The 57671-nt window shown below is 38.5% G+C and carries 55 protein-coding genes and 7 pseudogenes (2 of these 62 cut by a window edge); 11 read left to right on the forward strand and 51 right to left on the reverse strand.

Annotated elements, in window-relative coordinates:
- Both JCM10596_RS04295 and JCM10596_RS04300 read left to right on the forward strand, forming a co-directional pair.
- Window positions 1-1436, forward strand: partial view of a GAF domain-containing sensor histidine kinase gene (locus tag JCM10596_RS04295; protein WP_369345596.1) — the 3' portion only. 217 nt of this gene lie to the left of the window's left edge; the window shows 1436 of its 1653 coding nt (coding positions 218-1653); its start codon lies beyond the left edge, outside the window; its stop codon occupies window positions 1434-1436.
- A 13-nt stretch (window positions 1437-1449) separates the two neighbouring features.
- Window positions 1450-2928, forward strand: coding sequence for a sigma-54-dependent transcriptional regulator (locus JCM10596_RS04300; protein ID WP_025026074.1), 1479 nt, complete (start codon window positions 1450-1452; stop codon window positions 2926-2928).
- 93 nt (window positions 2929-3021) lie between these two features.
- Here JCM10596_RS04300 and adhP read toward each other — a convergent pair whose 3' ends face one another.
- The 4 genes from adhP to JCM10596_RS04320 form a co-directional block, all read right to left on the reverse strand.
- Complete coding sequence (adhP, locus tag JCM10596_RS04305; RefSeq protein WP_025026075.1) at window positions 3022-4032, reverse strand: alcohol dehydrogenase AdhP; 1011 nt, start codon at window positions 4030-4032, stop codon at window positions 3022-3024.
- Between the two features lie 313 nt (window positions 4033-4345).
- Window positions 4346-4888, reverse strand: coding sequence for a DoxX family membrane protein (locus tag JCM10596_RS23785; protein ID WP_051541168.1), 543 nt, complete (start codon window positions 4886-4888; stop codon window positions 4346-4348).
- A gap of 258 nt (window positions 4889-5146) precedes the next feature.
- Complete coding sequence (locus JCM10596_RS23790) at window positions 5147-5884, reverse strand: GGDEF domain-containing protein (protein WP_025026076.1); 738 nt, start codon at window positions 5882-5884, stop codon at window positions 5147-5149.
- Window positions 5881-6963, reverse strand: a complete 1083-nt coding sequence (locus tag JCM10596_RS04320; protein WP_025026077.1) for a tetratricopeptide repeat protein — start codon at window positions 6961-6963, stop codon at window positions 5881-5883. The genes JCM10596_RS23790 and JCM10596_RS04320 overlap by 4 nt, the downstream gene beginning before the upstream one ends.
- Before the next feature lie 257 nt (window positions 6964-7220).
- Here JCM10596_RS04320 and JCM10596_RS04325 point away from each other — a divergent pair, with 257 nt between their 5' ends.
- Genes JCM10596_RS04325 through JCM10596_RS04335 form a run of 3 tightly spaced genes read left to right on the forward strand, consistent with a single transcriptional unit; the run spans window position 7221 to window position 8516 of the window.
- Window positions 7221-7565: a PadR family transcriptional regulator gene (locus tag JCM10596_RS04325; RefSeq protein ID WP_025026078.1), complete on the forward strand. Its 345-nt coding sequence runs from the start codon at window positions 7221-7223 to the stop codon at window positions 7563-7565.
- Entirely contained in the window at window positions 7558-7899 is a 342-nt protein-coding gene (locus tag JCM10596_RS04330) for an HAAS signaling domain-containing protein (RefSeq protein ID WP_025026079.1), read from the forward strand. The genes JCM10596_RS04325 and JCM10596_RS04330 overlap by 8 nt, the downstream gene beginning before the upstream one ends.
- Before the next feature lie 2 nt (window positions 7900-7901).
- Entirely contained in the window at window positions 7902-8516 is a 615-nt protein-coding gene (locus tag JCM10596_RS04335; RefSeq protein ID WP_025026080.1) for a hypothetical protein, read from the forward strand.
- A 110-nt stretch (window positions 8517-8626) separates the two neighbouring features.
- Here JCM10596_RS04335 and JCM10596_RS04340 read toward each other — a convergent pair whose 3' ends face one another.
- From JCM10596_RS04340 to JCM10596_RS04365, 7 genes are all read right to left on the reverse strand, one after another.
- Window positions 8627-10264 (reverse strand): histidine-type phosphatase, encoded by a 1638-nt coding sequence (locus JCM10596_RS04340; protein ID WP_025026081.1) that lies wholly within the window; start codon window positions 10262-10264, stop codon window positions 8627-8629.
- 292 nt (window positions 10265-10556) lie between these two features.
- Window positions 10557-11408: an AraC family transcriptional regulator gene (locus JCM10596_RS04345; protein WP_025026082.1), complete on the reverse strand. Its 852-nt coding sequence runs from the start codon at window positions 11406-11408 to the stop codon at window positions 10557-10559.
- A gap of 139 nt (window positions 11409-11547) precedes the next feature.
- Window positions 11548-11979, reverse strand: coding sequence for a DUF4275 family protein (locus tag JCM10596_RS04350; RefSeq protein WP_025026083.1), 432 nt, complete (start codon window positions 11977-11979; stop codon window positions 11548-11550).
- A 68-nt stretch (window positions 11980-12047) separates the two neighbouring features.
- The gene (locus JCM10596_RS30010; RefSeq protein WP_081791904.1) at window positions 12048-12446 is read right to left on the reverse strand and encodes a GHKL domain-containing protein; all 399 of its coding nucleotides are present in this window, start codon (window positions 12444-12446) and stop codon (window positions 12048-12050) included.
- Window positions 12437-12706 (reverse strand): hypothetical protein, encoded by a 270-nt coding sequence (locus JCM10596_RS30015; protein WP_234410400.1) that lies wholly within the window; start codon window positions 12704-12706, stop codon window positions 12437-12439. The genes JCM10596_RS30010 and JCM10596_RS30015 overlap by 10 nt, the downstream gene beginning before the upstream one ends.
- Complete coding sequence (locus tag JCM10596_RS29075) at window positions 12667-13017, reverse strand: hypothetical protein (RefSeq protein WP_148302506.1); 351 nt, start codon at window positions 13015-13017, stop codon at window positions 12667-12669. Before JCM10596_RS29075 ends, JCM10596_RS30015 begins: the two co-directional genes overlap by 40 nt.
- 17 nt (window positions 13018-13034) lie before the next feature.
- The gene (locus JCM10596_RS04365; RefSeq protein ID WP_025026086.1) at window positions 13035-13733 is read right to left on the reverse strand and encodes a LytR/AlgR family response regulator transcription factor; all 699 of its coding nucleotides are present in this window, start codon (window positions 13731-13733) and stop codon (window positions 13035-13037) included.
- A gap of 175 nt (window positions 13734-13908) precedes the next feature.
- Here JCM10596_RS04365 and JCM10596_RS04370 point away from each other — a divergent pair, with 175 nt between their 5' ends.
- On the forward strand, window positions 13909-14661 hold the full coding sequence (locus tag JCM10596_RS04370) for an ATP-binding cassette domain-containing protein (protein WP_025026087.1): 753 nt from the start codon (window positions 13909-13911) through the stop codon (window positions 14659-14661).
- On the forward strand, window positions 14651-15808 hold the full coding sequence (locus tag JCM10596_RS04375; RefSeq protein WP_025026088.1) for an ABC transporter permease: 1158 nt from the start codon (window positions 14651-14653) through the stop codon (window positions 15806-15808). Before JCM10596_RS04370 ends, JCM10596_RS04375 begins: the two co-directional genes overlap by 11 nt.
- A gap of 100 nt (window positions 15809-15908) precedes the next feature.
- On the opposite strand, the gene JCM10596_RS04380 is transcribed toward JCM10596_RS04375, so the two are convergent.
- From JCM10596_RS04380 to JCM10596_RS31185, 17 genes and pseudogenes are all read right to left on the reverse strand, one after another.
- Window positions 15909-16466: a hypothetical protein gene (locus tag JCM10596_RS04380; RefSeq protein WP_025026089.1), complete on the reverse strand. Its 558-nt coding sequence runs from the start codon at window positions 16464-16466 to the stop codon at window positions 15909-15911.
- A complete protein-coding gene (locus JCM10596_RS04385) occupies window positions 16463-17170 on the reverse strand; it encodes an aspartate/glutamate racemase family protein (RefSeq protein WP_025026090.1) in 708 nt (235 codons plus the stop codon). The genes JCM10596_RS04380 and JCM10596_RS04385 overlap by 4 nt, the downstream gene beginning before the upstream one ends.
- Before the next feature lie 14 nt (window positions 17171-17184).
- Window positions 17185-17736 carry a hypothetical protein gene (locus JCM10596_RS04390; RefSeq protein WP_025026091.1) on the reverse strand — a complete coding sequence of 184 codons (552 nt, stop codon included), beginning with the start codon at window positions 17734-17736 and terminating at the stop codon, window positions 17185-17187.
- A gap of 71 nt (window positions 17737-17807) precedes the next feature.
- The gene (locus tag JCM10596_RS04395; protein WP_025026092.1) at window positions 17808-18425 is read right to left on the reverse strand and encodes a DUF624 domain-containing protein; all 618 of its coding nucleotides are present in this window, start codon (window positions 18423-18425) and stop codon (window positions 17808-17810) included.
- Between the two features lie 66 nt (window positions 18426-18491).
- Window positions 18492-19325, reverse strand: a complete 834-nt coding sequence (locus JCM10596_RS04400) for a carbohydrate ABC transporter permease (RefSeq protein WP_025026093.1) — start codon at window positions 19323-19325, stop codon at window positions 18492-18494.
- A 3-nt stretch (window positions 19326-19328) separates the two neighbouring features.
- On the reverse strand, window positions 19329-20282 hold the full coding sequence (locus tag JCM10596_RS04405) for a carbohydrate ABC transporter permease (protein ID WP_025026094.1): 954 nt from the start codon (window positions 20280-20282) through the stop codon (window positions 19329-19331).
- Between the two features lie 119 nt (window positions 20283-20401).
- A complete protein-coding gene (locus JCM10596_RS04410) occupies window positions 20402-21730 on the reverse strand; it encodes an ABC transporter substrate-binding protein (protein ID WP_025026095.1) in 1329 nt (442 codons plus the stop codon).
- Between the two features lie 148 nt (window positions 21731-21878).
- Window positions 21879-23429, reverse strand: a complete 1551-nt coding sequence (locus JCM10596_RS04415) for a response regulator transcription factor (RefSeq protein ID WP_025026096.1) — start codon at window positions 23427-23429, stop codon at window positions 21879-21881.
- Window positions 23422-24309, reverse strand: a complete 888-nt coding sequence (locus JCM10596_RS27495; protein ID WP_051541169.1) for a sensor histidine kinase — start codon at window positions 24307-24309, stop codon at window positions 23422-23424. Before JCM10596_RS27495 ends, JCM10596_RS04415 begins: the two co-directional genes overlap by 8 nt.
- Window positions 24291-25286: a cache domain-containing protein gene (locus JCM10596_RS27500; protein WP_051541170.1), complete on the reverse strand. Its 996-nt coding sequence runs from the start codon at window positions 25284-25286 to the stop codon at window positions 24291-24293. The genes JCM10596_RS27495 and JCM10596_RS27500 overlap by 19 nt, the downstream gene beginning before the upstream one ends.
- A 45-nt stretch (window positions 25287-25331) precedes the next feature.
- Entirely contained in the window at window positions 25332-26315 is a 984-nt protein-coding gene (gene manA, locus JCM10596_RS04425; protein ID WP_025026097.1) for a mannose-6-phosphate isomerase, class I, read from the reverse strand.
- Window positions 26312-27253 carry an ROK family protein gene (locus tag JCM10596_RS04430; protein WP_025026098.1) on the reverse strand — a complete coding sequence of 314 codons (942 nt, stop codon included), beginning with the start codon at window positions 27251-27253 and terminating at the stop codon, window positions 26312-26314. Before JCM10596_RS04430 ends, manA begins: the two co-directional genes overlap by 4 nt.
- Window positions 27254-27281: 28 nt before the next feature.
- Window positions 27282-28208 carry a glycoside hydrolase family 113 gene (locus JCM10596_RS04435; protein ID WP_234410401.1) on the reverse strand — a complete coding sequence of 309 codons (927 nt, stop codon included), beginning with the start codon at window positions 28206-28208 and terminating at the stop codon, window positions 27282-27284.
- A gap of 62 nt (window positions 28209-28270) precedes the next feature.
- Window positions 28271-29480 (reverse strand): annotated as a pseudogene (locus JCM10596_RS23805) (glycoside hydrolase family 130 protein).
- Between the two features lie 111 nt (window positions 29481-29591).
- A pseudogene (locus tag JCM10596_RS31175) lies at window positions 29592-29765 on the reverse strand (AGE family epimerase/isomerase); the annotation flags it as partial.
- On the reverse strand, window positions 29759-30358 hold the full coding sequence (locus JCM10596_RS31180; RefSeq protein ID WP_081791906.1) for an AGE family epimerase/isomerase: 600 nt from the start codon (window positions 30356-30358) through the stop codon (window positions 29759-29761). The pseudogene JCM10596_RS31175 and the gene JCM10596_RS31180, both read right to left, overlap by 7 nt.
- Window positions 30359-30369: 11 nt before the next feature.
- Window positions 30370-30666 (reverse strand): annotated as a pseudogene (locus tag JCM10596_RS31185) (N-acyl-D-glucosamine 2-epimerase); the annotation flags it as partial.
- Window positions 30667-31021: 355 nt separating this feature from the next.
- Between JCM10596_RS31185 and JCM10596_RS04455 the strand changes: the two are divergent.
- Entirely contained in the window at window positions 31022-32086 is a 1065-nt protein-coding gene (locus tag JCM10596_RS04455; protein ID WP_025026102.1) for a LacI family DNA-binding transcriptional regulator, read from the forward strand.
- Window positions 32087-32318: 232 nt separating this feature from the next.
- Here the strand turns inward: JCM10596_RS04455 and JCM10596_RS23815 are convergent, their stop codons facing one another.
- The 16 genes and pseudogenes from JCM10596_RS23815 to JCM10596_RS23835 all read right to left on the reverse strand — a co-directional run bounded on the left by JCM10596_RS23815 (window position 32319) and on the right by JCM10596_RS23835 (window position 50201).
- Window positions 32319-34673 carry a beta-mannosidase gene (locus JCM10596_RS23815; RefSeq protein WP_234410402.1) on the reverse strand — a complete coding sequence of 785 codons (2355 nt, stop codon included), beginning with the start codon at window positions 34671-34673 and terminating at the stop codon, window positions 32319-32321.
- Window positions 34674-34888: 215 nt separating this feature from the next.
- Window positions 34889-35221: a type 2 periplasmic-binding domain-containing protein gene (locus tag JCM10596_RS30020; RefSeq protein ID WP_234410403.1), complete on the reverse strand. Its 333-nt coding sequence runs from the start codon at window positions 35219-35221 to the stop codon at window positions 34889-34891.
- Window positions 35222-35226: 5 nt separating this feature from the next.
- The gene (locus tag JCM10596_RS23820; protein WP_234410404.1) at window positions 35227-36198 is read right to left on the reverse strand and encodes an ABC transporter substrate-binding protein; all 972 of its coding nucleotides are present in this window, start codon (window positions 36196-36198) and stop codon (window positions 35227-35229) included.
- A gap of 93 nt (window positions 36199-36291) precedes the next feature.
- Window positions 36292-37833, reverse strand: a complete 1542-nt coding sequence (locus tag JCM10596_RS04475) for a glycosyl hydrolase (protein WP_081791907.1) — start codon at window positions 37831-37833, stop codon at window positions 36292-36294.
- 366 nt (window positions 37834-38199) lie between these two features.
- The gene (locus tag JCM10596_RS04485) at window positions 38200-39096 is read right to left on the reverse strand and encodes a VanZ family protein (protein ID WP_159102310.1); all 897 of its coding nucleotides are present in this window, start codon (window positions 39094-39096) and stop codon (window positions 38200-38202) included.
- Entirely contained in the window at window positions 39093-39347 is a 255-nt protein-coding gene (locus tag JCM10596_RS29435) for a hypothetical protein (RefSeq protein WP_025026106.1), read from the reverse strand. The genes JCM10596_RS04485 and JCM10596_RS29435 overlap by 4 nt, the downstream gene beginning before the upstream one ends.
- 202 nt (window positions 39348-39549) lie before the next feature.
- Window positions 39550-40587: a pectate lyase family protein gene (locus JCM10596_RS04495; protein WP_025026107.1), complete on the reverse strand. Its 1038-nt coding sequence runs from the start codon at window positions 40585-40587 to the stop codon at window positions 39550-39552.
- A 205-nt stretch (window positions 40588-40792) separates the two neighbouring features.
- Window positions 40793-41614 (reverse strand): nickel import ATP-binding protein NikE, encoded by an 822-nt coding sequence (nikE, locus tag JCM10596_RS04500; protein ID WP_025026108.1) that lies wholly within the window; start codon window positions 41612-41614, stop codon window positions 40793-40795.
- 5 nt (window positions 41615-41619) lie between these two features.
- Complete coding sequence (locus tag JCM10596_RS23825) at window positions 41620-42429, reverse strand: ABC transporter ATP-binding protein (RefSeq protein ID WP_034680496.1); 810 nt, start codon at window positions 42427-42429, stop codon at window positions 41620-41622.
- Between the two features lie 20 nt (window positions 42430-42449).
- Window positions 42450-43279 (reverse strand): annotated as a pseudogene (nikC, locus tag JCM10596_RS23830) (nickel ABC transporter permease subunit NikC).
- Complete coding sequence (nikB, locus tag JCM10596_RS04515; protein WP_025026109.1) at window positions 43279-44220, reverse strand: nickel ABC transporter permease subunit NikB; 942 nt, start codon at window positions 44218-44220, stop codon at window positions 43279-43281. The pseudogene nikC and the gene nikB overlap by 1 nt, the downstream one beginning before the upstream one ends.
- Window positions 44221-44239: 19 nt before the next feature.
- Window positions 44240-45859 (reverse strand): nickel ABC transporter substrate-binding protein, encoded by a 1620-nt coding sequence (nikA, locus tag JCM10596_RS04520; RefSeq protein ID WP_025026110.1) that lies wholly within the window; start codon window positions 45857-45859, stop codon window positions 44240-44242.
- 134 nt (window positions 45860-45993) lie between these two features.
- On the reverse strand, window positions 45994-46473 hold the full coding sequence (locus JCM10596_RS04525) for a DsrE/DsrF/DrsH-like family protein (RefSeq protein WP_025026111.1): 480 nt from the start codon (window positions 46471-46473) through the stop codon (window positions 45994-45996).
- A gap of 129 nt (window positions 46474-46602) precedes the next feature.
- The gene (locus JCM10596_RS04530; RefSeq protein ID WP_025026112.1) at window positions 46603-46866 is read right to left on the reverse strand and encodes a metal-sensitive transcriptional regulator; all 264 of its coding nucleotides are present in this window, start codon (window positions 46864-46866) and stop codon (window positions 46603-46605) included.
- A gap of 5 nt (window positions 46867-46871) precedes the next feature.
- On the reverse strand, window positions 46872-48815 hold the full coding sequence (locus tag JCM10596_RS04535; protein WP_025026113.1) for a CoA-disulfide reductase: 1944 nt from the start codon (window positions 48813-48815) through the stop codon (window positions 46872-46874).
- A 151-nt stretch (window positions 48816-48966) separates the two neighbouring features.
- Window positions 48967-50201: pseudogene (locus tag JCM10596_RS23835) on the reverse strand (MFS transporter).
- Between the two features lie 345 nt (window positions 50202-50546).
- On the opposite strand from JCM10596_RS23835, the gene JCM10596_RS04545 reads away from it, so the two are divergent.
- On the forward strand, window positions 50547-51128 hold the full coding sequence (locus JCM10596_RS04545; RefSeq protein WP_025026114.1) for a TetR/AcrR family transcriptional regulator: 582 nt from the start codon (window positions 50547-50549) through the stop codon (window positions 51126-51128).
- A 141-nt stretch (window positions 51129-51269) separates the two neighbouring features.
- On the opposite strand, the gene JCM10596_RS23840 is transcribed toward JCM10596_RS04545, so the two are convergent.
- A complete protein-coding gene (locus JCM10596_RS23840; RefSeq protein WP_199900112.1) occupies window positions 51270-52544 on the reverse strand; it encodes a hypothetical protein in 1275 nt (424 codons plus the stop codon).
- A gap of 592 nt (window positions 52545-53136) precedes the next feature.
- Here JCM10596_RS23840 and JCM10596_RS04555 point away from each other — a divergent pair.
- Both JCM10596_RS04555 and JCM10596_RS04560 read left to right on the forward strand, forming a co-directional pair.
- Window positions 53137-53460, forward strand: coding sequence for a PadR family transcriptional regulator (locus JCM10596_RS04555; RefSeq protein WP_025026115.1), 324 nt, complete (start codon window positions 53137-53139; stop codon window positions 53458-53460).
- Window positions 53447-54049 carry a DUF2812 domain-containing protein gene (locus JCM10596_RS04560; RefSeq protein WP_025026116.1) on the forward strand — a complete coding sequence of 201 codons (603 nt, stop codon included), beginning with the start codon at window positions 53447-53449 and terminating at the stop codon, window positions 54047-54049. Before JCM10596_RS04555 ends, JCM10596_RS04560 begins: the two co-directional genes overlap by 14 nt.
- 173 nt (window positions 54050-54222) lie before the next feature.
- Here JCM10596_RS04560 and JCM10596_RS04565 read toward each other — a convergent pair whose 3' ends face one another.
- The 6 genes and pseudogenes from JCM10596_RS04565 to JCM10596_RS04585 all read right to left on the reverse strand — a co-directional run.
- Window positions 54223-54519, reverse strand: coding sequence for a transposase (locus JCM10596_RS04565; protein ID WP_025026117.1), 297 nt, complete (start codon window positions 54517-54519; stop codon window positions 54223-54225).
- Window positions 54520-54625: 106 nt separating this feature from the next.
- A complete protein-coding gene (locus JCM10596_RS23845) occupies window positions 54626-54823 on the reverse strand; it encodes a hypothetical protein (protein ID WP_051541171.1) in 198 nt (65 codons plus the stop codon).
- Window positions 54824-55001: 178 nt separating this feature from the next.
- Window positions 55002-55796, reverse strand: a complete 795-nt coding sequence (locus JCM10596_RS30025) for a hypothetical protein (RefSeq protein ID WP_025026118.1) — start codon at window positions 55794-55796, stop codon at window positions 55002-55004.
- Between the two features lie 300 nt (window positions 55797-56096).
- Window positions 56097-56347 (reverse strand): annotated as a pseudogene (locus tag JCM10596_RS31635) (transposase); the annotation flags it as partial.
- A gap of 78 nt (window positions 56348-56425) precedes the next feature.
- Window positions 56426-56569, reverse strand: a pseudogene (locus JCM10596_RS31640) (IS3 family transposase); the annotation flags it as partial.
- Between the two features lie 226 nt (window positions 56570-56795).
- Window positions 56796-57671: the 3' portion of a serine hydrolase domain-containing protein gene (locus tag JCM10596_RS04585; RefSeq protein ID WP_025026120.1), read on the reverse strand. The gene runs 144 nt beyond the window's last position; 876 of the gene's 1020 nt are visible here — the last part of the coding sequence; its start codon lies beyond the right edge, outside the window; its stop codon occupies window positions 56796-56798.

Genomic DNA, 57671 nt, shown 5'->3' on the forward strand with positions numbered 1-57671 from the left:
GTTTGTATCTAGCGGTTGTCGATCATAATCAATTGCTCTTAGCTAATGTATACCCTTTAGATTCTAGTAAACTCCAACGCGGAACGATATTTCCGAAAGAAAACTCATTGTTTCAAACTGTATTTGAAACCAAACAGCCTGTTACAAAGCATATCATTCCAAATAAAGCGGAAAAAATGTTTTTTGAGGATGCCATCCTCACACAAACAGATGCTCAATTTTTTATTTTATATCCACTTGTGTGCAAAGGAGAAGTAATTGGGGTTTTTGGTTTTGAGAGTAATCATCAATTTGACTTTGCTCCTGGTGACTATGTCTTTTTTCAACAGCTTTCCGATCAGCTCGCAGCCTGTATTGAAAATATGAACTTGTATCATGCCGTATTAAAAAGTAAAAAGCAATGGGAGGAAACATTTCGTTCTGTTCCTAGTATGATTTTCGTCATTGATCGAAATGAAAGAATTACTTTATGTAACGAGGCAGTAAATAGGTTTGTTAAATTGGACGACCCATCCATCTATCAACAAACCTTTCATCAGCTGCTTGAGATAGATGCCAAGGATAGCCCCTTAACAGAAGCCTACCAAACATTGAAAGCCACATCAAAACAACTAACGATTTTAAATCGAATTTGTGAACTCCATTGTTATCCATCATTGAACGAAAAAAATGTAATGACTGAAATCATTGTTTCAATGAATGACATTACTGAAAAGCTACAAATTGAAGGACAGCTTATCCATTCTGGTAAATTAGCGGCAATTGGAGAGATGGCTGCAGGTGTAGCTCATGAGCTTAATAATCCGCTTACGGCTGTATTAGGGAATTCTCAATTGCTGCTAAGAACAACCAATAAAGAAAAAGTAGAATACAAGCTTTTAGAAGATATTCAGCAGTGTGGAATCCGTTGTAAACATATTATTAGTAGTTTATTAACGTTTTCCCGGCAAGATGAGTATGTTTTTCAGGAGTGTTCATTAAATAAAGCGGTTGAACAGGTGTTGAACTTGGTCCGGTACCAAATTGAACGCCAAAATATTCAAATTGAACTACACTTGGATCATCATGTGTCTACTATTAATGGAAGCTTACAACAGATTGAGCAAATCGCTATAAACTTGCTGCTTAATGCCAAGCAAGCTCTAGAAGAAATGGAAGTGGATAATAAAAAGATAGTAATCGAAACATGTGAAATGGTGATCGAGCAACAGAAAAAAGTTTGTCTGAGAATTACTGATAATGGAGCCGGTATCAAAGCCCCAGATATTCAAACTATCTTTAACCCCTTTTTCACCACAAAAAAAGCGACAAAAGGTTCTGGGCTTGGTCTTTCAGTAAGCCTAGGTATTGCTAAAGCACATGGAGGGACAATCGAAGTAGAAAGCAAGGAAGGAAAGGGAAGTGTATTTACATTAGTCCTTCCAAAAAAAGAATGAAAGAGGCAATGAAATGAGTAAGGATAGACCCAAAATATTAATCATTGATGACGAGGTTGAAGTTGGAAATTTTCTCTTCCATCTGCTCTCAAATAAATATGACATCAAGATAGGATACAGTGGAAAGGATTGCGATCAGCTGCTAGAAACTGAACTCTTTCATCTGGCCATTCTCGACGTGAAATTGCCTGATACGAGTGGTTTAACATTACTAGCGAAAGTGAAGGAAAAATACCCCCTCTGCAAAACAATTGTCATGACTGGATACAGTACGATAAAGACGGCAGTTGAGGCGATTAAACTTGGGGCAAATGACTACATAGAAAAACCATTTGAAAGTATTGATCATTTAGAAGACCTAATAGCGAGTTTAGTTGATGGGACGGGAACAACAGACCAAAATACGCTGGCTAAACTTGCTGAGGAATCAGGTTTCATAGTTGGGGAGAATCATGTAATGCAACAACTTATAACGATGGCACATAAAATTGCCAAAAAAAATGTCAATGTTCTCATAGAAGGGGAAACAGGAACTGGAAAAGAAGTATTAGCTCATTTTATCCATCTTGCTAGTCACCGAAGGGAGCAGCCTTTTCTCGGAATAAATTGTGGGGCGATTTCAGAAGACTTGTTAGAAAGTGAGCTTTTTGGACACATGAAAGGGGCATTTACTGGTGCGATCAAAGAAAAAAAGGGAATTTTTGAAATAGCAAGTAACGGTACTCTTTTTTTAGATGAGATTGGGGAAGCCTCATTGCCGACTCAGGTTAAACTTCTACGCGTTCTAGAAACTGGGGAATTTATGAAGGTTGGGGACGAAAGAATTCGGAAAACAAATACTAGAATCATTGCTGCCTCACATGTAAACTTATCAGAAGCTGTAAACGAAAAGCGATTTAGGGAGGATTTATTGTATCGTCTGGATGTGGTTAAATTAACCATCCCTCCATTGCGGCAAAGAAAGGAAGATCTCCCTATATTAATAGATTTTCTATTAAAAAAACAGCGCGCTACACTTCGATTTTCAGATGAAGCTATGGCTGAATTTCTTGCCTATGATTGGCCAGGAAATATACGGGAATTAAACAATGTTATCAAAAGAGCCATTGCTTTAGCGGATGATGACGTGACAGTCCTAACAACAAATTTTTTACCAGAAAAGCTGTTACAAAGTAAACACCAATACACGACTACTACCAAACAAGCTAGTCATCAAGCATTAAATCAAACTAATCATCAAGCACCACATTTTGAGGAGTTTTTACATGAATGGAATAGAGAAATCCTCTCCTTATGGGCCACCGACACTGAAATTGATCTGGAAACACTTTTACTTCGCGTGAAAAATCTTGAAACCGAGATTGGGAAAGCCTTTGTCCAAAAAATGCTTCGCGAAACGATTGGTGACCGTAAAGAAGCCGCCAAACGGTTACATATCAGTATGAGAAAGCTGCGTTACTTATTAAATGAAAAAGGTTGTCCAAAAAGGTAGAAACACCTTTTTTGAACAACCTTTTTTTAAAAAAATTAATACATCTGCGGATATTGAAATGGGAAACATCCTTTATATTTTTTGTTAGAATGATTACAGCGTCAAAACAATCCGCCCATTGATTTGTCCCTGCTCCATTTTTTCAAACACCTCATTAATACTCTGAAGCGAAGCGGTTTCAATGTTTGTTTTTACTTTCCCTTGCGCAGCAAATTCTAAGGCCTCCTGCATATCCTTACGGGTTCCAACAATGGAACCTCGAACTGTGACTCCATTAAGAACCGTATCAAAAATAGGAATCGGTAGATTATCATGCGGTAATCCAACAACCACAAGCGTTCCACCACGTTTCACGGATTGATACGCTTGTTCAAATGCTTTTTTCGTTACAGCTACACTTATAGAGGCTTGAACTCCGCCTACTCGTTCCAAAATCGCTTCTACAGGATTTACTTTCATACCATTTATAGTTATATCTGCACCAAGTTTCGCTGCTAATTGCAACTTCTCATCTTGAATATCAACTGCAATTACGTTAAATCCCATTGCTTTGGCATATTGTAATGCAACATGACCAAGTCCTCCAATACCATAAATAGCAACCCAATCACCTGGCTTCGCCTCTGAAACTTTTAATGCTTTATACGTTGTTACACCCGCACATAAGATAGGTGCTATTTCAACAGGATCAACATGTTCAGGTATTTTGGCTACATAATTAGCGGGAGCTTTGCAAAATTCTGCGTAGGCTCCATCAACAGAATATCCGCCATTCTCTTGGTCTGGACAAAGAGTTTCCCGACCTGTTAAACAATACTCACATTCGCCACATGCCGAGAACAGCCATGGGATGCCAACTCGATCGCCAACTTTAATATTGGTTACACCTTCTCCAACCTCTGTAACAACTCCGACACCCTCGTGTCCTGGTATTAATGGAAGTTTTGGTTTAACGGGCCAATCACCATGTGCTGCATGTAAATCAGTATGACAAACTCCACAAGCCTCAATTTTAACAAGAACCTCTCCACGTTCAATCCTTGGCTTTTCTACTTCTTTGATTTCTAGTTTTTGATTAAACTGATTGACCACAGCTGCTTTCATGTAAAATCCCTCCTAATTAAGATTCAATTATTTTTAACGCAAGGAATGTGCCAATTTGAAAACCCTTACAAATTAAGCAATAAAACAAACAAGCTTTAAATGATGCCGTAATTTTGTTGAATTCGCCAAAAAATCGGCTAGAATTGCCTTTCTTTTGTCATTTGCACTTGCCTAGGCTGTATTGTCACCAACTAGCAATGAATAGATTTACTAGGCAGGGAACAGTCAAAAACCGTCATCCCTTGCTATTCAGTAAAGGTTAACGGTTTGATTATTTAATCAATCTATTTAATCAATCTATTCCATAAATATATTAGCGTTTCCAAGGAGTTCCTAGCTTAGGCAAAGCCCAGCGATCCAAGCCGTACCAACCAGCTACTTTCCATGCTAGTACTAGCCAAGTTGCAAGAATAAACAGAACGGGATTGGTGCTCAATGTCCCAGCGAGCAAGAAGCTTACATTCATCAATCCACCAAAGAATGCGGCAATTCCTGTTAGTAACCCTAAAATTAAACCTAATCCCACCAATACCTCTCCATAAGCTACAAAATAAGAAAATATGGTCGCATTGGGAAGGGCTATATTTTCAATAAACCAGGCATACCAGCCAGGAACATCTCCTCCTTCTGCTGCTTTTGCCAAGGCTCCTTGTAGATATCCACCAACTGCGGCACCCGCATTCTCTCCAGTCCAAGCGGGGTTAAAGACTTTCTTCCATCCTGCTGTCAACCATGCCCAGCCAACATACAGGCGAATCACTAGCCAAATCCAAGCGGAACGTGTGTCATTAAATAGAAAATTAGAAACAGGGTTTTCAGGTACAATGATGTGTTTATCTTTCATAACTGTGTTCATTGGGTATCCCTCCTAATTTCTTGATGTATCTTACACCTTTATGATACAATTACCCCTGCGCATCCGATGTGACGTACATCACACAAAGGTTGCTAATTATGAACAAATTAAGACTGTTCAAAATTTTCCAAGAAAAATCAAGGAGAAGTTAATAACTAGACTTCCCTCAAATGGAGGTTTTACTCCAACTTATGGTTAGAACCAAATAAAAAAAGATGACCCCTGCTTAGAGCCATCTCTTGTTTCTCTTTCCTTTTTCTAAAAACAAATTTTATAGACCACCTTGTTCTTGCCTGTTCTTTTTGCTTCATGCACTAGCTCGTCCACTTCTTTAAAAACTTCTTCCACGGCTAAAGCAGATTTTTTACAAACGCCAGCACTTATGGTCGTTTTTAATTGATCATACTCCCATTCTAATGCTTCCACATTTTTTCTGATCCGTTCGATAATTTTGACAGCATCCTCCAGAGTAGTATCTTTGATGATGATAATAAATTCTTCTCCTCCATAGCGCCCGATCTCATCTTGCTCTCTGATCGACATCTTGATTGTATCAACCACTCGCTTTAATACGTCATCTCCAACAAGATATCCCAAAGTGTCATTAATGGATTTAAAATTATCAATATCGACTAAAGCAATGACGCTATCCTTTTTAACCTCCTTGTCCAAAATTTCAAAGATCTTTTCGCGATTAAAGACTCCCGTTAGTCCATCTGTAATCGATTGATGGTACAACTGGTTTTTTAGTTGGTTAATTTTTTTATTTTCGTGTATTTTCCAAGTAATTGCACCAATTAATAGAAGAATCACTAGGGTAGAAAGATATAAGGAAATACGCTGGTATTCAATTTTCTTATTTTGTGCATTCTGCAATTCAAAAAGCAAATCAATCTTCCCTGTCAGTTCTTTTTCAGAAAACTCTCTCAGCTTAGAGGAGGCTTCATCCCAGCTTTTAAGCAGTTCAGGGTTTTTATCCCTTTCAATGATCCTCACGAAAATATCCGCCGCTTCTTGATAATCTCCATGCTCATAATAGCACTCGCCAGAAACATTTCTACATAATTAAGATAGGAATAAGGTTTTTCGATATGCTGAATCGTTTCAAGGATTTCCCTACTAAAGTAATAGCTTGCAATCGCCTCTTCAATCATATGAAAATCCTGTTCAATTTGCCCTTTAAATACGTATAGAAAATACAAAGTCGGTTTAGAAATATAGAGGTCATTCGCCTTTTCAATTAACACATTGATTTCTTTCAGAATAGCGGCTTTTTCTGATTCTTCTAGAGCAAACTTAGCCTTCGTTGATAATATGTTCCCTTCGGCAAGAAACTGCATATTAAAGACCATATTGCTATTCTGCTCTACGCTTTGATACGCTGTCATGGCCGGTCCATAGTACTTCAATGCCTTCTCATACTCTTGATACGAATAATAAATATGACCCATGATAGTGTAATAAATGGCTTTATATTCCTCATTTTTGTTTTTAGTCGCTAAAAGGATCAGCTTTTCAAGATACTCGTTTGCTTTTTCGTCGTTGGTCAAATAGTAATAAGCGAGAGCTATTGTATCATAAGCATACATCTCAGTTATTTTATCCTGATTTAGTTCTGCTAATTCTAAAAGCCTGCTCCCATAATCAATAAGTTCTCCACTGTCTCCATAGAAATCACTCAGCTCAATTTGTCTTTTGAGCACTGCGATTTCTACGTCGGTATGATTGGTTATTTTACTAAGTTCCTTAGATTTTCCATAATACTCTTGGGCACTCTCAAAATCATTATGAACAACACTATAAAGTCCTTTTAAATAAAAATAAATGTCAGGACGATCCGCCTTTATCCGTTCTTGGTCTTGCTCAAACCTATGAATCAATTCTTTTAAACCTTCATCTGTTCGTTGCATTGCTTCTATATTCTGAATCGTCAAAGATTCAAAGGCATGAGCAGGAACAGAATTAAGCATCCAAATCATAATGATGAATGCTATTAGTGAACAGCCTTTGCTACTTGAACTTTTAGGAATAGTAAACGATGTACCTTTCCATAAGGTGTTCTTCATTATTCTCATGGTCCACGCCCTCTAGTTTATTAGTCCTTCAATCATAAATCCAACATATTCCTCAACCACTTATAAAAGCTTTCTATATATCCTATTATATCAGGTTTAGGAAGTGAGGAAATTTACTATTTTCAATGAAAATATTCCCAACCTTTGGCGGTCAATCATCGCTATCCCCTTCTTCAATTTTGGGCAATCATTCACATTATTTTTTATAGACAATACTGTGCGTCACACTATATAATGTTACCAAAGGAGGTTGCTACATGTCAGAAAGAGAAGCCATTATTCAAAATATTCAACAGGAAATGAAACGAGGAACCTTAGTTTTGGCGGTTTTAACCCAAATGGACCAACCACAGTACGGTTACTCTCTTATACAAGCACTTAACAAACAAGGACTTATGGTAGAGCAAAATACCCTATATCCCCTGTTGCGAAGAATTGAAAAGCAAGGACTCTTAGAATCTATATGGCAAGTGGAGGGAAATCGCCCAAGGCGATACTATAAAATCAGTGAGCTAGGGATTCAGGTACGGAATGAGCTTATCAATGAATGGAAGAACTTCGAAAAAACCATGTCAAATTTAATAGGAGGCGAAAATGATTAAAGATTATCTATACACCATTGGGAAATATTTATCCCCTGCCCAGAAGGATGAGGTGCTCAAAGAAATTGAAGCCAATCTTTATGATTATCTAGAAGAAAATTTCGGAACAAAAGAGTATGCCGAAGAAGAAATTGAAAAAGCAATCAAGTCCATGGGACATCCACGTAAGGTTGCTGAAGCTTATATGAACGGTCCAAGATGCCTGATTGGTCCTGCTTATATCGATACCTATTGGTTGGTACTAAAAATCGCCTTCATCGGTACAGCTATTGGCTTAACAGTGGCAAATATTCTACCTTACCTGAAGCAAAGGATGGCATACAGTTTTTCTTAAAATTGCTTGCTCAGTTTTGGCAATCTGCTCTCTCTATTGTTGGAATGGTCACATTAATATTTGCAGCTATACATTATTACCGTCCACATGATGTGATCGTCAATGACGAACAGTGGTCATTAAGCTCCTTAGACAAAGCGCCAGAGCCCACACAGACCATTAAAAGATTTGATTTAATTGTTGAAACGTTTTTTATCTGCTTAGGATTAGTGGTTATTAATCAATCGACCCCTTTCTTTACTGTCGACATTAACACTGTTGTGATTCCCATGATTCATATGGAATACTTTGCTCCGTATATCATTGGGATTAACCTATTACTAGGTGCCTCTCTTTTACTGAACATGTATCTCCTGTTTAAAGGACAATGGCAAGCTCAAACAAGAGTACTCTCTTCATTCCTAGACATCCTTGGTATCCTCCTCGTTGCCAAATTGATTTTCACACCTGAGATATGGGACTTTTCAACAATTTCAACAGCCTTGGGTGAAGATGCTGACCGTATTCTACAACTCGTGCAAACAGGGATCTATATTGGATTTGCTGTTTTTGTCATCATTACTCTTTACGAGGTTTTCCGTCATCTCAAGGTTTTATTAGAAAGCAAAAAATCCTAAATTGAAATCATGCTACCTTCTCATGATGAAGGTAGCATAATACATTTAGGCTTTCTCATGATACATCTAGACTTTCTATATAAGCTTTCATTGAAGCCTTGTTCCAATGATTAAAAGCTTTCATTTAATAGGGTAATATCTTCCTCTAACGTATTCTTTAAATCAACGCCTAATCTTTGAACCTTTTCTTGATAATAAGCTTTTACATCCTCCCATCTATAGTACGGATAATGCTCCGTTTCTATAGGAAAGGCAATCTCTTGTTCGTTTCTTAACATCTTCACCAAGTAGTCATTCCCATTTGAATAAAGAACCCACTGGATGTTAGCAGCCATTGGCGAAATAACAGAGGCCTTCCAAATTTGAGATACTTGTTCCGCTTGAGCTGTACTTACATTTGCACCTTGGATATCTAAAAATGAGGATAGAGGAATGATCGTTTCGGCATGGGCAAATCTAAATATACCAGCAACATCTTGCTTTCTCAGTGATTCTTCAGTAGAAACAATCAGTTCCTTCACTAGCGGTGCACTAATATTTTGTGGAAGATCCGTTGATGGTAAAGACGGTCCTTTTTCATAAAAATCCTCTATGCTATCTATCCCCTCGTACCATTGCAACTGAGCGTCTGTAAAATACTTTCTAAATTCAAAGGGTCCTTCCCCTTTTAAGTTCGACGAAATAATATAGAGCTGATAGAGATTGAAAGCGGCGTCTGTTGGATTCTTCAGATTCACTTTTCCTTTTTCATCTTTTAATTTGAACTCTCCCGCTGCTAAGCGATTGTAAAATGCTTCGGAAAAAAGCTGTAAGAGCACTTCTCTTGCATAAATCGTGCTTTGCTCTCTAGATAGATATTCTTTATAAATCCCGATCCATTCTCCGTTATCTTTGTACTCCTTATAATTAGGCGAGATATCAAAAGGTCTTAAATAAGGATCTCTGTTTTCTTCATAGGATGAAGATTCGATGTCCAGATCCATCCCCGCTAAGCTTTCTCTTAGTCCATTGAGAAATTCATCTCTGCTGTCAGGGGCTCGATCCTTGAACGTAGCAAACGCCTTGATTTGTTTCTCTTCACCAAAAATACCTCTATAATGATGCCCTGCTCTGATTCCCATATCCTTTAATTCTTGCTTTCCAGAGATGGTCAGTTGGCCATAATTTTCTCTTTCCACTTCCATGAGTCTAGCCACCTCATTTTTCAGTTCTCTTCCTACATCCGTAATGTCTCCCTCATTTTCAGCGATGGTTAATAGCTCCATCAGTGTTTTATCATACTTAGCACTGGATAAATGCCTTGAACCATGTCTTCCTACATGATTGATAAAAATCGGTTCATAGCCTGCTGGTGGTTCAGTATAAGTGGTTTCTTGATAAGGATATGGAGCCTTCGTACTCAGAAATTCATTCTTTTCTTCCAATAATTGATGATCTCCTGAAACTTTTGCCCGTACATAGACCGTATTTGTCTTTTCATCCCATTCAACCGTTTTCCCTAGAGCATCCGCCAACGCTCTTATGGGAACATAGACTCTTCCATCGGCAAGAAAGGGTTCCATTGAATTGTCATTTTCACCGTTTGCAAAGTGAATCTTTTGTCCTTCTAACACCAAAGAAATAGGTCCACCTGAAACTTCCAGTGTTCTTTTCGTAGTTGCAGCAAAAGCATTGATCACAAATGTAAGTGTTAACAGTCCCATTACTAGGATCGCTACTATGCTCTTTTTCGTTCTTTTGTTCAGCATGCTTGTTTCCTCCCAAAATGATAGATCTTCTCTTTTAGCGCACACTCCAAGTCTATGTAGTTTTTTTTATAAGAAATGTGTGCTTCATTTCATTATAGGTTTAGATTATTAATCAAATATTTTGAACTTGTTTGCTTTTTGTAAATTTCATCCCGGTTTTGGAGTTAAAAAAAAGCTCTCAATCATCATGACTAGATGATCGACAGCCTTTTTCGCCTTTTTATTATTGTACTTCTGAAATCAACTTTCTGAAGTATCGTACTCTCACTTATTTAGAAGACAGCACGCACACCTATCCTTTATTTTTCACAACGGGCATCCAGATTTCACTCCTGTTTTCCTTACTTGCCAGGATTTCTGGACCTTCGACATGTTCATATCCTGATGATGGGAACCACTCAGAATAGATTCTGCTCCAGGTATCTTGGACTTCCTCCCATTCTCCCTCTACTTCAAAAACAGCCCAAGTAAACGCAGAGATATCTAGCGACTCCAAGTTATTTGGACAAGGTTTCGTCGTGGCAGCAGCAATATAAAAATCTAGTTCACCCTGCTCTGATCGTTCCTCTGAAAAATTAGCACAGACATTGATCACTCCAAAAGGCTCCAGATTAGAAAGTCCCATGATTTGGTTGGAGGTTTCTTCACTAATTGTCTCCCACATCTCTACAATCTCTGGATTTGATCCAGTGGGAACTAACTTGATCCTCTTTTTCAAGCCTACCACACGAAATGCTTCCTTCTCTTCTATTCTGTATTTCATTTCCGTTCCTCCCTTAATTGATAATTGAAAGGTCATTCTTGGATAAGCCTTCAATGAATAGCCTTGGTTCCTCGCCTCTGTTGGCGTGACACCATGCAAAAGTTGGAAGGCTCTTGCAAATGAATCTGGCGATTGGTAACCGTACTTTATAGCCACATCAATGACTCTCACATCACGGCTTTTCAGATCAAACGCTGCCAAAGTAAGCCTTCTACGACGAATGTATTCTGAAAGCGTGACTCCTGAAAGGAAAGAAAACATCCGTTTAAAATGATATTCAGAGCAGCAGGCGATTCTCGCCATTTCTCTGTAGTCGATACCATTCGTCAAGTTTTCTTCAATATAGCTTAGCGCCTTATTCATGTTTTCAAGTGAATCCATTTTATGACCTCCCTTTATTCAAAAGGATAGCAAATCTAGAAATGAAACGTCCGACATTCGGTGCACGATTTTGTAGGATGTTCTATGAACAATGGCTTCCACTTCCCATGCCTCTTCGTTCAGCTTAGCTTATTTCACATTATTTCTTTCTACTAAAATAAGGACCACACCAGTCCCGTTCATGTGTATTGACATATGTCCAATTGAATTCCTTATCTGTCACATAAATATCAGATTCATTGAACAGATCTTCAGCCGTCAACAAAGCAGCATTTTCAACCAATAGCGCAAAATCTAAATGTTGAAAAAAAATATAACAGCTTTCCTTTCGTTCTTGGTTGAAGGCTATTTGAGCTTCTTTCTCTTTTAAACATTCTTTCTTCTCATAACTAAATATGTGCCACAAATAGCCACATGCACCTCCAGCATCATGTAACATGATAGATTTCTTTTCATCAGCACTTAGATGATGAACGAATTCTTCTTCCCATCTCTTTCTTAAGTAAGCTCCCCACTTAGGTATTTCTTGTGTTTTTATTTTTTTACTTCTTAGCGTATAGATGATATTCATTTCCTTTTCTCCATTTCGGCAGGCGGGATTCTAACGTACAGAAAGCTTTGTTCTAAACTCATTTTCAGTTACTGAATAGCAAGAATCTTAATCTTCACTTCAAATTCCTCATCCTTATGGACAAAATCCAGGAATCCTTGGTGCTCCTCCACGATATCCTTAATGATTTTTGTCCCCAGTCCTTCGTGTGCTTCACCCTTTGTCGACTTTCCATACGTTTGAAATAATCCATCTAGTATAGGAGAAGGGATAGGTAAACTATTGTTTTTACATAGAAGTAGATACAAACCGCTTCTTTTGTAGAATTGCACGGTCAGCAGCGGCGCTTGATTTCGTGCTTTTTGCCATTCTTCACAAGCATCCAGACTGTTCGATAAGAGATTCCCGATAAGATTGACTATTTTTTGGTCAGAAATAGGTAGCGTAGAAATGGGGACATCTAAGTCGTAGACAACCTCTATCCCCAGTGCTTGGCACGCTTGTAGGTTTGGTGCAAAACTCCAGCTACCGCGCCCCTCTCTCCTTTAATCGAAAAATTGGTTTCCTCATAGTTATCTACTAACGCATCTAGATACTTCTTGGCTTCTATTGATCTGCCATCCTCCAGCATAAAGTGCAAGGCTGACACATGCTTTAGAAAATCATGTCGCTCACTACGAACCATCCGAAACGTTTCATTGATAGCGGCTAGCTGCTCTTCATGATGTTGACTATTGCGCAAAAGCACAGCGATTTTTTCTCCCAATAAGCCCTGACAAACTCCAATCCAATAAAGAGGGTTAACGGAAGCAAATGCAGCCAAAAAGGAAGCTCCACAATATAGAAAAAGAAAAGAAGCCCTTGTAAAACAGCAAGTAAACCATTCCACTTCCAGCCTACATACTCTAAGTGCAACAACACTCTTCTAGACAAAAAATAAGCCACTCCACCTGTCATAACAATAAGAATATAAAAAGGGATTCTTTCACCCAGCCAGAGGTTCAGATGAAAGAAACCAAGTAAAGCAAGCACTGTCCAATATTGATTTGCTCGTTTCAAATGAAGTTCACCCTTTGTTAAAAATAATTTTGCTGTAAAAAATCCACCTTATCTTTTGTAATCATTGCCTGCTTCTCTAGCCCTTCAAAAGAAACGACATACGAGTTCTTAGCATAGAGTGAGAAATTTCTCACGTAGTGGATGTTAATAATAAAGGAGCGATGTGAACGAAGAAAGTCCCGCTCTCTTAGCTCTCCTTCTAGTTCATTTAATGTTTGATACGTTTTGATCTGCCCTGTTTTGGTATAAATCGTAGTCGAACGTCCGGAGCGCTCTATGAACACAATATCCTTCTTTTGCACGATATGAATATCGTTTTTTTGTTTGATATACAATCTGCCCGTCATTTCAGCTGACTTATTCTTTTCTATCAATCTTTCAATACTCTTGATCAAGCGTTCCTTGGAGTATGGCTTCATGATGTAATCATGGACATTCAATTCAAATGCGTGAACGGCATAGCCACTGCTTCCAGTTACAAAAATCACGGCTATGTCCAGCGCATGAGAGTGGATTATATCCGCCAGTTCATAGCCTGATAAATTTGGCATTTCGATATCGGCAATCAACAAATCTACTGCCTTCTTTTTGATATAATCATATGCCTCCTCCGCAGATTGAGTAGAGAACACAATCTCTATGTTAGGAAGCCCCGTTACAATGCCATTTAATTTATCTAAGTCAATATATCGATCATCGACAAGTCCTACCTTCATACTTCCGCCTCGCTTGTTAGGTAACGTAGTTATTCTTTATTTTACCACTATTTTTAGGTTTTTGATCCTTTTTACGACATGAAAAGGCATATTCACGACATAACTAGTGATTCTCTCCAAGCTTGAAGCTATGATAAGGACAACAAGACATCAAATCTAATGAGGTGAAAAAAACATGATTGAAATCATCGAAGTAACCAAGAGGTTTCAGGATAAAAAAACACATGTAACGGCATTGAAGCATGTTACTTTTACAGTGGAAAAAGGACAGGTGGTTGGACTGCTGGGAGAGAACGGCGCAGGAAAAACAACATTACTTAGAACCATCGCCACTCTCCTCACTCCATCAGAGGGAAGGGTATGTGTATCAAATTACGATACCATAAAAAATGCAGATGCGATTAAAAAGAAGATTGGGGTGCTATTTGGAGGAGAAACGGGGTTATATGACCGCCTAACGGCTCGGGAAAACCTAGAGTACTTTGCCTCTCTGTATGGAATGAATAAGCATGAAACAAAGGTACGGATTGATGAATTAGCGAAGATGTTCGGAATGAGAGATTACTTAAATCGTAGAGTTGGTGCTTTTTCTAAGGGAATGCGTCAGAAGGTTGCCATTGCTAGAGCCATCATTCATAATCCCGAAATCATCCTTTTCGATGAGCCAACCACTGGCTTAGATATTACCTCCTCTAATGTTTTTCGACAGCTTGTCCATCAGCTTAAACGTGAAGGAAAAACCATTATTTTCTCCAGCCACATTATGGAGGAGGTCACTATGCTATGCGATACAGTAGCTATGATGCATAAGGGAGAATTAATCCACCACGATTCGTTAGAAAATCTTTACAAAGCTGAAGGAACCCGCGATCTTAATTATATTTTTATGAGCAAATTAGTAAGGGGGAACGAGCACTATGCTTCGTAACATCTATTTCAAAGAAATGAAGGATTCATTCCGCGACCGCCGCACTTTGCTGCTAACCGTACTTCTGCCCATCATCATGATGACAGGACTCGTATTATTCTACGAGAGTATGTTTGCAGATGGAACAGACAAAACGTATCACCTTGCCATCCACCAATCCGAAGTAGGACAAGTAGAAGCCTTGTTGGCTGATTTTGAAAATATTACACTTGTAAAATCTCCTGACCCAGAAGCTACCTTAGACGAAGGAAACGCACAAGCAGCTCTTGTACTTAGCCCTGGATTTATAGAGCTTGTGCAACAGGGAGAAGAAGCCAGTGTGACAATCATTGGTAACTCCTTCAGTCAAAATTCCTCTCAGCTTATGAACCTAGTAAAAACAGCTTTAGGAAACTATGAAAAGGAGGTCATTGCTAACCGTCTGGAAACACAAGGAATGTCACAACAAGTTGTTCAACCCTTTACCCTAGAACAAAAAGAACTAGCAGAGAAAAACAGTAGCATTAATCTAGTTGCTATGCTCATCCCTTTAATCCTAGCCCTCGCGATTGGAATCGGGGCTGGTCCATCTGCTTATGATTTATTTGCAGGAGAAAAAGAGAAGAAAACAATGGAAGCCTTATTAATGACACCCGTGAACCGTATGACCTTACTAGTAGCAAAATGGTTAACGATCTCTTCTATCGGAGCCATTACCGGAATTATTACCTTAGTCGTTGTATCACTAGAAATCTTTTTCCTAACAGAAAATTTAAAGAGTGCACTCTCCTTTGGTGAAAGCACCTATCTTGTCGTTGGCTTCTCCATTGCTGTTTCCATCGTTCATGCCATGTTTGTTGCTGCCTTGCTCATGATCACCAGCATTATAGGGAAAACAATAAAAGAAGCTCAAAGCTATAGCACTCCGCTCATGATGGCAATCGTCTTCCCATCTGTGATTATTACAGGAATTGGAGTCAATGAATTATCTCTTCATCATTTTGCTATCCCGATGCTCAATATCTTTACAATCTTAAAAGAATTAAGCTTTGGCATCATTAACTACCTACACCTCGGCATAATGATTGGCAGTAACCTCCTCTTCATTATCGTCGTATTCATCATTGCCAGAATTATGTTCCTCAAGGATAAATGGGTTATGAATTAAAGGAAAAGGAAAAGGGCATTCCCATTCGTGTGTTATCTTGATAACCACTGGGAAATGCCCTTTCTTGTTTATACTTGAGAATAATGATCATGACTAGACATTAATGATTCAGATCAATATCTTCTTTTAGAATCTCATATACTTCTTTTGGATTTTTCATTTCGCGACGTACTCGCTCTTGATTAAGTGCCTCAGAAACTCTTTCAAATTTCGTGTACAATGCAGGAATTTGTTTATCTTCAGCGTATTCGATTTGTTTTAATAGCTCTTCATATATCTTTGCTCGTTCATCTAAAAATTCTACACTCATCTTATCTTTCATCGAAACAGTATCATACATCTTTTTGCCATCAATATTTGCAGACATGGCTGTTTCGACATTTAATAACAACTCTTCTTTCGTAATTAAATCAGCAGTGGTTAAACCATCAAGCAACCCCTTTTCTTTAATTTCTCTTCCTAATTCATCTGCTTCCGATGCACCTTCAGCATATTCTTCTGGGTTTTCAATATTCGCTAGCTTTTCATTAATCTTAGCTACGCGTTCTCTAAATTCAGATATTCTTTCTTCTTTACTTGCTTTTGAAGCTGAAACAGATGCAAAACCTAAGGTAGCAATAAAGCTTATAATAATTAAAATGAAAATACTCTTTTTCATTGATTCTTCTCAAGCAATCCCAAAGCCACTTTAACAGCTTCAATAGCATGAATCCTAGCTGTATCAAATAAAGGAACCTCTGAATCTTCTTGTTTTATTAATAAACCAATTTCCGTACATCCCAGGACAATTCCCTCTGCGCCCTCAGCAAGTAATCCTTTCATTACTTGTTGATAATACTCCTTGGATGAAGGATGAATTTGTCCCAAGCATAGCTCTTCATAAATGATTTTATTGACGTTGTTTCTTTCCTCTTGATTTGGAATGATGACCCTAATTCCAAAAGACTCCAAGCGTGCTTTATAAAATTCTTGTTCCATCGTATATTTCGTCCCAAGTAAACCCACTGTTTTTAGATTTGCCCTTTGAATTTGATTCGCTGTGGCATCCGCAATATGCAAGACCGGTATATGTATTTTTTCTTCAATAGCATCAATGACTTTGTGCATGGTATTCGTACATAGAACAACAAACTCCGCTCCAGCTTTTTCTAAGGATAAGGCAACGTCAGCTAACACTCGACCAGCTCCCTCCCAATCCCCCTCTGATTGAAAACGTTCAATCTCAGCAAAATCTACACTATATAACAAACATTTCGCTGAATGCAAACCACCTACTTTATTTTTCACTTCTTCATTTATGATACGATAATACTCTGCCGAAGACTCCCAACTCATTCCACCTATTAAACCAATTGTTTTCATGAAATCCCTCCATTCTATTTAATATAACTAGAAACATGAGCCTTCGCTATGACGTTATCGATTCCTGTATTTATGATCAAAACCGTGTAAAGATCATCAGAGCTCCCCTTTGCTATAACAGTTGAGTACTCTCCTGTTTGTTCTAGTGAGGCAAATTGATATCCATTCAGACTTGTTATGAGCACTTTATATTTACCACTTGTAACATTCGATACTTTAATATTTACCGTATCGGGATGCTCTCCAGAGTCTCCTCTTAATATGAAAGAAGTGCTCCAATTGTTTGCTAATTTTAAATCTAATTCCTTTGCTACATCTATACTTAACGGATCCAGTTCATCAAATTCGATATTCTGATATACATTCTTAGTAAGAATGTCATTGATTACAACTTGATTGTTATCTACGGGAAACACCTCAAAAGCAGTGAACTTTTTGAACTTCTCTTGTAATACTTTATCTTTAGATTCTACTTCTACTGCGAAGGCTCCTGTTGATAGAGTGAAAGCTGAAATCAATAAGAATACAGCAAAAAACACTGAGGCTACTCGATTTTTGTTTATCATAAAATCAACACTCCAACTTTTGTATCGTTTGATATGGTAGATTATACTACTTATTCATATATAAGTAAATGCTAGGATTGTGCCGACAAATGATCAACTTGCCTCCTAACCCCCGGAATCACAACAAACCTACCCACTAAAAAGCTGGTGATAGCGGCATACAGACAAGGAGCCATGACTAGAAAGAGAACAAGATTTAGTTTAGCGATATAAAATAAACTCCAAAGCAGCATCAAGATAAACACTGAAATCCATAGGTATTTGATCGTTAGGACAAAGGCTTTGGCGGCACACTCCTTCACACTCTGTTCTCGCTTTACCAATATAGTCAGCGCATACGTCAGCCAAACGAGTAAAAGTCCAAAGAGATAAAAGAAGAACATGGATAACAGCTGACTTTGCGGACCCGTTTGCACATTCAGAAAAAAAAGAATGGCATACACTGCCACTCCACAAAACACAACGGCAAAGGACATCCATCTATAAGAGGCATAATGATTGTAGTACATAGCAAACCTCTCTGATATTTGAACGTGATCTTCACCGCTTCTTATCTCTTTCATTGTCGCCAATAAAGCACAGCTCGAAGGAATCAAGCCATAAACAATAGCCCCTTTTAGCAAATACATCCAGAACAGCATACTCACTTTCATATACTTGTACATTGTTTCTATGATTTCAACAACCATCTAGAAGGACCTCCTTTACTCGCTTTCTCTCTAAGCACATGTCCTTTTTGGACTCTTCAAGTAACATTATTTAACGGCTCCATCTGAGTAGCCATTGTAGATATATTTTTGTAAGGTTAAGAAAACAATAATGGTTGGAATCACAATGATCATAATTCCCGCACAAATCACTTCCCACTGATTGCCGTAGGGTCCTTGAAACTTAAACAAAGCCGTCGATAGAACAGCAAGCTCTGACTTTGGCATATATAAGAAGGGGGTGTAGAAATCATTGTAGATTCCCACTCCTTTAAGTACAATGACCGTAGCAATCGCTGGTTTAAGTAGCGGAACAATAATTTTACTGTAAATCGTAAAATACGAAGCACCTTCTAGCATCGCTGATTCATCAAGAGAGGTTGAGATACGATTCAAAAACTGAAGGAAGATATACACCGCGATAATATCTGTTCCCAAATATAAAATGATAGCGGCTCCCCTAGTATTAAACAAACCTAGACTATTAATAATTTGAAAGGTAGATACCTGCATCGTAATACCGGGAATTAAGACAGCGAACATAAAAGCTCCGATCATGAACTTTTTCCCTCGAAACTCAAAGCGACTTAAGACATAAGCAATCATAGTACCCAAAATAATAGCGCCTGTAGTAGCAATTCCAACGATAAGCAGAGTATTAAAAAAACCAAGGAGCATATTTCCTTCTGTAAAAGCCCTAGTGTAGTTAGCAAAATTAAGCCAATTGGAGGGCGGTTGTAATAGACCTGTAGAGCTATATTCTTCTGCGTCTTTAAATGAAGCAAAAAATACAACAAGAATAGGGACGATCGCCACAAGGGTTCCTAAGAGTAAGCTAAGGTACTTCAATACACTCAGGATGGCATACTTCATTCTTAACAACATCTAGGCATCTCCCTTCTCAGCAAACAGCTTCTTTTGAATCAATGTAATAATAAGGACAAACACTAACAATACCACACCCATCGCTGCTGCTAAGCCTACTTTGTTAAATTTAAAAGCAGTATCTAGGGTTTGAATGACAAAGGTGGCCGTTCCATTAGCCCCTTTGGTCATAATAAATGGAATTTCAAATACCGCAATGGCTCCACTGATAGATAAAATAATATTTAGCTCAACAATTCTGCGAATACTGGGCAGGATAATATGTCTAAATTGCTGCCATTTGTTTGCCCCGTCAATTTCCGCTGCCTCATAAATATCGGCGGATACCGACTGAATCGCTCCTAAAAAGACAATAAAGTTAAAGCCGACATAACGCCAAACCGAGGTAGCTGCCAAGGAAAAGTTGTTTATATTCGGATCCCCTAACCACAGCTGACTTAGAGAGCTTAAACCTATAAGTTCTAGCAGCGTATCTAGCGTCCCCTCAGGTCGGAAAAAAAAGAGAAAGATAAAGGAGATTGCTACACTATTAAGCAGAAAAGGGAAAAATAAAACGCCCTTAAAAAAGTTTTGGGCACGCACTTTAAAACTTAAGATGGTGGCAAAATATAGAGCCACTGCCATTTGAATAAAGGTAGCAAAGAAATAATACAAGCTTACTTTTAAGACGGAAAAATACTGGGGCTGAGTAAAAATCGTTATATAATTATCAAGACCTACAAAGGTCATCTCGCCATATCCTCTCCAGGAATGGAAGCTGTATTTAATCATATTGAATAACGGTAAATAAGAAAAAGTAAATAAAAGAGCAAGGGGGAGAAAGGAAAAGGAAAGAATGATGATTGTTCTCTGTGTCTTATAGCTGTAATCAGATAATCTAAATTTAAAAGCTGGTCCTCTATTTAACTTATTGCCAAGGCTTGGGTCATTTGAAACCGTTGATATCTTTGACATAAGTATGGTTCACCTCCACGACATCCATAAACTATTTTTCATCTTGCTAGTATGGCTTAAAATTGAAGGGAAAGAGCTTACGCACTTCCCCTTGATAAAAACATGTATACGTTTGCAGACTAACGAACCTGCTCTCTGCCTTTTTTCCACTTCTGATTAAGGTCATTCATAATATCATCAAAGGATTCTTTTCTATTTCCAACAGCTGCCTCTACAATCCGTTGTTTAAAGTCTGGCTGCCATAGCCCTACCTCTGAAACCTGATCAATCTCATCAATGATGCCTTCCTCTCCTGCCCTTGCTGGAGTATTGGCGATAAATTCAACGTTAAGTTCCTCAAATGACTTTAATGTTTCGGGGAATTCTCCATCAAGTAAAGGTGAGATTCCACCTTGAGATTTGGCATAACCAGATTCATTCATAAACCACCATAACCAAGCCATTGCAGCCTCTTTATGCTTACTATTTTTATTTACCGCCATCTTATAATCTCCACTACTTGCTGTATACACAACTCCATCCTTCTGATAAGGAAATGGCATATACCCGATGTCCTCAGGATGATCAGCCAGCTCCTGCACCTGTGAAATTGCCCATGAACCTAGGACCATAGCTCCAATTTCACCTTTGGCAAGCATCACTTTCGAACTTTCCCAATCTGTTGTGAACGGATCTCTTTCCACTAGTCCTTCTTTGACAAGATCATACAACAGCTTGTAAACAATATAATGTGGTTTGCCGAGAGCAAATGGGTCGTCCATATCAATCATCTTTCTATTCACATAGCTTGGATCACCCGCTACGGATAAGCGATGATCCTCCCATTGGTTCAACGTCCATCCGGCTACGTAGTTTGTATAGTAAGGAATCGCCTCAGTATTTTCTTTGATTTTCTTCATCGCAGCAAGAAACTCATCTGGCGTGCTCGGAATCGACGTAATACCCGCTTGCTCAAATACCGTTTTGTTGTAGACAATACCCGAAGCGTTAACGACAATAGGTAAGCCATATACGGTTCCTTGGTATTCTCTTTCATCAGCAAAACGGTAGGTTTTACTTAACTCATCTAGTGAACCTAGTGACTCAAAGTAGGTAGATAACTCGGCTAAAGGTATATCATTAGGAATTAAGAGGACATCACCATAGTCTGTTGTGTTCATTCTAATTTTTGTTTGTCCTTCATAATCGGTAAAGGCTTCAAAGCTTACTTTTACATTAGGGTATTGCTCATTAAACCTCTTAGCATACTCTTGAAAGACCGTGTCCACGATATCTGTTCTCTGAGTCAAGACCGTAATATTTCCACTGATTTCTGTCGGATCCTTTGGTTCTCCCGTCCCCTCATTCGAAGACTGTGATTCTACTGGAGCTTTGCTCGTACACCCAACTAAAGTACTAATCACCAGTAGAACAATCAGTGTCATTATTATTCGTTTAGATATTTTCATTTGAATCCCCCTTATCTAGTCATTCATGTCTCCTGTTCATTTCCTGAACGTCTTCACCGGTGTTGTAAACGTTCTCAAATAAATAGTAGCACACCTATTTTTTGTTTTTATATGACTTAGATTAGGAAAATTGTTCTCTATTATGCTCTTATCTTGTTCGATTTCGATACTCTTTCGGCGTCATACCCACCATTCTTTTAAAGAGCTTGTTAAAATAAGCAGGGTCATGATACCCCACCTTATGTCCTACTTCATATGTTTTATAATCCAGCCGATTTTTCAATAGCTCTTTCGCTTTATTCAGCCTTATTTTTATTAAATAATCCGTAATGGTTTCTCCCGTTTCTGTTTTAAAGTACTTACTTAAATAACTTGGGGTAAGAAACACTCTCTCAGCCAATCGTGAAAGATCCATTTCATCCTTGTATTCCTCTTCGATGATTTGTTTGACTATTTCAATGGTGCGATTCCCTTGCTTATCACGCTTTTCTTTTATGTTAGCTAGGATAGAAAGAAGCAAGTGGATAATATACTGTTGGATCTCTCTTAACTTGAGACATTGTTGTTGAATGTGTTCTTCCCAATGTCCACCCTCTATTTCTTTAAGTACTTGAACAAATTCAGGGATTTCTTTGCTGGCAGCATGCAGAATATGCTCGCAGATTTGCAATACTTCAAGGAGAGGAAAACGGCAGCGATAGATTTCTTCAAATATTTTTTGGAGGTGCTCTTTTAGTTTCTTTTCATCCAGTACCTCGAAAGCACTAGGTAATTCCTTTTCTATCAGCGTTTGGATGATCTTTTTTCGATCGAGCTGGCAGGTAATGTCCTTATATTCAATGATGCTTTGATTTAACGGTTCATACATGGCATACTCACAAGCTAGATTCGCTTGGTTATATCCTTCACTCCACCCCGTAATCTCCTTCATTTCTTGGCTTATTCCGATCGCAATAGGCTCCTGGGGCATGCTTTCTAGATGTTCCTCTAGGGCTTGTACAATCCTAGCGATTTCACCCCTGCTTTGTTCTATGCGAGAGTCCTGCTGAGAATCTTGAAAAAACATAACGATTACTTGTTTAGCTCGATCAAGGTGGATTCCCTTTACCTTACAACACTTTTTTTGTAGAACCGTATCCAAATCTATGACATGATTTTTAGATTTAACCACCAAAAAAAGATAATGCGTCGTTCCTTTAGGGATAATGTAGGTTTTCAAATAATTGAGTATTTCTTGCTTTTGAAGCTCCCCTTTGACGCCATCTGGATCTAAGGTCAGGTGCAGCATATTGTCTTCTACAAGGCTTTTTTCCTGTTTCGTCTTCTTTCTCTTTTCGCTAATACGAAGCAGCAGGGAGTACAGCTCTTGCTTATCGATTGGTTTTAGTAAATAGTCCGCTACCCCAAAGCGTAATGCATTTCTGGCATATTCAAAATCATTATATCCGCTAACAATAATGCAAGTTACATGAGGTAGCCTTGTTTTCACATGTTCCACTAACTGAATCCCATCCATCTGCGGCATATTAATATCCGTGATTAAGATATCTAACGGACCATCTTCTTCAAGATAGCGAATGACTTCTAAGGGATTTGAAAAGCTTCCCGCAATTCGATATTCCTCACTCGCTTTAGAAACAATTTTCGTTAAACCTAACCTGATTCTTTCCTCATCGTCCACAATGATAATATCAGTCATCTCTGTTCTCCCTCCTCTTGTTGTATGGTAGAGAAAGGAATACTTCTGTCCCTTTCCCGACCTCACTCTGGATAGATAAACCATACTCTGTCCCGTAATAAATCTTGATTCGCTCATTTACATTTCTAAGACCTAATCCAGATTTCCGATGCTCATCAGGCTGTTGATGATGACTTAACATAACACCTCTGGAGATCTTCTGCTGTAGCTCCTCTACCTTTTCTGGCTGCATTCCGCTTCCGTTATCTTTTATTGAAAAAACAACTTTTTCTTCAAACATTTCATAGGTGATTGAGATCAACAATGGCTCTTCTCTGCTCCCTACTCCGTGCAGGATCGCATTCTCTACAATTGGTTGAAAGAGCAGCTTGATCACTTCCATTTTACAAATCTTGTCCAAAGGCTGAACCTGCAAGACAATCGAATGATGAAAGCGAAAGTTTAGAAACTTTACATAGTGATCTAGATGATCAATTTCCTCATGGAGAGTCACACGCTCATTGCCTCGATTAATGCTGTATCTTAATAGCTTGCTTAAGAGGAAAATCATATCGGCTGTTTCATCATCATCATTGATTTCAGCATTCATTCTGATGCTTTCTAAGGAATTGTATATAAAATGAGGATTGATTTGACTCTGCAAAGCATCCAATTCAATCTCTTTCTTTTTTAACTCAACCTGATATACATCACGAATTAATTGTTTGATTCTATTTAACATTTCATTAAAGTGCCGACCCAGCATACCTACTTCATCATTATATTTCACATGGAACCGAACATCTAAATTCCCATTTTGTACTTCTTTCATTAATTCTATTAGTTTCCTCAGTGGATTGGTAATGGCGAAGGTTACCACCATCAAGATAAACAAAGCCAAGCTATAATACTCGTCGTAATGATGATCATGACTCTTTGTATTTCTGCCACTTTTTCAGTTAATTCCACCAACGGGACCGTCACGACCATCTTCCACCCATTTCGCTTGGAGGAAGTATACACAACTAAGTGCTCGGCACCGTTGATCATGGCTGAAAAACTTCCTTTGGCTTCATTCATTTCTGCCAGTACTTCATGCCTAGAAAAATCTTGCGTAATCAGCTTTCTCTCACTATCGAAAATTACCTTATTCATTGAATCTAATAGAATTGTTTTTCCCTTTGTGGTAAGATCTAAATCCATGACAACCTCTTCAATCATGCTGATATTGGCATCAATCGCGATCATTCCAACTGACTCTCGGGTAAAGACTTCCTTAATATCTCTCACGACTGTAAAAACATATCGTTCAGGGTCATAGTCATTTATGATATCCTGAGTGCTAAATAAAATAGCTTGTCCACCCGCTTTTCTAGCAGATTCAAGCCATTCTTCATATCTCGCATCCAGATCAGCTCTGGCTCCACGAGTTTTCACATCCATATAAACACGTCCATCATTGTCAAAAATATAGACTGAATTGGTTTCATTCTTCATGTTATTGATCATTTGTGCGAACAATCCTATATTGCTTTTTAACTCTGTTTCAGCAGCCCGATCCTCTGCCCTCTTACTTTCTGAAGCAGATTGGTTAGAAAGCATAAGCAATTCCTGTAATTCTCCTAAATAAGCAGGTGTCGCCGATAATTTCATCATGCCATCTATATCGTCATCCAGCCGCTTTAACATTTTATCTGATATCTCACTTACGTATAAAATGGTGTTCTCTTGCAGGTTTTTAGAATAGCTTTCATACGATACATAGCTTAAAATCACCATGGGGATCATAATCAGAAAAACAAATACTACACTAATCTTTTTGGTCATAGAGGTATTGGGGAGAAAATGAAACCTGATCATTTTTTGCAAGATATTCATCTCCACTCCCCCTCATGACATCGTTTCTCTTATTATATAATAGGATTACACGTTGCAGGCAGAGTTCACAGTATGTTTTTTAAGGTATGAAAAGATAATTTCTACTTTTCCAACAATTTCACTTAGACCACATTCATAGGGAAGAAGAAAGTGATCTCCCTTTTTTACGGGATATTCCTGTTGATCGTGCTTCAACAGACCAACTCCATCTATGACACTTCCTAGCATAAATAGATGCTCCTGTCTGAGCTCCGTCCGTTCATAAACCTTTATTTTCTTGACCGAGAAAAATTCTGTGTCAACATACAAATACATGTCAGCCCCGTTCCCTCTCTCGACTTGAGGACTGACCTGCTCCTGTTTGGCATCCATCGTCGTCACAGCCAATGCCTTCTCCACATGAAGCTCTCTCGCATGTCCCCTAGAATCCTTCCGCCCATAGTCATAAACACGATAGGTTGTATCAGAGTTTTGCTGTGTTTCTAAGATCAGAATACCAGCTCCAATCGCATGAATGGTTCCACTCGGTACAAAAAAGAAATCCCCAGGCTTTACTTTTACCTTCCGTAACAACTGATCCCATTCTCCAGCAGACATCATTTGACTAAATTCTTCTTTGGTTTGTGCATGATGTCCATAGATAATTTCTGCTCCCTCTACGCAGTCAATAATATACCAGCATTCTGTTTTCCCTAATTCTCCATGCTCAAACTCCTGAGCAAATCTATCATCGGGATGTACTTGTACAGATAAGGGCTCGTTCGCATCAATGATTTTCGTTAATAGAGGAAAGCGATTACCAGAAAGATTGCCAAACAACTCTCTCTTATTCTCCCACAGCTCCCCCATTGTTAGACCGGCAAACTCTCCATTTTTTATGGTACTTTGACCATTGGGGTGAGCGGCAATCGCCCAGCATTCCCCCGTCTTGACTGACGGAACATCATAATGGTACAGCTCCTTCAGTTTCGTCCCTCCCCAAATCCGTTCTTGGAAGATAGGCTCCAAAAAAAGAGGACTCCTATTCATCCTTCCTCACCTCCCGCTTGTGAACATATTCTTGTTTGAGCACTAGCACTCGCTCCAATTAAGCCTGTACTCTGTTCTAGACTCGAGGGAACAATCGGTGTGCTTCTTCCACTTGGATTGAGTGCATATCTCTTCACATAGTTTTGTACATAGGAAAATAACGGCTCTCCCATTTTGCTCACTCCCCCTCCAATCACCACCATTTGAGGGTCATATAGATTGATGAGACTTGTAACTCCCAGCCCAATATAATGAAAGGCTTGCTCGATAAGCTTCGTATATTCTGGCTGGCGCTCTACATATAGGTCATACACCTCTTTTGTAGAGAGGGTCCTGCCACTCAGGGTGGAGCCATTTCTAGCAATGGCGGTCCCCGATGCCAGCCATTCAAAACAGCCTTGTTGCCCACAGACACACTGCCCTCCCTGAGGATCGATGACCATATGACCTACATCTCCAGCATTGCCGGTTGCCCCTGTATAGAGAGCATTATGCAGAAACAGTCCCGCTCCAATTCCTGTACTGATGGTTAAATAAATAAAATCCGTGCAACTCTTCGCGGCTCCCAGCCATTTTTCTGCTAGGGCTGCCGCACTGGCATCATTCTCTAAAAAAATAGATAGATCAATTTCTTGTCTGAGCTTCTCTACGAGAGGGTAGTCACTCCATGTGGGCAGGTTCGGAGGAGATAGAAGCGTCCCTGTTCTCGTATCGAGTGGACCAGGAGCCCCTAGCCCTATACCAAGCACCTGTTCTTTAGACACCCCACCCTCTCTTATCAGCTTGTGAATCTCAGCAGCGATTCTTCTTTTCATCTCATCTGGCTGCTTGTACTGACTCTGTAAAATGATGGTTTGTTTCAGCACCTTTCCTTGCTCACTAATCAGTCCTATGGCGACCTTGGTTCCACCGATATCCACCCCAACAGCGTAGACCATCCTAACCCCTCCACCTTCTAATCCTCTATTATTTTTTGCTATAGTATTCTCTTATGGTTTGTTCTGCTTTTTTCCCATAGAAACAATAGTCATCATTGGTTGCAGCTTCTTCCTGGTTATATAACGCAGCTGGCCAATCCCATAGCATATAGCCACTAAACCAAGGAACATGATCTAGTTTGGCAAACATCGTTTGATAATAGCGGTCTTGCTCTTCCATCGAAGCTTCCCCTTGATGTCCCCAATCATTGGGAACCGCTGCTGAGCCTAAGCGACTGGGACAGCCTGCCTCCATGAAAAAGAAAGGCTTGTTCCATTTGTTCACCACTTGTTCAATTCGTTCAATTTGTTTATCCCACGTATGTTCAGGATAGTATCCACTGGAGGAAATCACATCTACTGCATCCCACCATGTGATGCGCTCTTCCTGGTATTTATCGCAGTTGTACGTGATAACTCCACTGTATACCTCGCGCACCTTGGCAATAAGGCTTCGCCATTCATGCTCCCATCGATCTGCTTGCACCATCTCACAACCTATACAAAACATCTCGCACTTGGTTTCTTCTGCGATCTTGGCATAATGCAGAAGATAGTTCTCATAGCTCTTAAACCAATCACTCCAAGTGGGTTCCCCAGGGACATCAGGGGATAAGAAATTGATATGAGCTCTCCATGTGCCATCTGCACAATTGACTACCGGCTTTAAGCACACCTTCAAGCCCAATTGATGTGCTTCTTCAATTCCCCAATAGATTTCCTCATCTGTTAACACGGGTTCATCCCTGTACTGAATATGCGGGGAATGAGCCGTTTCCTGTAAAGCCATAAAAGCAAGTGTCGTCCAGTTGATCCCCAGACCATTCATCTTTTTCATTGATTCTTTTGCTTCTGCTGTTTTCCACGTTCCACGGACTCCTACCCAACCCCAAGTAATTCCTTTAATAAACTCCATCGTTTCACTCCTCATCGTTTTTTTGCTGTAGCTTACAATAGAATGCTAGCTTGATAGGTATTTTATGTTCCAATTCCTATTCCTAGATTTTTGGTGATTAGCGCCTGTCTTTGGAGAACACATTCATGAGAGCGAAGCGGATCCTCAGGTGTGTTCATCACATAATCTACTAAGCGCTCCACTGTAGTCCGAGCCACATGACATCTCGTATCTGAGGAAGCATAATAAATCAATACCTCCCCATTCTCTCGTGCTACAACACCATTACAGAACACCACATTTGATACATCACCCACCTTTCTTCTCCCTCAGGGGCAATCAGATGACCACCCGGGCGATGAGTCACTTTGGAAGGATCATTCAGATCAGAGAGAAAAGCATAAATCACGTAGCGTAATCCAGCGGCTGTATTGCGGACACCATGAGCAATATGCAGCCATCCTTGAGGGGTTTTTATCGGGGCTGGACCTTGCCCATTCTTTACTTCCTTGATGGTATGGTACACTTTAGTCGATCACCTTTTCCTCCTCAATGATGGCAGGTCCATCCTTTCACTGAACCCCCAGCCGATCCCACCACCTTTTCCTGCCTCAATAAAGCCATCCTGTGGTCGAGTGTAGAAGGTATATTTGCCATTCACAAATTCTGGATGAAGCACTACATTGCGCTGCTGAGCCGAGTTGGTTTTTAAATTAGACAAACGCTCCCATGTCTTTAAGTCTTTTGTTCTAACAATTCCGCATTGAGCGACAGCACTTGAGGTATCTCCTGCGGCTGCATCAGGTCCTTACTCTCCGAACAAAACAATCCATATATCCAGCCATCCTCATGCTTAACCAAACGCATATCATACACATTCACTTCCTCAGGAGTGGTATCAGGCAGGAGAAGTGGCTTCTCCCAAAAACGAAATTGATCCACCCCGTTTTCACTTTCTGCTAAGGCAAAAAAAGACTTTCTGTCATTCCCCTCTACCCGAGCCACCAAGATGATTTTTCCATTAAACTCGATCGCTCCAGGATTAAACACGGCGTTCACTCCCAAGCGTTCCATAAAGAAGGGATTAGATTCGTAGGAGAAATCATAGGTCCAAAAAGGGGGAATATGCTCTTTGGTTAGGACTGGATATTCATAGCGTTCATAAATTCCATTTCCACCACGAACCTTTCTATTTTTCCTTTTCAGTACGTTTTCATAGCTTGTAAGCACTTCCGTTTGACGCTGTTCAAATAATTCTTTCTCTTGTTTTAATAGCTGATCAACCCTTTCCATTACTTCAAAACAAGCCCTGCTATTATGGTACGGACATTTCCAAGGCTCTACCTTAGGCCACTCCTGATACACTTGCCGCTCTCTGTTCACTTTCCAAAACCATTCTCCTCGTTCACGATCCACCAGCGCTTGCTCAATGAATTGCCAGATGCGTAGCGCCGTTTCAGCATACTTAGGCTGCTTCGTTACCTGATAGGCATTGACAAAGCCAACGACTCCTTCAGCCTGAGCCCACCAAACCTTGTCATCATCTATGACCCTTCCATCCTTGGCTTCATTTAAAATGCTCCATCATGATCAATGCCTTCTTGAAGGACCTTTTCAGCCATATCAATAGAAACAGCTTTCACCCTTTCGATGATGTCTGGATCTCCTACTTCCTCGGCGGCTTCAAGTAAGAGCCAGCTACCTTCAATATCATGCCCGTAAGAAATCGCCGTTGACCTCACTTGCCAGCATTCATCAAAGTAAAGGGCAAATTGATGCCAGCTCGAATCAATAATGGACGAAAGGGTCAGCTCAATTAACTCCTTTTGTTTGTTCTTGAGCCCCTCATCCCTCCAAACACGATAGAGGTTGGTATACGCTTCCAAAATATGCAGGTGGGTGTTCATAGACTTAGGAGCGAATAAGCCTTCTTCCCCACTTAGCAACAGCTTTTCATCTCTCATCCAAGTGCCTGAAAATGATTCAAAATACCCTTTGTTTCGCTGATCATAACTGTGTCTTTCAATAAGTTCATAGAGCCGAATCGCTTTTTGAAGACTCTCCTCTTCCCCTGTCGCTCTAAAATATTCAGATAGCCCATATATTCCAAACGCTTGATTGTATATATGCTTTCCTCTTTCCAAGGGCTGCCCTGATAATCGACTAGCCAATAAAGCCCCTCATGTTCCGTGTCCCAGAAATAACGCAGCAAATAGTGATAGGCTCTTTGTGCCATTTCCAAATACTTTTCATCCCGATACTGAAGGTAAGCTCTGGAAAAAGTCCATAAAATCCTGGAATGAAGAATGCAGCCCTTTGGCGCTTCTGTCTTAACTACTCCAGCCTGATCAATGTACCCATAAAACCCTCCATGCTGATGATCAACAACATTCGTGAGCCAATACGGCAAGATGTTTTCACATAGCTCTTTTTCCACTGCATCCTTTAGTTTTTGTAACTGACTTAGCCCTGTCATCATGATCCCTACTTTCAATTTGTTATTTTTGTTATTTATTTTGTTATATTAATTTGTATTATATCACTCCAAAAACGAATATCAAGCAGTTTTTATTTATGACTTTTTTATGTTTTTTAATTGAAATAAAGCTTTTCATTCATAGAATATACCTCAGAACACCCCTCAACACATTTGTTATATTTATTATATTTGTTATATTAATAACAATTTTGTTTTATTATTATTGTTGTTAGTATTATGTTATAATGTTAGTTAGCCATCTATTTACACCTATAAAAAAGCACACGGAAAATAAGAGCATGATAAGGAACTAGAAAACTTTCTTCTGTCTATGAATACTGAGGTGAACGAGTTAATGGGAAGCAGAAAAAAAATAAGTATGCAGCAGATTGCGGATATGGCTGGGGTTTCTAAGTTTGTTGTCTCAAAAACATTGAGTGGAAAGCCAGGTGTTAGTGAATCAACCAGACAAAAGGTCTTACTAACTGCCAAACAATTAGGCTATTATAAGGAACAGAGCCAGCTTCACAAATCGAGCGAGCATGTCGAAAACGAAACACCCTCCCCTGTTAAAACAGGTTTTATTCTCGTCGTAATGGCAGAAGATAGAAACCAAAATAAACAATCTACTTATTGGGGAAGAGTTCTTGAGGGGATTACCAAAGAAATTCAACGCAATCAACAAAAAATGATTATTATTACCGAATTATTTGAGCTTTCTGAGATAGTCAAAATGGAGAGCTTACTAGGAATCATTAGCGTTGGGTATCTTTCCACCGAGGTCATGGTGGACCTACATCAATGCAATGTCCCCATGATCATCATTGACCATGAAGACCCTCTCATTGCCGCAGATTCGATTTTTACCGATAATTTCAGCGGGATGTTTAAAATGACGAATCATTGCTTGGCTCTAGGGCATCAACATACTTTGTTTGTAGGAGATCTTCATTTTTCCAGAAGCTTTTATGATCGGTGGCTGGGCTATAGCTTCGCTTTGGAAAAAGACTCTCTATATTCAACAGCCACACCAGTAAAGAGAGGGCTATTCTTTTCCTATGATGATTCCTTGTTTAACAAATTAAAGGAATGGGTCACAGAAGCTAAGGAAAAGAAAGAAGCCTTTCCAACTGCCTTTATTTGTGCCAATGATGACATTGCCCACAAAATGATAGAGGCTTTAGCCGAGCAGGGGATTCATGTACCGCAGGATTGTTCTGTTACCGGCTTTGACAACTTGGAATTCTCTAGCTATATTCAGCCTCCTTTAACCACTGTTCAAGTCCTAAAGGAGCTTATTGGTTCTCGGGCTGTTTCCAAGTTAATGTGGCGGATTGAACATCCTGAATTCCCACCTGAAAAAATACTCATCTCAGGAGAGCTGATCATTCGGACTTCCACAACCAAGGCAAAAACCTGAGAAGTCATTGATAAATATTGGATATAAAAAAATCCGAAGTGGATAAAGGAGATCCTTAATAAAGGACATTTCCAATTCCCTCGGATTTTTATCCACCTATTTTCTTTTTATGACAGCTGATTCAGCTTTAACACTTAGACAATATCCACGATACTTCGGATGTGAAGGGCTTCTTTCAACTTCTCGACTCCCTCTCTACTAGCTACCTGCTCTTTCTCTAGGCGAATTGCTTTCACCATTGAAGGCTTATATCAAAATAGTTGTCGCTAAAAATAACATCAGCATCTTGAAGCTCAAGCTCCACATATTTAGTCATTGTATCTGTCGTTAGATAAATAACATAGTGTGACTCTTCCTCTACTATCTTCGTTGAAATCGTAGGTTTTCCAAATTCAAAATGCTTTAATGGAGTAAATAAAAGAACATCATGACTTTTTTGTTTTCCGTCCAGAATGAAAGTATATTCGAAGTAATATTCCCTTTCTTCCCGCTCCTCAATTACGCCTGAAAAATCCAGGAGTTTATCCTTCGTTACACTTAATGGAGCAGCGGTTAAGTCCCTTACCTCTTCTTGTATTAAACCATCCCATCTATGAACCAGTTTCCAGTGCACCTTTCCTGAAACTTGTGTTAACAGGTCATTTGTCAAATGTAATTGCACAGTACAACCTTCATCCAAAGCAGACAGCAAAACAGGATCATAAAAACGCTTGGCAAAGTAATGAAGGGCTTTCCAACGCCCATAGTAATCAATGCTAGACCATGAGGCAACTGGCCAGCAATCATTTAACTGCCAGTAAAGTGAGCCCATACATCTCCCACGATGTCTGCGCCAGTGCTCAACACCATATTTTACAGCTTCCGCTTGAAGAATTTGCGAAGCATAGACCAAGGAGGAGAGATCCTTAGGATATTTCATATTCTGAGCTAAATAATATAATATTTTCCCATTGGCTCCATCATTTTTTTGATGGCTTTCCATCACTCTAGAGAAAATATTTCGATCTTCTGGGAGGGTAAAGCTTTCAATCGTCTTCATACTCGGAAAGGATTGAAAACCGAACTCTGAACAAAATCGAAAGTAGAATTTCCGATACTCTGTAAAGGGCTTTAATCCATGCCACACTTCCCAATAATGGACATCTCCGCGGTTCTCATCATTTGGATTGTCAAAGCTTCCTGTGGAGGAAGGCGAAGACGGCCAATAAAAACGGTCTGGGTCAAATTCCTCTGTTAGCCTAGGCAGAATCTCTTCAAATTGGATCAAGTAATCCTTACGCAGCTTGTGGGGTTTAGGGAAACCCCACTCTTCCCAAGCGACCTCCATTTCATTATTTCCGCACCATAAAGCAAGGCAAGCATGGTGACGGATTCTTTTCATGTTATCCTCTGCCTCTTTCGTTACATTTTCTCTAAAGTCTTTCGTCAATTCATACTGTGCACAGGCAAACATAAAGTCCTGCCAAACAATTAGTCCGTAGCGATCGCACAAATCAAAGAAATAATCATCAGGGTAATATCCTCCGCCCCACACCCTAATACAGTTAAAGTGTGCTTTGATACAATCTTGTACCAGTCTTTCGGTTCGCTTTGCATCACAGCGTGGCAAGATGCTATCTTCTGGAATATAATTGGCTCCTTTAGTAAAAATCGAAATCCCATTCACCTCCATCTGAAAGGAGGTTCCCCATTCGTCCTCCTCCTGACGAATCGATAAGGTTCGCAGCCCAATATGAAGCTCTTTTTTATCAAGCTCTACCTTATTTTGGAGCAAACGCACTTCGACTTTATATAATGGCTGATGTCCATATCCATTGGGCCACCATAGTTCGGGTTCATCAATCAGAGCATGAATACGATTCTTTAATAACACATTTTCTTTATGAATGACCAGCCGTTCTCCAGCTGGTGGAGTGATGATTATTTCCAAATCCAGCTCATGCTCACTCCAGCTTTCAAGCTCAATTTGAACTTCGACATTCACATGCTTCTCCTGATGAGCCTGTGAAATGTAGACATCCTGTAGTTTTGCCTCGGTATACCCTATTAAATAGATATCTCGCCAAATTCCCGCATCAGGAAGCCGAGGTCCCCAATCCCATCCAAACATACTATGAGCTTTCCTTAGATAAGGAAATCCTGCAACAGTCGTATCCACTCCCCATAGTGAGCGCTCTTTTTGCTTGTCTGTCACATATTTTAGCGGAGAGCGAAAAAGAATTTCAATTTGGTTTTCTGTTTGTAGATGCTCCTTCACATCGAACTCATAGGTGCGGTGCATATTATCTGTTCGCCCAATTTCTCTGCCGTTCAGCCTGATTTCCGCAAGCGTATCTAGCCCTTCACACCTAAGCAGGATTCTATCCTGTTGAGCCATCTCTTCAGAAAGACGAAATGAACGTGTATAGATAAAATCGTGTTGCATTACATTCATAACCGTTTCTTCATGGTCACGAAAAAAAGGATCTTCTATTACTTGAGCCTGTAACAAATCATGGTACACTGAACCTGGAACACTAGCATCAAGCCAATCTGTTTCCCCTACTTTTTTCATTTTCCATGTCCCGTTTAACAAGTATTTCTCCACTCCAGCCACACCCTTTCTTTCGACCTATCTCTTCATTCCTTGAGCACCGCTGTATTGATACCGCTTTCACTCACATTATACAAACGAGAAATATCCAATGAAATGTGATAGATTAACATTTATTGTTCTCCATTATCATTTGGTCAAAAAAAAAGCAGCCACAGAGTTTCCCCTTGTAGCTGCTTAAGCTGATAAATGATCCGTCACATATTTGGTTAATATCCTAAAGATTTTTTTGCCTTTTGCCAACGCTTATTTAACTTCTCAAACTCCTGTTGTAAGTCAGGGGCTACAGCTAATTCTTGAACAAGAGCTCCCGTACCAAACGGAATCTGAGCAGCATTACCTATCCTATAGAAAGTGGCGTCTCTGTCCGCACTTTCAATTAAGCTAGGTTGATAGGATAGAAACTCCGTCATTTGCGGCAAGGTAGGCTCATTTGTTGTGAGTACGGGAATAAAACCATTTTCTTCAACATACCCTGATTCCTTCACAAAAAAATCAATCCAAGCAAATGCCGCTTCTTTATTCTTACTTTGTTTGTTCACACCGATCATCCAATCAGGTCCATAGGAGCATATAACCTACCACTATTATCGTATGGGAGAGGAAAAATGCCAATCTCCTCAGGAGCTGCTCCAGCATCTATAATCTGATTAATGACCCAGCTTCCCAAGCAATACATTGCCGCTTCACCATTAGCTATTTGACGCTTGGATTTTTCCCAATTATTAGATAATAAATCAGGCTCCACTAGCTCATGCTCGATAAAGTATCTGAGGATAGAAATCCCTTGACCCCAAGCGTTATCTAATTGAAACGGTTCTTCTTCATGAACCATTTTTCCTAAGTATTCGGCATCCCCTGATCTCCAGGAAACGGAATGCTCTCCCCATACCCCTAAGGGCCACTGTGCTCCATAATTACTATAAAGAGGAATCACTCCTACTCCCTTTAATTTATGTGCCGCTTCAAAAAGCTCATCAAGAGTAAGAGGGATACTGGTAATTCCCGCCTTGGCAAAAGCTTTTTTATTATACACAATGCCCAGTGTATTAACCCCAGTTGCCATGCCGTAGCGTTTTCCTTCATGCAGCATAATATCTGTAAATCGAACATATTCAAACATCTCATCAGGGAGAGGTTCAAAATAATCTTTAAATTCACTGTTGGGAACATATTCAGGAATAAGCAACACATCTCCCGCTTCTCCTGTTGTCAGGCGAATCCGAATATCATGCATATAGTTTTTTAACCCTTCAAATTCCACCTGAACATGTGGATGCTTTTCCTGAAACTTAACAGCATATCGTTGCATCGTCCCATCTGCTACCAGATCTACTCTATTAGTCAAGACCGTTATCTTACCGGAAAGGGGCTTTTCTTTTTTCTCATCATTATGATGAAAGGAATCCTGTGAATGTTCAACTTCTCTAAGCTCTGCAGGGGTGAATGATAGATAGGCTATTAATAGCATGGAGAAAGCTAATAAAAGTCCGAGCAAGAGGATCAGACTTTTTTTCATTATGACTTACCTCCTAGTCTGACAGTCTATTATTATCTAGTCCCTATCATCATATGCTAGATATGTTACCGCTTTCAACCACTTTTTTTTGTATTATCTTACGGTCACATGATCTAAGTAAATCGCCGTCTTCCCGTTGCTATTTGCTGGTGCTTTATACTCTACACCTATCTCTCGAACATCATGCAGATTACTTACTTTCGTCAAATCAATAGATAGTGCGGTTGTTCCGTTTGCCTGCAAACTGACAAATTCACCTGCATTCCATCTCCAAGCACTCCCTGTTTTGACGAAAACTCTTGCTGTCATGCCACTTCCTACATTTCCCCACGAAGAATGGCTCACTTTAATTTCTAGGTTTTTGAATGAACTAAGATTTCGATTCACTGTTTTTTGCAAATGGTAGCTATTATTGCCCAGAACGACATCTGCTTTCAACGATTGAGTACCATTTGCCGACCATTCATTCGAAGTCCATGGTCCTCCGTCTAAATTCACACCCGACCACGATTGCGTATTGTTTTCAAAATCATAGAGAACAGTGGCTGGATTTGATTGACCATAATCAATCTCTCCCCTATTTACAACCCATGAATCATTAAATAGATCCCATGCTCCTCTGTTGTTATGTGGACTCCATTTATCATTCCAAGCTAGGAAATAGACAGTACGTGGATATTTTTGTTTAATTGCTTGAATATAATTTGAATAATCAAAGGAACCAGCCATGCTTTCAGGAGGACCGATTTCAGCAAAAGCAAAAGGTTTATCTAAAGCGATCATTCGATTATATTGGTCAGTAAGGCTATGTGGATCAGGATGGTAGGAATCAAGAGCCACAATATCTACATAATTTGCTCCTGGGTAGTAACTTGTTACATGATCTCTGTAAACATCAGGTGAGTAAACCCAAATAAGGTTATTCAGCTTACGCTCATGAGTAAAATATTGATACATATCTCTCCATGCGCTGATATAGGCATTGGCACGTGTTTGATCAAATTGATTGTAACCTTCTGCTCCCCACCAGAACCATTCTCCATTCATTTCATGTAAAGGACGGAAAAGAACCGTCACTCCATTGTTCTGTAGCTCGTCCAACCCATCTGCCATCTTATCCAGCATATCCTTCCACCTTCTACCCTCTGTTGTCCTGTGATTGGTTAGATTTTGGAACTGTGAAGTAGGCAAAATTGTTTTGTAGTTTTCCCCCGAATGAAACCCTGGATTTGGCATGTGTACACTGATCGTGACCAAACCTCCTTGGTTCCAAAAGTTTATTAATTCTTGATTGCAGCCATAGCTAATTTGATCGGCTACATACAATCGCGTCTGCCAATTCTTATAATCACAAGATAATATTCCTGGCATTTTTCCTGTCAGCTCCGCTTGCGCATTTGTTTGATCCAGGCTAAAGGTAGAATCACTGTACCCTCCGAAGTGTCCCGACACCACACGTTTATTACTCTTGTTTGGTAGATTGGCTAACCAACTATACACGTTTTTTGTCGTTTGGTTCGCATTAGGATTCGATAATGCAGCACCGTTTGCTTCTGACGACATTGAGATCGTCGGCAGGACCGAAAAAAACATAATAAAAGCCATAACAAAAGCCACCTTCTTGTACACCTTCATTACATAATCCTCCTCTATCCTTTTAATTGTAAGCGATTACATTTTTTATCTTAACATAGTGATTGATTAGAAAAATATGGTTGGATTATGATTTGTTGTTCTCTATTGAGGAGTTCATATAATGAATTTAGATGGCAGGGATGATGATGTTTGATTCTACCCCATCTACTGTACAGTTAAATAAATAGACAGGTTGATAGTAACCTTTGGAGTCTAGATAATACTGTATCTTTACTTCGTTTATCTCTATCGCTTCTATCCTATTCTTAGAATATTGAAATTTTCCTTTCAGCAGTTCTCTATATGCTTCCATCTCACTTTTAATACGAACATCCTTTACTTTGACATAGGTAACTAAATCGTTCCTTATTTTTTTATAGAATGATCATTGTAATAGACACAAGACAGAACACCATCCACTAGCTGATTATCCATCATGTATTGTTCAACAGTCCATTGATACTCTCCAACATCTTTATGGTTTAGAGTAGCCATTTCAGGTATCGAAACCCCAAACGCTTGTAGTTTTTCTATTAATCTATCCACATCCTCATCCATAGGCTCTATCTCTTCATCAAACATGGAGAAATCTATGAAATCATAACTTCCATCTAAATAATTCAACCATAGATGATAAGAAGGAGTGCTTTCCACTCTATAATTGGCATTATTATGATAAGCAATGATCACCATATCCTTTGTGTCAATTCCTACATTTTCAAAAAAATCTACAGCAAATCTTTCTGCCGAATCCTTTGCATACGTCGGCGCTTGGTAAATAGGAGATGATGTTCTCTGTTCCTTTAGTTCAATATGTACATTGGTTATTGTGTTTTTCATGTTTATCTTAGCAGTATGAGCTACAGATAAATTCCCAAACTCCTGTAAGTGATAACAGATAAATATTCCCCCGAATACGGTGAGTACAATAAATAGGGGCGCAAAATATAGGAATGCTTTATCCCATTCCCGTATTGTTATTAACGCTAATAAGCCCATGACCATACCATAGCCAATGACTGCCCCTAGAAAATTGTTAAATAAATCGTCCACGACAAAATTTCCTCGTCCGGTCACTAGCTGTAAAGACTCAATAGACATGGTAAATAATAATCCTGCTCCCAGGGTCCACTTTATTTTAAGAAAGGTTCGATGCAATAGAGGCAAGAGTATTCCTAACGGTACAAACATGACGATATTTAAAATAACAAATTGCCAATGTCTAAGAGTAAAATGGTTCCATGCTTCCCGATAACTACTCAAAAATAAAAATCTATATTTCCATGGTCGCTTGAACCTCGCATAAATAAGGTAACTCCCAGCACCATGATGATATATCCAGTCAGCGTTCCCCCAATAAACCATTCTTTCTTAGTGATTCTTTTTTTCCCACCTAGAAGCCTTTGGTATATAAGCACATAGCTGATCCAAAAAACAGCCCCTAGAACAATGACTCCTATTAGAGCTAAATGGATATACTCCATGATGATTCCAACGATTTCTTGTCCCCTCATTGTACTCGTCTCCCTTTTTCTTTACCTTTTCATCAATGTTTTTCTTTATTAAAGACGTTTTCCCTCATGATTTTATGTCACTTCTACCATATAAAAAAAGCACACCCTTTTTTGCCCAGATTATGTCTAAGGTAAAAGAAGGTGGCTCTATTACAACGGAATGCATGTAGCAATCGCTGATAAGGTCAAATATTTCAATTGCTTATTTTCCTGCTCCGGCATTCTTAATGACATGACTTCTTACTTCAGAAGCTTCTCTTAAGGTATAGGTATAATAATCCGCTGGCTCCCAAGCAACTCCAGATCCTCGTGTTTCCATAGAACCACTGTTGACAAAATAACTGCCACGATCTTTTATATAGCCTTGGTTTCTTGGATTATCCATAAACTTTGTTGGGTTTTTTACATGTTCAAAATAGTTGTTCTCTGACACTATTTTTGCCGCATTCCCAACACCAATACCATATCCTAAGGAGGATGTATACCCCATATCTCTACCGTATTTGCCCATATCACTATAATAGTTGTTATATAGGTGAACCATGCCAAATCTTACTCTAGGATTTCTTTGGGTTGTTCCTCTAAACCAGCTATCATGAATCGTTACTTTATATTTATCCGAATTAGCATCGTTATCATTATTGCTAATCGTCATGGTCTTATTGTGCTGTTCAAATCTACTGTTTGAAATGGTGATGTAATTTGCCCCGTTTACGATATCTATGATCCCATCCCCATGCTTTCGCATCGTGACATGATCAATCCATATATGATGAGCAGCTGTTCCCGTAATTTGAATTCCATCATAATCGTTGGTTTTTCCGTCCCAGTCATCATCTACATATGTACCTCTAATCGTGAGATTCTTAACAATAACATTACTGCCCTTGATTTTAAGTCCACCGTTTTTAATTTCAGCGTTTGCATCAAGACCTACTATTGTTTTATTTGAGCTTACCTCAATATAATTTCCTTTAGTAGGAATAGTAATGGAACCAGATATTTTTATAATATATTTATCTTTATTCTTTGCATACTTCTCTAAATCGGCTGCATTTTTAACAGTCACCTCTTTTCCACCTGAACCCCCTGTTGTTCCCTTTACCCCTTCAGCATCAACAGAAGCCCATCCTGTAGGGCAACTATATGAGTAAGAACTAGCGCTCGAATCATTAACCATAATGCTTAACATCATGATAAAAACAATAAAAATGGATCCTGCTTTTTTCATTTTTAACATTTTATTTCCTCCCTTTATACAGGTTCCTTCCATAATCTTGTGAACATTAGCTCAATGTGTTATTTTCGCTTGACTACATTACTCTTTCTATGCACTTCCTCATTCTTCCTGCAAAAACACTAAATTTATCCATTTTAGTTTCTTATATTTCCATTCAACCATACTAAAAAACACCTACGTAGGTAGGTGCTCATCTTGAATATGATTATACCATGTTTACTCTCGTCGCAAGCTTACGAGAACGAGGGTGTTCAGCAAGAACGGAATCTCTTAATCGTATAACTATAGGATGTTTAGAATGAAAAAATGGCTCCTTTGAATCGTAAAGCTCAATCAATTCTCCTTTTTCAAGGACGCCAATTCTATCAGAAATTGAAAAAGCAGCTTTAATATCATGTGTAATAAACAGATAAGATAAGCCGAAGTCATCCTTTAATTCACTTAATAGTTGTAAAATTAAGCTTTGTGTTACCATATCTAAACTACTTACTGGTTCGTCAAGGACGATTAACTTCGGTTTAAGGGCGATAGCTCTGGCGATGTTAATTCTTTGCAATTGTCCACCGCTAAATTGATGAGGGTATTTTTTTAAATCCTTTTCACTTAACCCTACTCTTTCTACTAGTTCAATAACCCTTCTTCTTAATTCTCCTAAAGATAGTTTTTCATAGTTCTCTAATGGCTCGCTTATAATCCTTTCGGCTGTCATCCGTGGGTTAACAGCTGAATAGGAGTCCTGAAAAACAACTTGTAGATCACGGCGAATTTTCTGTTGGATTGCTTTCCCCGTATTATATAGGTCAAATCCCTGAAACAAAACCTGACCTTGTTGTGGAGGTTGAATGCCGAGAACGACTTTTCCTAAGGTGCTTTTTCCGGCACCGCTTGTACCAATCAAGCCCAAACATGTTCCTTCTTCAATAGAAAAGGAAATATCATTAAGAACTTTATTTGTTTGGTTCTTCCCTATAAAAAATTTCCTAGAATGAAAGCTAAGATTTACTTGTTTTACCTGTAATAAGCTCAATGAATTCACCTCTTGGAAAATAAGGTCGGTCTTGTCTGTAGCAATTTCTTCGTGTACTCATGTTGGGGATGATCAAATAACTCTATTACATTTGCCTCTTCAACGATTCTGCCATGTTGCATCACAATGACATCATCCGCCATTTCGGAAATAACACCAAGATCATGGGAAATGAGTAAAATAGATGTTCCATATTCAGAACGAACCTGATCTAATAGACGAAGAACCAATAATTGGCTATGAAGATCAAGTGCTGTAGTTGGCTCATCTGCTATAATTACAGAAGGCTGTAAGCATGCAGCCATAGCAATCATCACTCGTTGAAGCATCCCTCCACTTAATTCAAAGGGGTAATTTTTCAATAGTTTTATAGGGTCAGGTAAATCAACACTTTGCATCACACTAATCGCAAGCTCCCTTGCCTGCTTTTTATTGAAAGCGGTGTGAGATTGAATCGTTTCGATAAATTGATGACCAATTGTAAAAACAGGAGTAAACGCATTCATCGGATTTTGCATAATAAAAGCAATATCCTTCCCACGAATTTTCCGTATTTCCTTGTTTTCTAAACCATTCAATTCCCTACCTTGTAGTGTAATACTTCCACTGATATTCATTGTTTTCCTATCGTGCAGCTGTAAGATAGACATGCTTGTAACAGTTTTACCACTACCACTTTCCCCAACAAGACCTAGAACCTTCCCTTTTTTCAGACCAAAAGTAATATCCTGAACAAGTGTGGAAAAACCTTCAGAGGTTCTCACTTGAACATGTAGGTCCTTTACATGTAAAATATTTTGTTCAATGGTTTCCAATATTCAACAGTCCTTTTTCATTAGCGGCGTTTAACCCCAAATCTCTCTGAGAGTGATTCACCTAGTAAATTAAAGGTAACAACGACTAGTATAATCATTAAACCCGGATAAATCATTAATGTTGGATGTGTCCTGATATACGACTTTCCTTCATGAATCATCGCCCCCCACTCTGGTATAGGAGGTTGCACCCCTAAACCCAAAAAGGACATCGATGATAAATTCATGATCGCCCAGCCCATTTCTAATGTCCCCATTACGGCTAGTGGTGGGAGAACATTTGGAATAATATGCTTTTTAATGATCGTCCACGTAGAAGAACCACTGATTTTAGCTGCAGTAATGTAGTTCTGTTCTTTCAGACTTAGAACCATTCCTCGAATGATCCTCGCATAATACACCCATTGTACGAGAATCAACCCTAAAACGACTTGTTTAAGACCCGCTCCCCAAATACCAACAAAGCCAAGCACAAACAATAGACTTGGAATTGCCATTAGCCCATCACCGAATCTCATTAACACTTGGTCAATCCAACCGCCTTTGTATCCAGCAATGATACCAATAATCAACCCTATACTGAGAGCTGAAATAAAAATGAGCATAGCATACCCAAGTGAGGTTTGAGCCCCATATAGTATACGTGAAAACGTACACCGCCCTAAGTGATCCGTGCCTAATGGGTAATCCAAAGAAGGTGACTGTAATTTATGAGCTAAATTAACCAAAACGGGGTCATTAGGCGCAAGCACGGTGCCAAGAGCGTGATCACAAATAACACACACAGAATCACAGAACAAAGGAGAATCACTTTTTGACTTTTTACTATTTCACGAAACTTTGTGATCATTAGTGCTGACTTCCTTTTCTTGAAATACGAGGATCAATATACATTTGGATAAGGTCGACTAGTAAGTTACTAAGTAGGAATATACCTGCTGCTAATAGTACATAGCCTTGAATAACAGGAACATCACGGTTGAAAATAGCCTCTATAAAATACCGCCCAAATCCTGGCCATGAAAAAACGATCTCTACAATAATAGCCCCAGTCATTAAGTTGCCTATATTCATTCCAAGTCCAGTAATCATAGGCGAAATAGCCATGCGGAGTACATGCTTTCCCATAATAACTTTTTCATCAATCCCTCTCGTCCGTGCAAAGAGCACATAAGGCTCTTGTAAATTTTCAAGAACGCTGGCTCGTAACAGTCGAGTATATAAAGCTATGAGAGGAAAAGCCAGGGTTACTGAAGGTAATATTAAATGCTTCCAGGTTCCCGTACCTTCTACTGGGAAAAGGTCTAATTTTACAGAAAAGAAAAAAATAAATAAATATCCAAGCCAAAATGATGGAATGGATGCACCAATAAAAGAGAGGAAGCGACTAAAATGGTCAATTCCACTATTCTTCTTCATACCTGCTAGAAAACCAATTGGAACACTTACTATAATTGCAATTAAAATACTGCCTACAGCTAATTGAATCGTTGCTGGTATTCGAGAGGCGATCTCTCCCCAGACTGGCTTATTCGTAACATAAGATATGCCAAAATCAAATTGGCATATCTTCATTACGGCGTTCACATATTGAATCAGGAGAGGTTTATCTAGACCAAACTCATGTCTTTTTTGCTCCAACATCTCATCTGTAGCTTGGATATGTGCTGCAGCAAAGTATGCTTCAGCCGGATCCACTGGTGATAGGTGAATCATTCCAAAGGTTACTAGAGTGGTCAATAGAAAGATTGGGATGATTGTCATTATTCGTTTCAAGACATAAGTACCCATGAAAAAACTCTCCTGTCGCTTACTCGTTTACACTAATTCCTGTAAATGGATGTTCATCTCGGTTAGCAGGGAATGTAAAATGAGAAACACCCTTTTGATAGATCGCTATTTTCTTAATATACGAAATAGGTACAATAGCACCTTGCTCTTGTAGTGAGCCTAAAATCGCCGTGTACAATTCTTGACGTCTAGCTTCATCAGTCGTTTGTTTAACCTCAGCGATTTGGTTCAGTAACTCCTCTTTATTAGGATAAGCTGAAATAGCTTCACTAAAGCCAAATCCTTCTGTAGCCACTACGTTTACAAAAGAATGTGGATCATATGGCGAGCCATAGTTACTGAAGAAATTCAGATGAAAATCATTCGCTTTAAATCTTTCAACTTGAGTGGTAAGCTCGACACCAACAATATTTAATTTAACACCTAATCCTGTCCATTCAGACTGTAAGGTTTCCGCCATTGTTTTTTGAATGGATTCAGCAGAGTTATACATGAGCTCAATTTCCAATGGTTGTCCATCTTTTTCACGAACATTTTTTCCTTCTATCAGCTTCCAGCCTGCTTCATCTAGTAATTCTTTCGCTTTTTCAACATGATAATCAACCGCTGTTGTATTGATTTTTGAAGTATACGGGATGTTTGTTGGTAAGATATAATCAGCCACCTCTTCCAAACCAGATGTTACTCCCTCAACCATTGCTTGTTTATTAAATCCAAGATGTAATGCTTGACGAACACGTACATCTGATAGCTGTTCTATATTCGTATTCATCACTAGCTGTCTAGTAGCGACTGGTTCAGAAATGCTTGTCTTATAGGAACCAGTGGATTCTAGTTGCATAAAAGAATCTATACTGATAATACCCTCACCATAAATGAGGTCTATGTCCCCTTTTTCAAAAGCAAGTACGCGTGTTTCAGCATCAGGGATGACTTTAACCATTATTTTCTCTACATTCGGAAGTTCTCCCCAATAATTTTCGTTACGTTTAAAAGTAGCAAATTCATCTACTTTATATTCATCTAATACCCATGGACCTGTACCAACAGCTTTCTCTATCCCTTTTGACGTGTCTCCATCTTGAGGGAAACCAGCTTCCCCTAAGAATCGAACTGGGCGTACAACAGCTAACTCCTGAATAGTAGGGTAATAGGCTTCTGTTAATGTTAATTTAAAGGTATACTCATCAATGATCTCTGTTTGAGCGATCTTCGAAATAAACCCTAACCAACCATGTGTATCTCTATTTGTTAAAATAGCATCAAAGTTCTTTTTCACAATCGCTGCATTGAAATCTGTGCCATCAGAAAATTTCACACCTTGACGTAAAGTGAATATATATTCTGTTCCATCTTCAGAAATATCCCATGACTCTGCTAGATGTGGTTTTAACTCTCCTCCATCATGGTAGCTAACTAAAGGCTCATATATCATAGATTGGGCAAATAATTGAGATGGATTATAAATATGTGGGTTCATTTCACCAATATCTCTAGGCCATGCGAAAGTAATCGTGTTATCACTTACCGTGGTAGATTCAGAATTTCCTATCGAATCACTTGAACAACCAACTAAAGCTATAGATAAAATAAGAACCATGACGAACAAGTATAAACATTGTTTTTTTGGGTTTAACATAAAAAATCGATCCCCTTTAATTGAAAATGAAAACTATTATCAATAATAAAACTTTGTCTATACTGTTGTCAATATTAATAAATAGCTACCACGCTAAATAAAATTGATGAGATTATACCTTTTTCGTTTCACTCTTAAATAAATAGATTCACATTCCCCTCCTCTGCATTGGCTAAATAGACTGCAACACCTGCATATTCAACACCATCCATGATCTCTTCTTCTTGCAACCCTAATAAATCAACGGTCATTTGACAGGCTACTAATTTCACATCTTGCTCTTTCGCCATTTCGATTAAATCTGGAAGTGGCATGGCATTATGTTTTTTCATTATGTCCTTTATCATTTTAGGACCAAAACCAGCAAAATTCATTTTAGAAAGTCCCATTTTATTGGCACCTCTTGGCATCATTTTTCCAAACATTTTCTCTATGAATCCTTTTTTGACTTGAATATTCTCATCTTTGCGTAACGCATTTAAGCCCCAAAAAGTATGGAAAATAGTGACCTCATGATCAAAAGCTGCTGCACCATTCGCAATGATATAAGCTGCCATTGCTTTATCATAGTCGCCACTAAATAATATTATGGTTGTTTTTTTCTTTTCTATCATTTTTGTTCCTCCTCACTTTATAGTTACCCTAAAGGTATATTTAAGCTTAAAACACACTTTTTTACTTTTACCCTTACCTGTATGGGTATAATAATAGATAAAATAAAAGCGGGTGTCCGCCCTTATATTTTATCTGCTTTTGACAAGCAGATTCACAGCCTCTTTCACTAACTCTTCTGTATTTTTTTCGCCACTTGCTGCTGCAATACGGACACACTCCACCAAATTAGAACTCACCACAACACCTATTGTTCGGTCAATAGCTGTTCGGGTGGCAGATAACTGAGTAATGACTTCTTTACAATCTTTCTCTTCTTCCATCATCTTTAAAATTCCTCTAAGCTGCCCTTCAATACGTTTTACTCTGTTTTTCATTTGCTCATTATACTCCATTTGGTTTACCTCTTTTCAATCCAAAATTTAATCACTTTATCATCTTGCTCTGTTTTTAAAAGGGTGTGACCAGCATTTTTTGACCATGCAGGTAAATCATTTAAAATGCCTTTGTCTGTCGCATGAAGCTCTAGCACTTGACCGCTCTCCAATACTTCAATCGCTTTTTTTAGTTTTACAATTGGCATGGGGCAAGTCAAGCCACTAACATCGACAACGGACTCCACCTTTATTTCATCTGTATTTTTTATAACGGTTTCCCCAAGGTCATTTGTTTTCGTTTCAACATTTTTGTTTATATTGCTCCCAAATACGGAGGAATATGTTTTCCAACCGCCATCAACATTCTTAACGTGGTATCCTTTATTGGTTAAAATCCTGCTTGCTAGGTATCCCCTTAATCCAACTTGACAGCTAACATATATGGTTTGATCCTTTGGCAGTTCCTCTAATCGGTTTCTTATATCATTTAACGAAATATTGATCGACCCTTCAATAAATCCAAATTCACGTTCCATTGGCTCTCGAACGTCAATCAATAGTCCACCGGCTTTAACAAGCTCATCGATTTCATGCCACTGAACCATTTCCAATTCACCTTCGATGACGTTAGAGGCTACATAACCTGCCATATTGACAGGATCTTTTGCTGAAGAATAAGGAGGTGCGTAGGACAATTCTAGATTCGTCAAATCCTCCACCAGTAAGCCACCTTTAATTGCAGTAGCAATGACATCAATACGTTTATCTACACCATCTGCTCCCACAGCCTGTGCACCAAATATTTTGCCAGTTTCTTTATCAAAGATTAACTTTAACGTAAGCGGTGCTGCTCCTGGGTAATACCCTGCATGAGAATTTGGATGAATATGAACAACTTCATATGGAGTACCTGCACGTTTTAGCGTTTTTTCATTATTGCCCGTTGCCGCAACCGTTAAATCAAAAACCTTCACAATGGAAGTTCCTAATGTGCCTTGGTACTTCTCCCTTTTCCCCATTATATTATTTGCCGCCATTCTCCCTTGTCGGTTAGCTGGTCCAGCTAGTGGGATCATAGCCTTTGAACCGCTTATATAATCGACAACCTCTACGGCATCCCCAACAGCATAAATATCTTCATTAGAGGTCTGAAGGTATTCATTTACAATGATTCCTCCGCGCTCACCAAGCTCCAACCCTGCTGTCTTGGCTAATTCATTTTCCGGTCTGACCCCAATAGAGAGAATTGACATATCGGTATTAATTTCTGTTCCATCAGAAAGAATAACCTTTTTTCCCTGATCCGCAAATGACTGGACACCATTACCTAATAGTAGCTTCACGCCTTTTTCTTTTATATGCGTGTGTAAAATACTAGCCATTTCAAAATCAATTGGAGCCATAATTTGGTTCGCCATTTCAATAATCGTTACTTCTATCCCTCTATCTACTAGGTTTTCAGCCATTTCAATCCCAATAAACCCACCGCCAATCACAACAGCCTTTTTAGGATGATTGGTATCAACATAATTTTTGATTTTATCTGTATCGGGAATATTTCTTAATGTGAATAAAGTCTGATTTTCATTTAATCCCGGAATTGGCGGAACAATTGGTTTAGCCCCTGGTGATAATAATAACTTATCGTACGCTTCCTCGTACTCTTCTCCGATTTGTAAATCCTTGATTGTTACTTTTTTGTTAGCAGGATCAATGCTCAATACTTCACTTAAATTCCGAATGTCAAGATTGAATCGCTCTGACATCCCTTTTACGGTTTGGACTAATAATTTGCTTCGGTCCTTGATGGTTTCACCAATGTAGTAAGGAAGTCCACAATTGGCAAAAGAAATATGTTCTCCACGTTCTACAAGAATAATTTCCACATCTTCACTTATTCTTCTTAATCTCGCTGCAGCTGTCGCTCCCCCTGCAACACCACCAACAATAATGACTTTCTGTGTCATGTTAGCACCTCCAAATATGATGAATTCGATATCTTCAAATATCAAGTTTATACCCTGTAGGGTTTATACCTATATGGGTATTATAAAGCACATTATAAAAATGTGAAGAGTATTTGTGTTTCTTTCACAATATCCTCACATTTTAAAATTTTTATTCCGACGTCAGATAAGACATTAGTGCCCAAAACAAAAGGGCGAAAGCACTGACAGATGCACCTAATAGACATACTCCATTCCATCCAAAAATTGCGTAAATATTGGTTGAAGCAATTGAACCTGTTGCACTGCCAATAGAATAAAAAATCATGTAAGCAGCAGTAAGTCGACTTCTCGCTTCAGGACGTACTGTAAAAATCATACTTTGGTTGGTGACATGTACGGCTTGCACAGCGAGGTCAAGAAGAATAATACCAACGATCAATACAAACAGAGAATGATCAATAAAACTGATTAGGAACCATGATGCTAACAATAAAGCTAAGGAGATACCTGTTGTTCGCTGCCCTAATCCTTGATCAGCCAGACGCCCTGCCCGAGTAGCAGCTAATGCTCCTGCCACTCCAGCAAGACCAAATGCACCAATAGCAGAATGCAAAAGAGAATGTGATGTTGAGCTAAGAGGTAGTACCAATGAAGTCCACAGAATGCTAAATGAAACAAAAATTAGCATTCCCAATATTCCACGAACCAGTAGGATTCTTTCTTGTATGATTAACAAAAGGACGGAAAGCAATAGCTTCGGATAGGACATCGATGTTTGTTTGCGTTTTGAATTTGGTAATTTTTTGTATAATAAACCAACGATGAAGAGCATAAGTGCGGCAGACGTAAGATAGACTAAACGCCAACCACCTATATCTGTCAAAATACCGGCAAATACTCGGGCGAGAAGGATTCCTATCACAACTCCACTAGTAACGAAGCTACTGTACTTCCACGATCTTCCGGAGAAGACAATGTCGATGCGTATGCGACGAGTGTTTGTGTTACAGTAGCAAGCATTCCTACCATTGCCATACCTATAAAAAGTACTGTACTCGATTGAGCCAAACCAATAACAACGAGAGCAGCAACAGATAATAGCATTTGCCCAATAATCAGTCGCCGTTGGTTCAATAAATCACCAAGTGGAACTAGTAGGAGTAATCCTAGTGCATAGCAGACTTGAGTGATTGTAATGATAATGCCAATAGTTGAGTGATCAATCTTGAACTCATACGATAGTGCATCAAGCAACGGGTGGGCAAAGTATATATTGGCAACAGCCATCCCGCAGGCGGTTGCAAACAATAGTACCATAAATCTAGACATCGGTGTGCTGGCTCCTGATTGTAACGAATTGTCACGATGTTCAGCAGTACTTGTTTCTTTTTCTTTAACATTCAACATTATTTTTACATCCTCCTTTGTGCACCTATAGAATAATGTACCGATCAGTACAAAATGATTCTTAACAAGAATAACTAACTAGAAGTTGTTATGTCAATACTTATTTATCGTTTTTACTACTTCTCCTAAAAAATTATAGTTGATTTGACAAATTAGCTATAATTAAATAAGATTATAATATACTGATCGGTATATAATATCAGTATACTTATGGTTTTGCTGAAAAAAATCAGCAAAATAAAAGAGTTGATAAATGAAATGTCCGCAAATAACCAATTAAACTCAAATATCTTGAAGTGATTCATCATCTCTAAAATTTTTATAGTAAAAGAGGGATTTATTATGGTTAGACAACGTGAATTTGATGAAGATAGAGTATTAACTGACGCTATGAAACTTTTTTGGGAGAAGGGCTACAAAGCTACTTCATTAAACGATTTAACTGCTAAGATGGGGATACAAAGACCAAGTTTATACTCAGCTTTTGGGGACAAAGAGGAATTATTTGAAGCTGCATTACGCAAATATACAAAACTACATGCTTCCTATATTCGAACAAAACTTCAAAACACTCAACCTGTAAAGGAAGCATTTCGCACATTTTTTGAGGAATTGGTGGAAGAGGAATATAGAGAAAGTCCGAGTAAGGGTTGTTTTTGTATTAATACAATGGTAGAACTTGCTCCTCACGATGAAAAATTTGAAATCCTTACAAGGGAACATCAGATGTATCTTTCGGTCATATTTCAAGAAACTATTGCAGCAGGTATTAACTCAGGAGAGTTCGAAAGCAGCTTAAACGCTAAAAAATTAGCACAGACACTAGTCGTTTCTTTAATCGGACTTACAGTGTTAATGAAATCCCGTCCGGAGCGCTCATTTGTAGATAATACTGTAGCGATGATCTTATCATTATTAAAATAAATTCTTCAAATGAATTGTTAACACCTCTATCAAAGATGAAATCTAAACAAAATGTAAGAAAAACAGCACTAGATTTTAGTGCTGTGCTGTTCTTATATATGACTAATTACATGCTTCCTAATATTGATTATCTTTTTATCCCTATTCGTTTTTCTTTTTTGTAAATAAGATTGCACGCCCCCAGATAATATCAAAAAGGGCCGGAGCGACTTTAGTTTTTTGGTTGACATAAGCTCTGAAACCTATAAAAGCTTCTTCATTGTTGTCAACTCCGAATGCTGATCCTTGGGGGTTACCTGTGCTATAAGGTATAATAACTTCATTGCCTTCCTTGTACTCTCTTGCCATTTTCATCACATAATAGTATTTAGCGTTTTTATAATATTCGGGGAAATACTCATCAGCGGGATATTGTAATTCATTTGTTAGGCGACCTGCTACAACTCCATTCAAAAGTTCTTCACCATAAATGCTGTTAGCTAAATAGGTTGCAAACCCCGTTTGTGTATGATTAACCCCATATATTATCACAAAATCATCATCAGAAGCTAATTTAAAACTTTCAGTTCTCGTATAGACTGCATCTCTGTCATCTATAAGAGCGTTTCTATCCTGCAATATACTCTGATAACCTTCAATTTCCCAGAGATCTAACTCAAGATCTACAATATCATATTCTTGATTTTTGTATTTTCGAATAATTTGATTTCTCAAGTAATCTAGTGTATCTCTTGATTTTGGAACGATCTGGTATTCAGTAATCCCTGTTTCTCTTTTTTTAAACACTGGTATAGGCCACGGGTTTGTAGTGGGATAGGGAGTTTTAGGGGTAATACGCAACACCGTAAAATATCTTTCAAGGTTGTCAATATAATCCCAGCCAACTTCAGGATTTTGAAAAATTGCAACCCTCATGACAAACATAAAGTGATCTTTGCCTCTTTCCAGCCCCATTCTGACTAGGTCTATAGGGATAATATCATTGTTCATGATACCAGTGTCAAAGCCTGATTCAACAAGAGCATTACGCATTTGCTGATTTACGTCTTGGTCTGCAGTGGTAATGATAATTGTGGAACTGTCAAAGGGATTTCCGGGGCTTCCATTGGGTGTACTGTCCGTCCAGATAAAATTGTTACTTATTTGATCCCCCATGCTAGCACCGATAAAGTGATAAAAACCAGTATCTTGATCCCCTGATGTAACTGTATCACTGTAGTCCTTCTCAGCTTTATTTTCAACAAATCCAAGATAACTTCTAAAACTAAAGTAAACTGCCGGAGGAGGCGTCTGTCCAATTAATACAATTGCCTCGTCAGGACGGAGCTTATAATTAAATCCTGGTCCTACATATTCAATATTGGCTGGATAATTGTGCGGATCGTTAGGATTATAACCTTTTGGAGGTTTCTGCATTGGGGACGGTTCCTGGTTTGGTGCTGGCGGAAGGAGATAGCTCCATAGGGTACGCCAGCATTATTGGCAAAGGCTGTGTCGATTATACCTTCACTGGCCAGTTTTAGTATATCAATATATCTTAATGTGCCTTTCTGAACAATAAAGCCCCTTTCTTCTAAGAGGGAAACAAAATGGCTTATGCCATCTTGTTCATTAAAGTAGGGGTTATAGATTGGTGTGTTGGCCCAGTGAGGATATGGGGATGTTTTGTAAGTATTGTGCATATTAGGTAAGTGATACATTGGTGGGTTAATGCTATAAGGGTAGGAGGAGGGGTTATAATTATTATGCATTCGTCTTATTCCTTTCAAAAAACTTTTTGAAATATAATATGGGCTACGTTTAGAAAGGGTACCTAAAGTAACTTGTATATTTCTTAGTACAACGATAATGTACAGTACTCATCTTTGATAGGTCGATTCGCACCATTCAGCGGGCTTTGTCCACTAGTCCTATAGGCGCCATTATACAGTTGACCTATACAGTCAAACTTTATATAATATAACTATACAGTTTAACTGTATAGTTAATTAATATGGTGGGATGTTAAATGAAAAGGCATAAGTTGCTTCCCTTAACAGAAACAATGCATTATATATTGTTGGCTTTGCGAGAGCCGTTACACGGTTATGCAATCATGCAAGTGATTGAAGTGATGAGCAATGGGCAAGTTCGGATCGCGGCGGGTACATTATACGGAGCAATTGAAAACCTATTAAAATACAATTGGATTGTACTTGTTGCTTCAGATGATCCACGAAGGAAAGTTTACCATATTACTAAAGAAGGACTTGCGGTTTTACAAATAGAAAAAGAACGGTTAACTCATATTCTCTCCCTATATGAAGGAGGTAATTTTCATGAAGAAGATTAAACTATTTGTTGATGCTCATAAGCAAGAGAAATGGTTAAATGAGATGCTTCAACAAGGATGGGTATGTAAAAAGGTTCATACTTTATTAGGAATATACTATTTCAAAAAGGCAGATACACTCGATCAAGTGATCCGCCTGGACTTCCAAACATTTAAATCAGAAGAAATGTATCAGCAATATATTCAGTTACATGAGGACTTTGGTTGGGAGCATATAGGAGGTTCACGCTGGTCATCATTACAGTATTGGCTTAAACCAATTAACGGACTTGATGAGTTATATTCAGACAACGCATCTGAAAAATCCCATTTACAACGCCTGACCAAATCCTATGGTGAATCTACTTTATTATTTCTAATATTAACAATGATCTTTTTTAAAAATGCTTCACAGTTTTCAAGCCTAAAATCAGCCTATTTTACACCTGGTCTATGGGATAGAGAAGGTACAGATTTTTTATTAGCTTTCTTATTTGAAACACCCTTTGCACTTTTAAGATTTGGTTCTCCTTGGTTAGTACTTATTACGGGCATAGCATTTATGACTACATATGTAAAATACAAGAAACTATTAGATAAAACGGCGTGATTAGTAGCCGACAATATTTATCTATAAGCTGTTATAAATGCGCCACCTGCTCCACTTCCCTTGGCATCAATAGAATAGATATATCATAGGTTTATCAATAAATAAAAGTAAGTCTGATGACTTTCTTATATGGTAATTCGGGATATATATCCATAACTCTTCATAGGCATTTATTACGGATTCGTCAAAATAGTCAGGAATGCCAGAAGCACCCCTGACCATGAAGATAGATGGCTAGCTGTAGGGAATTGATCCGTATTGGTCCCTATTTCTGCAATGATGCTTGCCGCACTTATTTTGCTCACTCTTGGCATCGTTTGAAGAAGCTGTAATTCTTCTTGGTATTCCTTAAGATAATCATTCATCCGTTCATCTAATTGTTGAATAGATTCTTCTATAAAAATGATATTTTTTTGTGTACATCTAAGCCAGCACAATGAGTTACAATAGGATCCATCTCCATTTTTCATCCTCCAAATTGAAATGTACCTAGGTAGGAGGAACCGTTTGAATTTAACATTTTTCTGTACATGATCATCCGTAAGAATCCCTACGGGATGTCAACAATGGGTGTAATCATGGCTGTTTTTTACTATACACTACATAAGCAATAAGCCCAATTAAATAGCCTACTCCTGTTCCTATACTGACTGTAAATATTAGAAAGATTGGTTTGAAAAACATACCTAAAATTGTACCGATAGCACAACCCAAAATCATACCCATTGGTATTAAACTATCTATAAAAATTTTAGATTTTGAAGTATTATCCACTATTGACGTTCCTTTCCATGTTATTTTATTTTAGTATAAAGTAACACCATTATCATTTGAAAATTTCCTTAGGTTTCCTTAATATAGGAAAACAACATCCCTACCTATATTTTCACCTCTATTTAAGTTTACTATAATCGAAAGTTAATTTTTTTTATAAGCTTTCACTCAATGTGCTCTATAATAAGTTGAAACAGCCTACGATACCAGCAATATTAGCTACACCTAAAGTTGCAACTGCAGCAATACAAGCAGCACAAACAGGTGGGACTGCTGGACAAGATGCTGCACAAGTACCTGCAATTAAGTACGCAACTACAAGATCAACACTAGCTATTAAAGCAATACATGCAGCAACTTCTTTAATGCCCTCTGGCTGAATTTGTTGATTGCCTTCTTCAAGGGAAGCTTGTAAATCTGCTAACTGTTTTTCAAGCTCACTGTTACTAACATAGTCTAAATCAGTTTCTTCTTCATGTGTTAATTTACCATCGGAGAAAGAAGTGATCACGAATTTATTATTATCACTTTTCGTAACCAATATTTCCGAGTAGTTTATAATTTCATTGTTTGAGTCAAAAATCAAAGTAAAGTTACTTGTAAAGCTGTACTGGTCTCCTGTAATAGGAATCGTAGCAGAGGTGTAGTCAGTATCATTTTGGGTAATTTTCAAGAACTTAGCATTACTAAAATCTAATTCAACCTCTGAACCATTCATAACTACTTCGTTGTTGGAAATTGCGTTATCAATCAGATTTTTAATGTCCTGAATTCTCTTAGAATCTGTAATTTCACTTGTTGTATTTGCAACATCATTCATTCTTTCAAATGCAGATTTCAACCCATTGTCTATTTTTCCGTTTTCTCCTACTTGTTGGGGGTTTAATGAGGCGATTGTTGAATTACTAAACAATCCAAAGAAAAGTATTAAAACCACCATCCCAATCGAAATAGTTTCCTTCCAAAATCTCATACTAGCATATCCTTTTTTTGGAAATTTGTATTCATCCCCATAGTAACATAGAATGAGTAGTATGTATATAGGAAAAAAGTAAATTATTAGGATTCTTTTCTTTAATTTAGAAAATTCATAGATTAAACACTTTTAGAATGAAAATTAACTAACTTTATTTATGTTAGTTGAAACGAAAACGGTCTTTGTCAATATAGTTGTCGCATTTAGTTGTGATACTACGTCAAGAAAATAGACATGGATTTTTCTACCGCGCTTTCGCTTGGAATTATAAAAGACCTCAATGTATTCAAGTAATGGTAGCTTTTGATATTCGTAGGAGGCATATTGAACGCCTCTGTCAGAATGATGTATGACGCCTTTTCTTAGATTTTGACGTTTATATGCCATTTTTAATGCAGAGAGAACCAATTCCTTTGTCATGGTTTTATCTATAGCCCAACCTACGATTTTACGAGAATATATGTCCATTACGCTAGCCAAATACAACCAGCACTCATGGGTTGGAATATAGGAATATCTGATACCCAAAAATGATTTGGCATAGAAGCTTTAAACTGTCGATCCAATACGTTTTCACTTACTGAGTGTTGATGCTTTGAATTCGTTGTAGCCTTGTATTTTTTTACTGTACACGATTTCCATTGATTCTTGGTCATAATACGGGATACTGTATGTTCACTTACCTTTACACCACGTCGATTCAGCGTTTTTGTAATTTTGACGTTGCCGTAACGCTGCTTGAATTCTAAGTGAGTCTGTAAAATCTCTTGTGATAATTTCTCATGTTTTTTATGCCTGTCACTTTTCTGCCGTTTTAACCATTTGAACCGCTTTTAAAAACTCCCGATACATTGCACATCACTCGGAAATGGGAGCGATTTTCATAAATGAAATCGTATTTTACCGAGAGATTTTCGCGAAGTAGTGCATCGCCTTTTTTAATCTTTTGCCATTACCTTTTGCCATGCAGACACCTCACTGTCATTGATATATTTGTTATAACAATCTGTGTCTACTTTTTAGTCTAGCATTACCTTGTCCAATTATTTCACTAATAATTCGATCATGCAATTCTTCTACATCATAATCCATATTACTTAATATTGTAATTATGATCTGCCTGTCTAAATCATAAGATGTTATAAAATTCGCTCCGGGATCACACCCTTGAAAAGAAGGTATTTTACCATTTAAAAGCCATACCCCGTAACCATAGCATCCTTCTGAAACTTGAGGAGATAACATCATTTTCATAAACTTTTCTTTGATTAATCTACCACCTATCAATGCAGCCCAGAATTTTTCAACATCAGGTGCTGTTAAAAATGCGCCACCTGCGCCGCTTCCCTTGGCATCTATAGAAAAGATATTTGTGCGATAGTTGTTATTTTCTTCATCATAAATATAAGAAAAAGCACATCTCGCTGGTAATTTATCAAGTTCATAATAACCCGTATCTGTCATGTTGCTGGGATTAAATATTGCTTCTTGTAAATAGACATCGAAAGGTTTCCCTGTTATCTCCTCAATAATTAGGCCAAGAACAACATAACCTGTATTGTTGTATTGAAACTTTTCACCTTTCGGATACATCATAGGTTTATCAATAAATAAAGGGATTAAGTCTGATGACTTTCTTATAGAATAATTTGGGGTATTTATCCATAACTCTTCATAAGCATCCATTACCGATTCGTCAAAATAGTCAGGAATGCCAGAAGTATGATTCAACAATTGTTTGACCGTAATTCCCGGGTCAATCTGCTTCAAATTAAATTTCAGTATTTCTCCGATTGATGACTCAAAATGAATTAAATCTTTTTCAATAAGGGTTAAAATGGCAGTGGCTACAAACACCTTTCCAGCTGAAGC

Source organism: Caldalkalibacillus mannanilyticus JCM 10596 (assembly GCF_000615945.1).
Classification (GTDB): Bacteria; Bacillota; Bacilli; order Caldalkalibacillales; family JCM-10596; genus Bacillus_AT; species Bacillus_AT mannanilyticus.

Bases quoted from the DNA above. Each gene is read 5' to 3' on its own strand.
- JCM10596_RS04410 (WP_025026095.1), bottom strand. From the start codon at position 21,730: ATGAAAATATCTAAACGAATAATAATGACACTGATTGTTCTACTGGTG.
- JCM10596_RS04495 (WP_025026107.1), bottom strand. From the start codon at position 40,587: ATGTTAAAAATGAAAAAAGCAGGATCCATTTTTATTGTTTTTATCATG.
- JCM10596_RS04560 (WP_025026116.1), top strand. From the start codon at position 53,447: ATGAAGAAGATTAAACTATTTGTTGATGCTCATAAGCAAGAGAAATGG.
- JCM10596_RS04365 (WP_025026086.1), bottom strand. From the start codon at position 13,733: ATGAAGGTAGGACTTGTCGATGATCGATATATTGACTTAGATAAATTA.
- JCM10596_RS04345 (WP_025026082.1), bottom strand. From the start codon at position 11,408: ATGGATTCACTTGAAAACATGAATAAGGCGCTAAGCTATATTGAAGAA.
- JCM10596_RS04350 (WP_025026083.1), bottom strand. From the start codon at position 11,979: ATGAATATCATCTATACGCTAAGAAGTAAAAAAATAAAAACACAAGAA.
- JCM10596_RS04545 (WP_025026114.1), top strand. From the start codon at position 50,547: ATGGTTAGACAACGTGAATTTGATGAAGATAGAGTATTAACTGACGCT.
- JCM10596_RS23820 (WP_234410404.1), bottom strand. From the start codon at position 36,198: ATGAAAAAAAGTCTGATCCTCTTGCTCGGACTTTTATTAGCTTTCTCC.
- JCM10596_RS04555 (WP_025026115.1), top strand. From the start codon at position 53,137: ATGAAAAGGCATAAGTTGCTTCCCTTAACAGAAACAATGCATTATATA.
- JCM10596_RS30025 (WP_025026118.1), bottom strand. From the start codon at position 55,796: ATGAGATTTTGGAAGGAAACTATTTCGATTGGGATGGTGGTTTTAATA.
- manA (WP_025026097.1), bottom strand. From the start codon at position 26,315: ATGAATAGGAGTCCTCTTTTTTTGGAGCCTATCTTCCAAGAACGGATT.
- JCM10596_RS04375 (WP_025026088.1), top strand. From the start codon at position 14,651: ATGCTTCGTAACATCTATTTCAAAGAAATGAAGGATTCATTCCGCGAC.
- JCM10596_RS04340 (WP_025026081.1), bottom strand. From the start codon at position 10,264: ATGCTGAACAAAAGAACGAAAAAGAGCATAGTAGCGATCCTAGTAATG.
- JCM10596_RS04385 (WP_025026090.1), bottom strand. From the start codon at position 17,170: ATGAAAACAATTGGTTTAATAGGTGGAATGAGTTGGGAGTCTTCGGCA.
- JCM10596_RS04300 (WP_025026074.1), top strand. From the start codon at position 1,450: ATGAGTAAGGATAGACCCAAAATATTAATCATTGATGACGAGGTTGAA.
- JCM10596_RS04330 (WP_025026079.1), top strand. From the start codon at position 7,558: ATGATTAAAGATTATCTATACACCATTGGGAAATATTTATCCCCTGCC.
- JCM10596_RS04435 (WP_234410401.1), bottom strand. From the start codon at position 28,208: ATGGAGTTTATTAAAGGAATTACTTGGGGTTGGGTAGGAGTCCGTGGA.
- JCM10596_RS27500 (WP_051541170.1), bottom strand. From the start codon at position 25,286: ATGAATATCTTGCAAAAAATGATCAGGTTTCATTTTCTCCCCAATACC.
- JCM10596_RS04530 (WP_025026112.1), bottom strand. From the start codon at position 46,866: ATGGAGTATAATGAGCAAATGAAAAACAGAGTAAAACGTATTGAAGGG.
- JCM10596_RS04325 (WP_025026078.1), top strand. From the start codon at position 7,221: ATGTCAGAAAGAGAAGCCATTATTCAAAATATTCAACAGGAAATGAAA.
- JCM10596_RS04380 (WP_025026089.1), bottom strand. From the start codon at position 16,466: ATGAAAAAGAGTATTTTCATTTTAATTATTATAAGCTTTATTGCTACC.
- JCM10596_RS04405 (WP_025026094.1), bottom strand. From the start codon at position 20,282: ATGTCAAAGATATCAACGGTTTCAAATGACCCAAGCCTTGGCAATAAG.
- nikB (WP_025026109.1), bottom strand. From the start codon at position 44,220: ATGGGTACTTATGTCTTGAAACGAATAATGACAATCATCCCAATCTTT.
- JCM10596_RS04525 (WP_025026111.1), bottom strand. From the start codon at position 46,473: ATGATAGAAAAGAAAAAAACAACCATAATATTATTTAGTGGCGACTAT.
- JCM10596_RS04535 (WP_025026113.1), bottom strand. From the start codon at position 48,815: ATGACACAGAAAGTCATTATTGTTGGTGGTGTTGCAGGGGGAGCGACA.
- JCM10596_RS04565 (WP_025026117.1), bottom strand. From the start codon at position 54,519: ATGAAAAATGGAGATGGATCCTATTGTAACTCATTGTGCTGGCTTAGA.
- JCM10596_RS23785 (WP_051541168.1), bottom strand. From the start codon at position 4,888: ATGAACACAGTTATGAAAGATAAACACATCATTGTACCTGAAAACCCT.
- JCM10596_RS04370 (WP_025026087.1), top strand. From the start codon at position 13,909: ATGATTGAAATCATCGAAGTAACCAAGAGGTTTCAGGATAAAAAAACA.
- JCM10596_RS04475 (WP_081791907.1), bottom strand. From the start codon at position 37,833: ATGAAGGTGTACAAGAAGGTGGCTTTTGTTATGGCTTTTATTATGTTT.
- JCM10596_RS04320 (WP_025026077.1), bottom strand. From the start codon at position 6,963: ATGAGAATAATGAAGAACACCTTATGGAAAGGTACATCGTTTACTATT.
- JCM10596_RS29435 (WP_025026106.1), bottom strand. From the start codon at position 39,347: ATGAGGGGACAAGAAATCGTTGGAATCATCATGGAGTATATCCATTTA.
- JCM10596_RS04395 (WP_025026092.1), bottom strand. From the start codon at position 18,425: ATGGTTGTTGAAATCATAGAAACAATGTACAAGTATATGAAAGTGAGT.
- JCM10596_RS04415 (WP_025026096.1), bottom strand. From the start codon at position 23,429: ATGACTGATATTATCATTGTGGACGATGAGGAAAGAATCAGGTTAGGT.
- JCM10596_RS04430 (WP_025026098.1), bottom strand. From the start codon at position 27,253: ATGGTCTACGCTGTTGGGGTGGATATCGGTGGAACCAAGGTCGCCATA.
- adhP (WP_025026075.1), bottom strand. From the start codon at position 4,032: ATGAAAGCAGCTGTGGTCAATCAGTTTAATCAAAAACTAGAAATCAAA.
- JCM10596_RS04390 (WP_025026091.1), bottom strand. From the start codon at position 17,736: ATGATAAACAAAAATCGAGTAGCCTCAGTGTTTTTTGCTGTATTCTTA.
- JCM10596_RS04455 (WP_025026102.1), top strand. From the start codon at position 31,022: ATGGGAAGCAGAAAAAAAATAAGTATGCAGCAGATTGCGGATATGGCT.
- nikA (WP_025026110.1), bottom strand. From the start codon at position 45,859: ATGTTAAACCCAAAAAAACAATGTTTATACTTGTTCGTCATGGTTCTT.
- JCM10596_RS23840 (WP_199900112.1), bottom strand. From the start codon at position 52,544: ATGCAGAAACCTCCAAAAGGTTATAATCCTAACGATCCGCACAATTAT.